General features: G+C 71.0%; 51 protein-coding genes and 2 pseudogenes (1 of these 53 cut by a window edge). 30 read left to right on the top strand and 23 right to left on the bottom strand.

What is annotated here, in order from left to right; genetic code table 11:
* A protein-coding gene (locus tag OHA21_RS03330; RefSeq protein WP_328469990.1) for an MFS transporter crosses the window boundary here: on the top strand, positions 1–412 show its end. The gene continues 980 nt to the left of window position 1, outside the view; 412 of the gene's 1,392 nt are visible here — the last part of the coding sequence; its start codon lies beyond the left edge, outside the window; the stop codon is at positions 410–412.
* Positions 413–453: 41 nt separating this feature from the next.
* The gene (locus tag OHA21_RS03325) at positions 454–741 is read left to right on the top strand and encodes a hypothetical protein (protein WP_328469989.1); all 288 of its coding nucleotides are present in this window, start codon (positions 454–456) and stop codon (positions 739–741) included.
* A gap of 209 nt (positions 742–950) precedes the next feature.
* Here OHA21_RS03325 and OHA21_RS03320 read toward each other — a convergent pair whose 3' ends face one another.
* A complete protein-coding gene (locus OHA21_RS03320) occupies positions 951–2,741 on the bottom strand; it encodes a LamG domain-containing protein (protein ID WP_328469987.1) in 1,791 nt (596 codons plus the stop codon).
* Between the two features lie 131 nt (positions 2,742–2,872).
* On the opposite strand from OHA21_RS03320, the gene OHA21_RS03315 reads away from it, so the two are divergent.
* Together OHA21_RS03315 and OHA21_RS03310 are read left to right on the top strand one after the other, a co-directional pair.
* Positions 2,873–3,343: a hypothetical protein gene (locus OHA21_RS03315; RefSeq protein ID WP_328469985.1), complete on the top strand. Its 471-nt coding sequence runs from the start codon at positions 2,873–2,875 to the stop codon at positions 3,341–3,343.
* 10 nt (positions 3,344–3,353) lie between these two features.
* A complete protein-coding gene (locus OHA21_RS03310; RefSeq protein WP_328469983.1) occupies positions 3,354–4,124 on the top strand; it encodes an LLM class F420-dependent oxidoreductase in 771 nt (256 codons plus the stop codon).
* A gap of 224 nt (positions 4,125–4,348) precedes the next feature.
* Here the strand turns inward: OHA21_RS03310 and OHA21_RS03305 are convergent, their stop codons facing one another.
* From OHA21_RS03305 to OHA21_RS03290, 4 genes and pseudogenes are all read right to left on the bottom strand, one after another.
* A complete protein-coding gene (locus OHA21_RS03305) occupies positions 4,349–4,477 on the bottom strand; it encodes a GntT/GntP/DsdX family permease (protein WP_328478268.1) in 129 nt (42 codons plus the stop codon).
* Positions 4,463–4,846: pseudogene (locus tag OHA21_RS03300) on the bottom strand (GntT/GntP/DsdX family permease); the annotation flags it as partial. The gene OHA21_RS03305 and the pseudogene OHA21_RS03300, both read right to left, overlap by 15 nt.
* A 55-nt stretch (positions 4,847–4,901) precedes the next feature.
* Positions 4,902–6,461 carry an alpha/beta hydrolase gene (locus tag OHA21_RS03295; RefSeq protein WP_328469980.1) on the bottom strand — a complete coding sequence of 520 codons (1,560 nt, stop codon included), beginning with the start codon at positions 6,459–6,461 and terminating at the stop codon, positions 4,902–4,904.
* A gap of 203 nt (positions 6,462–6,664) precedes the next feature.
* The gene (locus tag OHA21_RS03290) at positions 6,665–7,348 is read right to left on the bottom strand and encodes an SDR family oxidoreductase (protein WP_328469978.1); all 684 of its coding nucleotides are present in this window, start codon (positions 7,346–7,348) and stop codon (positions 6,665–6,667) included.
* 72 nt (positions 7,349–7,420) lie between these two features.
* On the opposite strand from OHA21_RS03290, the gene OHA21_RS03285 reads away from it, so the two are divergent.
* Positions 7,421–8,125, top strand: coding sequence for a TetR/AcrR family transcriptional regulator (locus OHA21_RS03285; protein WP_328469976.1), 705 nt, complete (start codon positions 7,421–7,423; stop codon positions 8,123–8,125).
* On the opposite strand, the gene OHA21_RS03280 is transcribed toward OHA21_RS03285, so the two are convergent.
* Complete coding sequence (locus tag OHA21_RS03280; RefSeq protein WP_328469974.1) at positions 8,055–8,654, bottom strand: acyl-CoA-like ligand-binding transcription factor; 600 nt, start codon at positions 8,652–8,654, stop codon at positions 8,055–8,057. The two genes, OHA21_RS03285 and OHA21_RS03280, sit on opposite strands and share 71 nt — an antisense overlap.
* Entirely contained in the window at positions 8,651–10,132 is a 1,482-nt protein-coding gene (locus tag OHA21_RS03275) for a DHA2 family efflux MFS transporter permease subunit (RefSeq protein WP_328469972.1), read from the bottom strand. The genes OHA21_RS03280 and OHA21_RS03275 overlap by 4 nt, the downstream gene beginning before the upstream one ends.
* Before the next feature lie 123 nt (positions 10,133–10,255).
* Between OHA21_RS03275 and OHA21_RS03270 the strand changes: the two genes are divergently transcribed.
* Both OHA21_RS03270 and OHA21_RS03265 read left to right on the top strand, forming a co-directional pair.
* Positions 10,256–10,414: a hypothetical protein gene (locus OHA21_RS03270; RefSeq protein WP_328469970.1), complete on the top strand. Its 159-nt coding sequence runs from the start codon at positions 10,256–10,258 to the stop codon at positions 10,412–10,414.
* Between the two features lies 1 nt (position 10,415).
* Positions 10,416–11,255 (top strand): PfkB family carbohydrate kinase, encoded by an 840-nt coding sequence (locus tag OHA21_RS03265; RefSeq protein ID WP_328469968.1) that lies wholly within the window; start codon positions 10,416–10,418, stop codon positions 11,253–11,255.
* Positions 11,256–11,294: 39 nt separating this feature from the next.
* On the opposite strand, the gene htpG is transcribed toward OHA21_RS03265, so the two are convergent.
* Together htpG and OHA21_RS03255 are read right to left on the bottom strand one after the other, a co-directional pair.
* Entirely contained in the window at positions 11,295–13,145 is a 1,851-nt protein-coding gene (htpG, locus tag OHA21_RS03260) for a molecular chaperone HtpG (protein WP_328469966.1), read from the bottom strand.
* Between the two features lie 50 nt (positions 13,146–13,195).
* Positions 13,196–13,459, bottom strand: a complete 264-nt coding sequence (locus OHA21_RS03255) for a hypothetical protein (protein ID WP_328478266.1) — start codon at positions 13,457–13,459, stop codon at positions 13,196–13,198.
* Positions 13,460–13,644: 185 nt separating this feature from the next.
* Between OHA21_RS03255 and OHA21_RS03250 the strand changes: the two genes are divergently transcribed.
* The 4 genes and pseudogenes from OHA21_RS03250 to OHA21_RS03235 all read left to right on the top strand — a co-directional run bounded on the left by OHA21_RS03250 (position 13,645) and on the right by OHA21_RS03235 (position 16,857).
* On the top strand, positions 13,645–14,004 hold the full coding sequence (locus OHA21_RS03250; RefSeq protein WP_328469964.1) for a hypothetical protein: 360 nt from the start codon (positions 13,645–13,647) through the stop codon (positions 14,002–14,004).
* Between the two features lie 115 nt (positions 14,005–14,119).
* Positions 14,120–14,950 carry an alpha/beta fold hydrolase gene (locus OHA21_RS03245; protein ID WP_328469962.1) on the top strand — a complete coding sequence of 277 codons (831 nt, stop codon included), beginning with the start codon at positions 14,120–14,122 and terminating at the stop codon, positions 14,948–14,950.
* A gap of 12 nt (positions 14,951–14,962) precedes the next feature.
* Positions 14,963–15,874 carry an endonuclease/exonuclease/phosphatase family protein gene (locus tag OHA21_RS03240; RefSeq protein WP_328469960.1) on the top strand — a complete coding sequence of 304 codons (912 nt, stop codon included), beginning with the start codon at positions 14,963–14,965 and terminating at the stop codon, positions 15,872–15,874.
* 78 nt (positions 15,875–15,952) lie between these two features.
* Positions 15,953–16,857 (top strand): annotated as a pseudogene (locus OHA21_RS03235) (IS982 family transposase).
* Between the two features lie 26 nt (positions 16,858–16,883).
* Here OHA21_RS03235 and OHA21_RS03230 read toward each other — a convergent pair.
* Complete coding sequence (locus tag OHA21_RS03230; protein ID WP_328469958.1) at positions 16,884–17,477, bottom strand: HAAS signaling domain-containing protein; 594 nt, start codon at positions 17,475–17,477, stop codon at positions 16,884–16,886.
* 109 nt (positions 17,478–17,586) lie between these two features.
* Between OHA21_RS03230 and OHA21_RS03225 the strand changes: the two genes are divergently transcribed.
* Entirely contained in the window at positions 17,587–18,471 is an 885-nt protein-coding gene (locus OHA21_RS03225) for an ABC transporter substrate-binding protein (protein WP_328469956.1), read from the top strand.
* Here the strand turns inward: OHA21_RS03225 and OHA21_RS03220 are convergent.
* On the bottom strand, positions 18,468–19,229 hold the full coding sequence (locus OHA21_RS03220; RefSeq protein ID WP_328469954.1) for a CDP-alcohol phosphatidyltransferase family protein: 762 nt from the start codon (positions 19,227–19,229) through the stop codon (positions 18,468–18,470). The genes OHA21_RS03225 and OHA21_RS03220 overlap by 4 nt on opposite strands.
* A gap of 91 nt (positions 19,230–19,320) precedes the next feature.
* Between OHA21_RS03220 and OHA21_RS03215 the strand changes: the two genes are divergently transcribed.
* From OHA21_RS03215 to OHA21_RS03195, 5 genes are read left to right on the top strand one after another with little or no spacing between them, the layout of a single operon-like run.
* Positions 19,321–20,298 (top strand): zinc-dependent alcohol dehydrogenase, encoded by a 978-nt coding sequence (locus OHA21_RS03215; RefSeq protein ID WP_328469952.1) that lies wholly within the window; start codon positions 19,321–19,323, stop codon positions 20,296–20,298.
* Between the two features lie 56 nt (positions 20,299–20,354).
* On the top strand, positions 20,355–20,753 hold the full coding sequence (locus OHA21_RS03210; protein ID WP_328469950.1) for a 6-pyruvoyl trahydropterin synthase family protein: 399 nt from the start codon (positions 20,355–20,357) through the stop codon (positions 20,751–20,753).
* Positions 20,750–21,871 (top strand): glycosyltransferase family 4 protein, encoded by a 1,122-nt coding sequence (locus OHA21_RS03205; protein ID WP_328469948.1) that lies wholly within the window; start codon positions 20,750–20,752, stop codon positions 21,869–21,871. The genes OHA21_RS03210 and OHA21_RS03205 overlap by 4 nt, the downstream gene beginning before the upstream one ends.
* Positions 21,868–22,632, top strand: coding sequence for a class I SAM-dependent methyltransferase (locus tag OHA21_RS03200; protein ID WP_328469947.1), 765 nt, complete (start codon positions 21,868–21,870; stop codon positions 22,630–22,632). Before OHA21_RS03205 ends, OHA21_RS03200 begins: the two co-directional genes overlap by 4 nt.
* 56 nt (positions 22,633–22,688) lie before the next feature.
* Complete coding sequence (locus tag OHA21_RS03195) at positions 22,689–23,777, top strand: lysylphosphatidylglycerol synthase transmembrane domain-containing protein (RefSeq protein WP_328469946.1); 1,089 nt, start codon at positions 22,689–22,691, stop codon at positions 23,775–23,777.
* Here the strand turns inward: OHA21_RS03195 and OHA21_RS03190 are convergent.
* The gene (locus tag OHA21_RS03190) at positions 23,753–24,460 is read right to left on the bottom strand and encodes a RibD family protein (RefSeq protein ID WP_328469945.1); all 708 of its coding nucleotides are present in this window, start codon (positions 24,458–24,460) and stop codon (positions 23,753–23,755) included. The genes OHA21_RS03195 and OHA21_RS03190 overlap by 25 nt on opposite strands.
* Before the next feature lie 84 nt (positions 24,461–24,544).
* Between OHA21_RS03190 and OHA21_RS03185 the strand changes: the two genes are divergently transcribed.
* From OHA21_RS03185 to OHA21_RS03175, 3 genes are all read left to right on the top strand, one after another.
* Positions 24,545–25,210, top strand: a complete 666-nt coding sequence (locus OHA21_RS03185) for a GTP cyclohydrolase II (protein WP_328469943.1) — start codon at positions 24,545–24,547, stop codon at positions 25,208–25,210.
* Positions 25,211–25,261: 51 nt separating this feature from the next.
* The gene (locus tag OHA21_RS03180; RefSeq protein WP_328469941.1) at positions 25,262–27,193 is read left to right on the top strand and encodes a SpoIIE family protein phosphatase; all 1,932 of its coding nucleotides are present in this window, start codon (positions 25,262–25,264) and stop codon (positions 27,191–27,193) included.
* A gap of 86 nt (positions 27,194–27,279) precedes the next feature.
* Positions 27,280–29,715, top strand: a complete 2,436-nt coding sequence (locus OHA21_RS03175; RefSeq protein ID WP_328469939.1) for a RecQ family ATP-dependent DNA helicase — start codon at positions 27,280–27,282, stop codon at positions 29,713–29,715.
* 368 nt (positions 29,716–30,083) lie between these two features.
* On the opposite strand, the gene OHA21_RS03170 is transcribed toward OHA21_RS03175, so the two are convergent.
* Complete coding sequence (locus OHA21_RS03170) at positions 30,084–30,755, bottom strand: YceI family protein (RefSeq protein WP_328469937.1); 672 nt, start codon at positions 30,753–30,755, stop codon at positions 30,084–30,086.
* A 756-nt stretch (positions 30,756–31,511) separates the two neighbouring features.
* Positions 31,512–31,919: a VOC family protein gene (locus OHA21_RS03165; protein WP_328469935.1), complete on the bottom strand. Its 408-nt coding sequence runs from the start codon at positions 31,917–31,919 to the stop codon at positions 31,512–31,514.
* 220 nt (positions 31,920–32,139) lie between these two features.
* On the opposite strand from OHA21_RS03165, the gene OHA21_RS03160 reads away from it, so the two are divergent.
* Positions 32,140–36,420: a hypothetical protein gene (locus OHA21_RS03160; protein WP_328469934.1), complete on the top strand. Its 4,281-nt coding sequence runs from the start codon at positions 32,140–32,142 to the stop codon at positions 36,418–36,420.
* A 225-nt stretch (positions 36,421–36,645) separates the two neighbouring features.
* Here the strand turns inward: OHA21_RS03160 and ppdK are convergent, their stop codons facing one another.
* Both ppdK and OHA21_RS03150 read right to left on the bottom strand, forming a co-directional pair.
* Positions 36,646–39,324, bottom strand: a complete 2,679-nt coding sequence (gene ppdK / locus OHA21_RS03155; protein ID WP_328469933.1) for a pyruvate, phosphate dikinase — start codon at positions 39,322–39,324, stop codon at positions 36,646–36,648.
* Positions 39,325–39,684: 360 nt separating this feature from the next.
* Entirely contained in the window at positions 39,685–40,386 is a 702-nt protein-coding gene (locus OHA21_RS03150) for a hypothetical protein (RefSeq protein WP_328469932.1), read from the bottom strand.
* Positions 40,387–40,513: 127 nt separating this feature from the next.
* Here OHA21_RS03150 and OHA21_RS03145 point away from each other — a divergent pair, with 127 nt between their 5' ends.
* The 3 genes from OHA21_RS03145 to OHA21_RS03135 are packed head-to-tail and all read left to right on the top strand — an operon-like array spanning position 40,514 to position 44,507.
* The gene (locus OHA21_RS03145) at positions 40,514–41,965 is read left to right on the top strand and encodes an FAD-linked oxidase C-terminal domain-containing protein (protein WP_328469931.1); all 1,452 of its coding nucleotides are present in this window, start codon (positions 40,514–40,516) and stop codon (positions 41,963–41,965) included.
* On the top strand, positions 41,965–43,119 hold the full coding sequence (locus OHA21_RS03140) for an FAD-binding oxidoreductase (protein ID WP_328469929.1): 1,155 nt from the start codon (positions 41,965–41,967) through the stop codon (positions 43,117–43,119). Before OHA21_RS03145 ends, OHA21_RS03140 begins: the two co-directional genes overlap by 1 nt.
* Positions 43,119–44,507 carry a (Fe-S)-binding protein gene (locus tag OHA21_RS03135; protein WP_328469927.1) on the top strand — a complete coding sequence of 463 codons (1,389 nt, stop codon included), beginning with the start codon at positions 43,119–43,121 and terminating at the stop codon, positions 44,505–44,507. Before OHA21_RS03140 ends, OHA21_RS03135 begins: the two co-directional genes overlap by 1 nt.
* Before the next feature lie 145 nt (positions 44,508–44,652).
* Here OHA21_RS03135 and OHA21_RS03130 read toward each other — a convergent pair whose 3' ends face one another.
* Positions 44,653–45,429 (bottom strand): rhamnogalacturonan lyase family protein, encoded by a 777-nt coding sequence (locus OHA21_RS03130; RefSeq protein ID WP_328469925.1) that lies wholly within the window; start codon positions 45,427–45,429, stop codon positions 44,653–44,655.
* Between the two features lie 91 nt (positions 45,430–45,520).
* Between OHA21_RS03130 and OHA21_RS03125 the strand changes: the two genes are divergently transcribed.
* Positions 45,521–46,624, top strand: coding sequence for a cellulose binding domain-containing protein (locus tag OHA21_RS03125; protein ID WP_328469922.1), 1,104 nt, complete (start codon positions 45,521–45,523; stop codon positions 46,622–46,624).
* A 46-nt stretch (positions 46,625–46,670) separates the two neighbouring features.
* Here OHA21_RS03125 and OHA21_RS03120 read toward each other — a convergent pair whose 3' ends face one another.
* On the bottom strand, positions 46,671–46,994 hold the full coding sequence (locus OHA21_RS03120; RefSeq protein ID WP_328469920.1) for a putative quinol monooxygenase: 324 nt from the start codon (positions 46,992–46,994) through the stop codon (positions 46,671–46,673).
* A gap of 68 nt (positions 46,995–47,062) precedes the next feature.
* Between OHA21_RS03120 and OHA21_RS03115 the strand changes: the two genes are divergently transcribed.
* A complete protein-coding gene (locus OHA21_RS03115; RefSeq protein ID WP_328469918.1) occupies positions 47,063–47,863 on the top strand; it encodes an IclR family transcriptional regulator in 801 nt (266 codons plus the stop codon).
* On the opposite strand, the gene OHA21_RS03110 is transcribed toward OHA21_RS03115, so the two are convergent.
* The 4 genes from OHA21_RS03110 to OHA21_RS03095 all read right to left on the bottom strand — a co-directional run bounded on the left by OHA21_RS03110 (position 47,853) and on the right by OHA21_RS03095 (position 52,918).
* On the bottom strand, positions 47,853–48,620 hold the full coding sequence (locus tag OHA21_RS03110) for an iron-sulfur cluster assembly protein (protein WP_328469916.1): 768 nt from the start codon (positions 48,618–48,620) through the stop codon (positions 47,853–47,855). The genes OHA21_RS03115 and OHA21_RS03110 overlap by 11 nt on opposite strands.
* A complete protein-coding gene (locus OHA21_RS03105) occupies positions 48,617–49,654 on the bottom strand; it encodes an amidohydrolase family protein (RefSeq protein ID WP_328469914.1) in 1,038 nt (345 codons plus the stop codon). The genes OHA21_RS03110 and OHA21_RS03105 overlap by 4 nt, the downstream gene beginning before the upstream one ends.
* A gap of 9 nt (positions 49,655–49,663) precedes the next feature.
* Entirely contained in the window at positions 49,664–50,662 is a 999-nt protein-coding gene (locus tag OHA21_RS03100; RefSeq protein WP_328469912.1) for an NAD(P)-dependent alcohol dehydrogenase, read from the bottom strand.
* 129 nt (positions 50,663–50,791) lie between these two features.
* Positions 50,792–52,918, bottom strand: a complete 2,127-nt coding sequence (locus tag OHA21_RS03095) for an MMPL family transporter (protein ID WP_328469910.1) — start codon at positions 52,916–52,918, stop codon at positions 50,792–50,794.
* Positions 52,919–53,069: 151 nt separating this feature from the next.
* Here OHA21_RS03095 and OHA21_RS03090 point away from each other — a divergent pair, with 151 nt between their 5' ends.
* Genes OHA21_RS03090 through OHA21_RS03075 form a run of 4 tightly spaced genes read left to right on the top strand, consistent with a single transcriptional unit; the run spans position 53,070 to position 55,636 of the window.
* Positions 53,070–53,363, top strand: a complete 294-nt coding sequence (locus OHA21_RS03090) for a hypothetical protein (protein ID WP_328469908.1) — start codon at positions 53,070–53,072, stop codon at positions 53,361–53,363.
* 43 nt (positions 53,364–53,406) lie between these two features.
* Positions 53,407–53,886, top strand: coding sequence for an SsrA-binding protein SmpB (gene smpB / locus OHA21_RS03085; protein WP_328469906.1), 480 nt, complete (start codon positions 53,407–53,409; stop codon positions 53,884–53,886).
* A 9-nt stretch (positions 53,887–53,895) separates the two neighbouring features.
* A complete protein-coding gene (locus OHA21_RS03080) occupies positions 53,896–54,900 on the top strand; it encodes an LLM class flavin-dependent oxidoreductase (protein ID WP_328469904.1) in 1,005 nt (334 codons plus the stop codon).
* A gap of 10 nt (positions 54,901–54,910) precedes the next feature.
* On the top strand, positions 54,911–55,636 hold the full coding sequence (locus tag OHA21_RS03075) for an alanyl-tRNA editing protein (protein ID WP_328469903.1): 726 nt from the start codon (positions 54,911–54,913) through the stop codon (positions 55,634–55,636).
* 53 nt (positions 55,637–55,689) lie between these two features.
* On the opposite strand, the gene OHA21_RS03070 is transcribed toward OHA21_RS03075, so the two are convergent.
* Positions 55,690–56,814: a sugar ABC transporter substrate-binding protein gene (locus OHA21_RS03070; RefSeq protein WP_328469902.1), complete on the bottom strand. Its 1,125-nt coding sequence runs from the start codon at positions 56,812–56,814 to the stop codon at positions 55,690–55,692.
* Between the last annotated feature and the right edge of the window lie 148 nt (positions 56,815–56,962).

The following is a 56,962-nucleotide window of genomic DNA, read 5'->3' as shown; positions in this document are numbered from 1 at the left end:
CTTCGGCGCCCGCCTCGGCATGCGCAACCTGATCGTCGCCGGACAGGTCTTCCTGGCCGGCGGCATCCTCTGGATCGGCCTGGCCACCACGACCGACGTCACCTACGGCCGGCTGGTCGGCGCATTCCTGCTGGCCGGCATCGGCATGGGCCTGACCTTCGCCCCGATCAGCACGGTCACCCTGGCCAGCGTGAGCGAGGCCGAACGCGGTGTCGCCTCCGGCGCGAACAACACGATCCGCGAGTTCGGCATCGCGGCCGGCGTGGCGGCGCTCTCCTCGATCTTCAGCACGTACGGGAGTTTCGCCTCCCACCAGGACTTTGTGGACGGCCTGGTCCCCGCGGTCCTCACCGGCTCGGCCGTCATCGCGGTCGGCGCGCTGGTCGCCGCCCGCCTGCCACGATCGTCCTGATCACGCTGATCCGATTGACGGCGATCAACGTTGTTCAGGACGTGACGTACTCATTCGCGAACAGACGACGTCAACTCGCCCTGGCCATCGCCGCGACACTGGTGATCCTGATGGCGCCGGCCCCGGCAGCGCTCGCTGCCGGGGCCGGCTCGTCGCGCTCGGGAAGTCCGGTGGCGCATTCCCAGACCGCGGATGCGACCCCCGACGACAAGGAGGCGAACAGCGAAGCGCCGCCGGTGACCTGGCTGCTCGTCCTGGGCGGCGCGGCCCTGGCGGTCCTGGTCGGCGCCGCGGTCTGGAGCGTCCGGCGGCGCCCGTCGGCGTCCTGATAGGAATTTCGCCTGTTGCACTCCCGCAACATGGCTGCAACGATGACCTTCAATTCCGCGCCGTCGTGGGCAACCTCGGGGCAGCCGGCACCGTCCTCGCCGGCTCCATCTCATCCCGTCGTGCCCGCTCCCCGGCGCCGCGAAGAGCCGCGTGTGCCGGACCTCCGACCGGCACACGCGGCTCCGTGCTCACTCCCCCGGCGCGCTACTCAACCAATGTGCACCCAGATGTCGTCGAGGGTGCCGTGGAACTGGTCGTTGTTCGCGCCCACGCCCTTGCCGCCCACGGTGAACGGCTGGGTGGTCTCCACCGCCAGCTCCACCGGCACCGGCACACTCGACTCCAGGCGGTCGTCGACCAGGATGGCCAGGGTCGGCCCGGTCCGGCGGCATTCCAGCGAGTGCCACTTGCCGTCCGCCACCGACGTACGGCTACGCGCCACGTGCACCGTCGCGCCCACCTTGTCGCTCATCCCGCAGCTCGGCTTGCCGGACAGCCCGTCGACCTGCAGCTTGTACTGCCCGCCCCCGGTCGAATATCCCTTCTGCAGGATGTTCTCGCCCCGGCCGGTCTCCGCGGGTGAGAGGAGGACGCCCGCGCCGTACCGGATCGGCTTGTTGCCGGGGTTGAGCGCCGGGGTGTCGCCGCCCTGCAGGATGAGCCGCGGGCAGTCGGCGCCGGCGCACTTCGCCGGGAAGCGCAGCGCCTGCCCGGTGCCGTGCGGGATCAGCTGCGGCGCCCCGCCGTTACGGGTGACGGTACGCAGCAGATGCCCCCGCCCCGACCCGTCGTCGAACGTCCCGTCCGCGATCGTCGTGTCGAAGTTGTACGCCGCCACGTGATCCGAAGCCACCGCCTCCTCGCGCGGCGGAGCGCCACCGAACGCCACGTACCGCTTGCGGCTCAGCCCGCCCACCATGGTGAAGTCACCGACCGCGCTGATCGCCCCGAGCGCCCCGCTGGCGGTGAGCTGCCGGGTGCCGGCGACCCCGTTGGCCTGCGGTGACCAGTCGAGCAGGTTGCCCTCCCTGTCGACGGCCGCGAGCTTGCCCCGGGTCACCGACCCGTCGGTGCAGACGCCGCGGATGCCGTTGTTCGTCGTCGTGCAGGCCTTGTCGAAGTGCCCACCCACATAGACCGTCCCGTCGAGGACCGTGACGGCCTGGGCGTCGCCGTCGAAGACCCGCGTCCACCGGGCCTGTCCACCCCGCGTGTACGACACCGCCCGTCCCCCGAGCCCGCCGAGCGCCGCGTACACCCCGTCGTCATGGGCCGCCAGCGCGAACACCTGCGACACCGGCTTCGGCAGGAAGGTGCGGTCGAGCACCCCGGTGGCCGGGTCCACCGCGCTGAGCCGCAGGGTCGAGCTGACGTTGTTGGTCCGGTGGAACCGCCCGCCGAGGTAGACCCGGTCGCCGGTGACGGCGAGCGCGTTGACCGCGTCGTCGGTGGTCGGCGCCCAGGCGTCCAGCGCCCCGGTGGCCAGGGTGAACGCGGCGAGGTTGGACCGCGGCACCCCGTCCACCGAGGTGATCCGCCCGCCCATGTAGAGCCGGCCGTGCCCGGTGACGAGCGCGCTGGGCTGGCCGAGCACGCTGTGCCGCAGGGAGGTCAGCAGGCCGCTGGTGGCGCCGATGCCGGCGACGGCGTCGCGGGTCTCGCCGTTGATCCGGTCGAAGTCGCCGGCCGCGTAGACGACGTCGCCGTCCACCGCGAGGGCCCGGACGTTCGCGTCGGCCGTGGGCTGCCAGTCGAGCAGGGCGCCGGTGCGGGCGCTGAACGCGGCGAGCCGGGTACGGGGCACGCTGCGCCCGTTCGCGACGGCACTGGTGAAGTTGCCCCCGACGTAGACGGTGTCGCCGCGGTACGCCACCGCGTAGACGGATCCGTTGAACGACGGGGAGGTCATCGGGTCGGAGGAGACGATCTCGGCGAACGCCGTGCCGCCGGCCGCGACGAGCACCGTCGCGATCCCGACGATCAGGGCCCGCCGGACCACCGACTTACCGTTTTTGGGGTTATGGGACACATTGCTAGCTAACTTCCGGATACCCGGAAAGGTGTCGGACCACCGGTCCGGCAAGCGACTATGCTGCCCGGCGTACCTTGCGATCGACGAAGGGGAATGTCGTGCCGCAGCGCCGCCGCACCGTCCTGATGTGCGCCACCGTCGCCGCCGGCCTGCTCGCGAGCGCCGGCTGCGAGATCGAGGTCGCGCCCGGCTCGCTGCCGGTGCCGGTCAGCATCGCGCCGGTGCCGTCCGCCTCGGCCGGCCAGCCGAAGTACGTCTGCTCCGCGGTCTACGCGATCATCACCTCGGGCGGGGTCCGCCTCGCGGAGTACGCGACCGCCGACGGCGCCGAGGCCCGCGAGGGCATGCAGAAGACCTTCGCCGACATGGCCGGCCAGGTCACCGCGGCCGGCGAGCAGAGCACCGACCCGGCCCAGCGGGCGGCGGTCGACGCGATCGCGGCCGATCTGACCAGGGCGTCGCAGGCCGGCGACCCGCGGGCCTACCTCGACGGCGAGTTCGGCACGATCGGCCAGCAGCTCGACGGCACGTGCGACCAGCCTCCGGCACCGAGCAGCTCCGCCAACTAGGCTCGAATGCATGATCGATAGGCCGGTTCGGATCGGGCTGCAGTTGCAGCCGCAGCACATGGACTACGCCACCATCCGCCGCACCGCCGCCGAGGCCGAGGACCTCGGCGTGGACGTGCTCTTCAACTGGGACCACTTCTACCCGCTCTCCGGCGAACCGGACGGGCTGCACTTCGAGTGCTGGACCATGCTCGCAGCGTGGGCCGAGTCAACCAGCCGGGTCGAGATCGGCGCCCTGGTCTCCTGCAACAGCTACCGCAACCCTGAACTGCTCGCCGACATGGCCCGCACTGTCGACCACATCAGCGAAGGCCGCCTGATCCTCGGCATCGGCTCGGGCTGGTTCGAGCGCGACTACACCGAGTACGGCTACGAGTTCGGCACCGCCGGCAGCCGCCTCGACGACCTCGCCACCGCGCTGCCACGCATCGAATCCCGCTGGGGTCGTTTGAATCCGCCGCCCACCCGCGACATCCCCGTCCTGATCGGCGGCGGCGGCGAGAAGAAGACGCTGCGCCTGACGGCGAAGCACGCCGACATCTGGCACAGCTTCTCCGACCCCGAGACCCTCGAACGCAAACTCGGCATCCTGGGTTCGCACTGCGCCGACATCGGCCGCGACCCCGCCGAGATCGAGGTCTCCGTGATGGGCCACACCGAGAACCGCGACCAGATGTACGAGCTGGGCGCCCGCCTCTTCACGATCGACACCGGTGGCCCCGACCCGGATCTCACCGAACTCCGGGAGTTCCTCGCCTGGCGCGACAAGCTCAACGCGTAGCACGCGCCAGCTGACACCCACGGCTGCTTCGCAGGCTGCGAAGCAGCCATCACGGTCAGCCCGGCCGACCAGCTGACGCTCAGCGTCGCTTCGCGGCACGCGAAGCAGCGCTGGGTGTCAGCTGGACCACCGCATCAGCCCGGCGGGGACGGATCGGCATGGAGTGGCAGGTGGTCGCGTGGAGCAAGCGGGGACTTTTCGTCACGCGTACCGATGAATGTGTTTTAAATGATCAGGTCCAGCAGCATGACGCAGGCGAAGCCGACCACCGAGATGATCGTCTCCATCACGGACCAGGTCTTGATGGTCTGGCCGACCGTCATTCCGAAGTATTCCTGGCCGGCGATGATCACCGTCGGGATGGCGCAGATCAGGCCGAGCAGCAGGGTGAGTCCGAGGTCGGCGTTGAGGCTGGAGATCGCCACCAGCGGACCGGGGTGCGGCGGCACCAGGCCGTGCAGGACCGAGAGCCCTGCCAGCGCCGGGATGCCGAGACGGAGCAACCCCACATCGGTACGCCGTGCGACCAGCAACACGATCGGCACCAGCAACACGACGCCGACCTCGGAGAACAGTGGCAGTCCGACCAGGGCGGCCACCCCGGCCATGGCCCACGGCAGCGCGGCCCCGGACACGCCGTTGACGACCCGGGTCACCACGCTGCCGGCGCCGCCCGACTCGGCGAGCAGCGCGCCGATCATCGAACCGAGCGCGATCAGCAGGCTGGGGCCGCGTTACCCCATCGTGACACTTCTCAATCCGCCGAGGACGTCTTCGTCACCGTGCGTTCGTGCCCACCAGCTGCGGTAGCGGGTTCACCAGGCCCGTGCTGCTGAGCGTGGCGGCCTGCGGCGGCGTGGTCGGGAAGACCGCCGGGCAGTGCGTGCCCTTCGCCGGGGTACGCCGTTCCACCAGGTACGTGTCGATCGCCGCCTGCGCGCACGGGCTGAGCCAGTACGTGCCGTGGCCGACGCCGTCATAGGTCAGGAACGTCGAGCTCGGTAGCTGCCGGGCCAGGCTGCGGCCCCACTCGTACGGCGTGGCGACGTCCCACCGGCTGTTGGCGAGCAGGATCGGCGGCAGCTTGCTGGACGCGCGCAGCCGGTGCGGCGGGTTGCTCACCCGGTACGGCCAGTTCTGGCAGCTGGTCAGATCGGTCCAGGCGATCGGGCTGAGCTTGGTGTGCGGGGCGAGCCGGTTCTGCGCCCGCTCCAGGGCGGCGAGGTTCCGGTACGAGCCGACGTCGAACCGGAAGTCCGAACACATCACCGGCAGGTACCCGTTGACCACCGGCTCGCCGCGGCCCAGGCGCCCGTCCGTGGCGTCCCCACCGAGGGCGGCGAGCAGGGTGGCCAGCTCGAACCAGCTGATCGGGTCGTAGAGGTAGCCGAAGACCGCCGAGATCAGCGTCTCCGGTGCCACCGGCTCACCCTCGAAGACCAGGTCACCGGCTTCGGCCTGCGCGTACAGCTCGTCGAAGTAGGCCAGGACGTTCTCGTCGTTGAGCACGCAGGCCTCGGTCCGCTCGCACCACTTCGCGAACTCGACGAACGAGCCCTCCATCGCGAGGGTCTCGTACTTCTGGTAGTCCGGGATGTTCTGCGAGTGGTCCATGTTCGAGTCCAGCGCCATGGCCCGGACCCGCGTCGGGAACAGCTCGGCGTACTGCTGGCCGATCATCGTCCCGTACGAGACGCCGTAGTAGCTGATCTTCGACTCGCCGAGGCCGGCCCGGATCGCGTCCATGTCCCGGGCCACGCTGGCGGTGTCCACGAACTTGAACAGCGGGCCGGACAGCTCCGCGCAGCCGGCGAAGAGCTCGCGGTTGGCGGCGCGCAGCTGCGCATACTCGGCGGCGCTGTCCGGGAAGGCGACCTCTGATTGGGCGGCGAGGTCGTCGCTGTCACAGAGGATGGCCTGGCTGCGGGCCTGGCCGCGCGGATCGAAGCCGATGATGTCGAACCGGTTGACGATCGCCGGGGAGAACGCCTCCCCGGCGGCGAAGGCGAAGCCCACCCCGGAACCGCCCGGGCCACCCGGGTTGATCAGCAGCGAGCCGATGCGCTGCGCCGGGTCGGCGGCGGGCAGCTTGGCCAGGGCGAGGGTCAGCTTCGGCCCGCGCGGCTTGGACCAGTCGATCGGTACGTCGAGCGTGCCGCAGAGCACCCGCGCGGGGGCCTCCTCGGCGGGATCGCACGGACCCCAGGCGATGCTTCCGGCCGGCGCCTTCGCCGGGGCTCCGGTTCGGGCGGCGGCCGGGGCTCCGGTCTGCGCGGCGGCCGGCGCGGCCGGGGCGAGGAGGAGAAGCGCGAGCAGCGGTACGACTTTGCGTCTCATGGGCGAACCTCGTGAGTCGGCGACAGGTCGTGGCGTGCCGCCGGCCGGGTCACCGGCGACCGTCCGGGTTCATTCAATCCCGCCGATGCAACCGCCGTCATCCCCGGTCCCGCCCGGCCCGCTCTCACCCGGCCCGCTTTCACCCGGACCGCTTTCACCCGGCCCCGCTTTCGCCGGCCGCGCCGTCCGTGCGGTGGTGCTGGTCAGGCGGCCGCCGGGCCGGAGAGCCCCGCCTTCACCCCGCGGGTCACCTCGTCGCCGAGCACCTCGGCGTCGCCCCGGGCCACCGCGTCCAGGGTCAGCTTGGCCACCACCGCCGGATCGGTCTTCCGGTCGGCCGGGACGTTCGCGGCCATGTCGGTGTCCATGTAGGCGACGTGCAGCCCGGTGACCGTGATGCCGCTCGGCGCGAGGAGTTCCCGGCTCGCGTTGGTCAGCGCCCAGGCCGCCGCCTTCGCCGCCGAGTAGGACCCGGCTGCGGCCGGGTGCAGCCAGGACAGCACGGACAGCACATTGAGCACCGCTCCCCCGCCGTTGCCGGCGATCACCGGCGCGAACGCCCGGGTCACGGTCAGCGTGCCGAAGTAGTTGACCTCCATGTCCTGCCGGATGCCGTCGAGGTCGCCGTCGAGCAGCGACTGCCCGGCGGCGATCCCGGCGTTGTTGATCAGCAGGGTGGCGTCGGCGGCGATCCGGGCGGCCTCCGCGATCGAGGCGGGATCGGTCACATCGAGCCGCAACGGGATCGCGCCGGGCAGGTCGACGCTGCGCGGATCACGGGCGGCGGCGTAGACCTTGGCGCCGCGTTCGAGCAGTTGGGCAGCGAGGTGACGACCGAACCCGCGGTTGGCTCCGGTGACGACGGCGATGGCGTTGGTGAGTTCCATGCGGCTTAGATTACGAGCATCATCTAACGAGCGCCAGGTAATAGATGACACACCTCATCTATAGTTGCGGCCATGGGACGGGTATCGCAGGCGCAGGCCGCACAGAACCGCTCGCGCATCGTCACCACGGCGGCCCGCCTCTTCCGCGAGCGCGGCGTGGCCGGGGTCAGCGTCGCCGACGTGATGGCCGAGGCGGGCCTCACCCATGGCGGTTTCTACAAGCACTTCGCGTCGAAGGACGCTCTGGTCGCCGAGGCAGTCACGCAGGCCTTCGCGGAACAGGCCGCAGCTCTCGACAGCCCCGGCTCCGGCCCGAGCGGCCGGCAACCCGGCGCCGGGGAAGCCGATGACCAGAGGGCGGGCGGCCCGGAGGCGGGCGGCCCGGAGGCGTTTCTGGATGCGTACCTCTCCGCTGCCCACCGCGACCGTCCTGGCACCGGATGCCCATCGGCCGGTTTCGGCGGGGACATCGCGCGCGCGGCCGGCGGCGAGGAGACGCGCCGAGCGTACGCGGCAGGGGTTGAGGGTTTCGCCCGCCGCTTGGCCGCAGGTGGCGAAGCGGACCTTGCCGCCGTCAGCACCATGGTCGGTGCGCTCCTGCTGTCGCGGGCGACCGCCGGCACCGACCTCTCCGACCGCATCCTGGCCGCCGCGCGCGATGCACTGACCCACCGAGATGGACGGGGGCCGGCGCGAGCGGACGGCGTCAGCTCAGCGGAAGGCCGTTCTGCAGCAGGGTCAGCGCCGTCTCCAGCCGCTGGTAATCGGCCGGTGTGACGCCGTCCACCTGGCCGCCGGAGGGCAGGACCGAGAGCATCGCACCGACCGCGGCCCCCGCGGTCACCCGGGCCGAGAAGTTGTCGGCGGGCAGGCCGGCCCGCTCCGCGATCACGCCGGCGACCAGGTCGATGGCATCGGTCATCTGCTGCAGCATCCGGGCGCGCAACTCGGGCACGCCCAGCACCAGCCGCTGCCGCCGCCGTTCGAACTCCCAGGTCTCCGGGCTCATGTCGGCGAAGACGGCACGCATCGCGCGCAGGATCGCTTCGACCGGCGGCACCTCGGCGGGCTGGGCGCGGATGCCCTCGATCAGGACGGCGTCGACGTCATCCACCAGGACGACATCCTCTTTGGTCGGGAAATAGCGGAAGAAGGTGCTCGGGGAGACCTCGGCCGCTTCGGCGATCTGGTCCACGGTGGTCTGCGCGTACCCCTGCTCCTCGAACATCCGCATCGCGTGCTCGCGGATCGCGGCGCGGGTCTTCGCCTTCTTGCGCTCGCGGAGGCTGGTCGGGGGCGCTGTCATACCCCCGATTCTGCCAGCACAGGCGCGTCATGCCGGGAGCGCGGCAGCACCACCAGCGCGAGCATCGCCCCGACCGCCGCCACCGCGCCGGCCGCCAGCAACGAGACGCTCATGCCGTGCGCGAACGCGTCGCGGGCCGCGTCGAGCAGCGCCGGATCACCGAACTGCGGTGCGGCCGCGACGCTTTCCCGGACCGCGTCCGGCGCCGAGGCGGGCAACGCGCCGCGGTACGCCGAGTTCAGCGCGGTGCCCAGCACGGCCACCCCGATCGCGCTGCCGACCTGCCGTAACGCCTGGATCAGGCCGGAGCCGACGCCGCTGCGTTCCGGGGTGAGCGCGCCGAGCGCCGCGTTCATCGACGGAGGCATGGTGAAGCCGAGGCCCACTCCGGCGACGGCGATCCAGGCCGCGACGTAGCCGTACCCGGTGCCGGCGTCGGTGGCCGCGCCGGCGAAGAGCGCGGCGGCCATCACGGCCAAGCCGGTCGCGATGACCGGGCGGGCGCCGAACCGGGCGGTGAGCCGGCCGGCGACGCGCGCCCCGGCCAGCAGGCCGCCGATCACCGGGAGCAGGCGCAGCCCGGTGCCGAGGGCGTCCGCGCCGCCGACCGCCTGGAAGAGCAGCGGCAACGCGAAGAGCAGGCCGAAGAACGCGAAACCGGCGATCGTGGCGAAGAGGGTCCCGCCGGTGAACGCCCGGTTCCGGAACAGCTCGAGGTCGATCAGCGGCGCGGCGGCACGCCGCTGCCAGAGGATCAGCGCGCCGAGCGCGAGCACGCCGAGGGCGACGGTGAGCAGGGCGCGCGGGTCGGTCCAGCCACGTTCGCCGGCTTCGATGATCCCGTACGTGAGCGCGACCAGCCCGGTCGCCGACAGCACGACGCCGAGCAGGTCGAAGCGGCGGCGCCGGTCGCCGTACGACTCGGGCAGCAGGACGGCGACGGCGATCAGGCCGAGGACCACGAGCGGCAGGTTGATGAGGAAGACCGCACCCCAGTGGAAGTGGTCCAGCAGCCAGCCACCGAGCAGCGGCCCGAGCGGTACGCCCAACGCGTTCGCCGTCACCCAGATCGACAGCGCACGCGGCCGCTCCCGCTCGTCGAACAGAACGGTCAGGACGGCGCCCATCAACGCCATGATCACCGCCGAGCCGAGACCGAGGACGGCCCGGGCGGCGGTCAGCTGTCCGGCCGTCTCCGCATACGCACAGGCGAGGGAGGCAGCCCCGAACAGCACGAGCGCGCCGAGCAGGAACTTCTTCCGGCCGTACCGGTCGCCGAGCATGCCGGCCGGCAGCAGTCCGGCGGCCAGCACCAGCAGGTACGAGTTGGTGAACCACTGGAGGTCGCCGGTGGACGCCTCCAGGTCCCGGGCCAGGGTGGGCAGCGCGACGCTGAGCACCGTGCTGTCCAGACCGATGGCGAGTGTGCAGAGGGAGAGCGCTCCGAGCGCGTACCAGCGCCCACTGAAAGTAGCCATGAAATGAGAGTAACTGTCAAAAGCAAGCAACTAGCAATTGATCAGGGTTGGGCGTGCCCTGTGCGCGGCGTTGCCGGCCTGTGCCACGATCTTGGATGGCGTCCCGGTAAGCGGAGGAGCTCGATGAAGAAGGTCATCGGTTGGATCGTGGTGTTCCTGCTGGTCTTCTGGATCGGCACGAACCCGGGACCGGCCGCCGACGTGACCCGCAGCCTCGGCGACGGCATTGCCGACATCTTCACCAACATCGGCACTTTCTTCGTCGACCTGTCCAACGGGTGACGTGCGGATCCTCTGTGTCGGCCTGGCCACGGTCGACCTGATCCAGCGTGTCGAGCGGCTGCCCGGCCCGGACGAGAAGGTGCAGTCGGCATCGGTCGAGGTCGCCGCGGGCGGTCCGGCAGCCAACGCCGCCGTCACCGCGGCCGCGCTGGGCGCCGAGGTAACCCTGGTCACGGCCGTGGGGGCTCATCCGCTCGGCGATCTGATCCGCGCCGATCTCACGGCACACGGCGTCACCCTGATCGACGCCGATCCGGACACGGCCGAACCGCCGCCGGTCTCCGCGGTGACCGTGCTGTCCGCAACGGGAGAACGCAGCATCGTCAGCCGCAACGCGGGGAACCGTGCGGTGCGCGTACCGGAAAGGGGTCTGCCGGAAGCGGACCTGACGCTGGCGGACGGACATCACCCCGTGCTGGCCGCCGCTGCGGCGCGTGCCGCGCGGCGCCTGCTGGTGGACGCCGGCAGCTGGCGCCCGATCTTCGCGGAGATCTTCCGGTACGCCGAGGTGGTGGCCTGCTCAGCGGACTTCCGTCACCCGGACGCGGCTGATCAGTCCGACGAGTCGACCGCCCGCGCCGTGGCCGCGCCCCATGTCGTGGTCACGCACGGCGCCGGCCCGGTCCGCTGGTTCAGCGACGCGACCACTTCCGGGTCGATCGAGGTGCCGCGCGTCACGGCCGCGGACACCGCGGGCGCCGGCGACGCCTTCCACGGCGCGCTCGCCGTCGCCCTGGCCGGCAACGACGATCTGAAAACCGCGATTGCGTACGCGATACGCGTCGCCGGCATCCGTGTGGCACACCCCGGACCGCGCGCCTGGCTGGCACATCTGCGCTGACCCGGCCCGCCGGTGAGGCGACGGGCCGGGACGCGGTGCTCAGACCGTGCGGGCCAGACGGTCGGCGAGCAGCTTGGCGAAGCGGGCCGGGTCGTCCAGGTCGCCGCCCTCGGCGAGGAGCGCGGTGCCGTAGAGCAGCTCGGCCGTGTCCGGCAGGGCCGGGTCCTCGGCGCCCCGCTCGTGCGCCGCCCGCAGGCCGCTGACCAGCGGGTGGTTCGGGTTGAGCTCGAGGATCCGCTTGACCCGCGGGCCCTCCTGGCCCATCGCCCGGTACATCTTCTCCAGCGCCGGGGTGATGTCGTCGGAGTCGCTGACCAGGCAGGCCGCCGACGTGGTCAGGCGGTGCGACAGGCGTACCTCCTTGACCTGCTCGTCCAGCTTCTCCTTGAGGAAGCCGAGCAGCGGACCGAAGTCGCCCTCCGGCTCCTTCTGCTCCTCGTCCTTCTTCAGGTCGACCGAGCCGCGGGCGATCGAGCGCAGCTTCTTGCCCTCGTAGTCGGGCACCGCGTCGACCCAGATCTCGTCGACCGGGTCGGTGAGGATCAGCACCTCGTAGCCCTCGGCCTGGAAGGCTTCCATGTGCGGCGAGTTCTCCACCTGGGAGCGGCTCTCGCCGGTCAGGAAGTAGATCTCCTCCTGGCCCTCCTTCATCCGCTCCACATAGGCGGCGAGCGTCGTCGGCTCGGTGCCGTGCGTGGTGGCGAACGACGCGATCTCCAGGATCGGCTTGTGGTTGTCCGGCTCGGCGAGCAGGCCCTCCTTGACCGCCCGGCCGAACTCGCGCCAGAACGTCGCGTACTTCTCCGGGTTGCCGGTCATCAGGTCCTTGATGGTGGACAGGACCTTCTTGACCAGGCGGCGCCGGATCATCTGGATGTGCCGGTCCTGCTGCAGGATCTCCCGGGAGATGTTCAGCGACAGGTCGGCCGCGTCCACCACGCCCTTGACGAAGCGCAGGTAGTCGGGGATCAGCTCCTTGCTGTCGTCCATGATGAAGACGCGCTTGACGTAGAGCTGCAGGCCGCGGCGGGCGTCCCGCTGGAACAGGTCGTGCGGCGCCCGGGACGGGATGAAGAGCAGCGCCTCGTACTCGAAGGTGCCCTCCGCCTTCATGTTGATGATCTCGAGCGGGTCGGTCCAGTCGTGGCTGATGTGCCGGTAGAACTGGTGGTACTCCTCGTCGGTGACCTCGCTGCGCGGGCGTGCCCACAGCGCCTTCATCGAGTTGAGGGTCTCCGCCTCACCACCGGAGGAGACCTTCTTGATGGGGAACGAGATGAAGTCCGAGTACCGCTTGACGATCTCCTTGATCTTCCACTCGTCGGTGTAGTCGTAGAGAGCGTCGTCCTCGTCCTTCGGCCGCAGGTGCAGGGTCACCGTGGTGCCGACCGGCGCGTCGGGCGCGTCGTCGATCGTGTAGGTGCCGCCGCCCTCGGACTCCCAGCGGGTGCCGTGGCCCTCGGTGCCGGCCTTGCGGGTCACCAGGCTGACCCTGTCGGCGACCATGAACGTCGAGTAGAAGCCGACGCCGAACTGGCCGATCAGCTCGGGGCTCTCTTTCGCCTCCTTGAGCTTGGTCAGCAGCTCCGCGGTGCCGGACTTGGCGATCGTGCCGATCAGCTCGACGACCTCTTCGCGGGTCATGCCGATGCCGTTGTCACGAACCGTCAGCGTACGAGCGTCCGCGTCCGCCTCGATCTCGATGTGCAGGTCGGAAGTGTCGGCCTCGAGGCCGTCCTGCAGCTTGGCGAGGCGCAGCTTGTCCAGCGCGTCGGACGCATTGGAGATCAGCTCACGCAGGAAGATGTCCTTGTTCGAATAGATCGAATGGACCATCAACTGCAGCAGCTGGCGCGCTTCGGCCTGAAACTCCAACGTCTCCATCGTCACCCGTTCCCGTCATGTCCTCCTGTTACAGGCCGATCGTATGACGTCCGGAGTCAGCACCCGGGACCGGCAGCGACCCCGTCGACGATCCGGTAGCGGGAGATGTCGCCGTCCACGTACTCCTTCAGCTGGCGGACGGTCTTGGGCGCCTGCCCGTGCTGCCCCACGTAGGCGACGATCGCGGTGTCCACGGTCCGGCAGGTGGCCTGGTTCGCCACGACCCGCGCGTCCGCCTCCAGCTTCTGCGGGTTCAACGCAGCGTAAGAAACGCCGGAAATACTCACCGTTACGGCCGCTGCCATGGCCAGCTCGATCATTCGCACCCGAGCAGGCTAGTCATGATCACTGCAAGTGGCTACCTGGCTGATCGGCCGAGAAACCGAATCCGAAGAGTGACGGCTCCCCCAAAGCGCGAATGAATCGCCGCGAACCTTTACGCGCCCCCTGCGCCCTTTGTACGGTGATTACTCGGTGCAACGGTTTCAACACGCTGGAGGATCCCATGCGTCGTGCCGCTGTCGTTCTCGCCCTCGTCCTCGCCGGTCTCTGGATCGCCTCCCCCGCCCAGGCGTTCGCCCACAACCGGGTGCACAGCCCCGCCCTGCACGCCCTGCTCGACGGCCTGACCCTGCTGGTCGTCTCCGCGCCGGTGTGGACCGCGCTGCTGTGGAGCGGCGGCCGCAAGTGGCTCCTGGCGTTGCTCGTCGGGGTGGTCCAGATCCCCGTGGCGGTCATCGCGTTCGTGCCGATCGCGAACCCGTACCTGCATCTCGCGCTCTTCGGTCTCGCCCTGACCCTCACCGCGGTCTCGCTGCGGGTGGTGCGCAACCAGGCCCGGGCAGTGGCGCCCGTCCACCGCTGACCCTCGCGCAAAGATCGGGAGCCCGGCCGGGAGGCCGGGCTCTCTCAGCCGGAACGTCATCCGATGTGATGTCCATTTAACGCGCCCGCAAGTGAGTCTCGCCACAATGGCTTCCGTGGTGACCGAGACGATGATGCCCGTCAACGGCATCGAGGTGTGCGTGGAGACCTTCGGCGAACCTACCGAGCCCCCGTTGCTGCTGCTGGCCGGGGAAGCCAGTTCGATGGACTGGTGGGACGACGAGTTCTGCCGGCGGCTCGCGGCCGGCGGCCGGTTCGTCATCCGTTACGACCACCGGGACACCGGCCGGTCGACGTGTTTCCCGATCGGGGTGCCCGGCTACTCCGGGACCGATCTGATGAACGACGCCCTCGGGGTGATGGACGCGCTGGGCGTGCCGGCCGCGCACCTCGTCGGGCTCTCGCTCGGCGGCGCCCTGGCCCAGCGGATCGCGGTGCAGCATCCGGAGCGGGTGCTCAGTCTGACCCTGATGTCGACGAGCGCGGGCGAGCCGGGCGAGGAGATGACCAAGGGCGGCGTGGCTCTCCTGGTCGAGACCCGTCCGGAGGTCGACTGGTCGAACCGCAAGGCCGCGGTCGCCGGTCTGATGGCCGAGGTCCGCGCCCGCGGCGGCCCGTTCACCCCGGACGAGCCGCAGCTGCGCCGCCTCGCCGAACGGGTCTTCGACCGCTCCGCCGACCTGGCCGCGGCCCGGCACAACCACCGCCTCGCCGGGTACGGTCCGCCGGTCCAGGACCGGCTCGGCGACATCACCGCTCCGACCGTGGTGCTGCACGGCACGCTCGACCAGCGGTTTCCCGCGGAACACCCGCGGGAACTGGCCCGGGCCATCCCGGGCGCCCGCCTGGTCTGGATGGAAGGGGTCGGCCACGAGTTCCCGCCCCGCGCCGTCTGGGACCAGGTCCTCGCGGAGATCCTGATCTGACATCATCACGCGATGCTGCTCCGCGTCGCCGTGCCCTTCGCCGTGCTGGTCACGGCGGTGTTCCTGTTCCACGGGCTGGTGCCGAACCGGATCGGTCAGCTGGGCAGCCTGCTCGAGGCCTTCCGCCCGTGGCTGGGCCTGGCCGCCCTTCCGCTGCTCGGTCTCGCCGTGTGGCGGCGTTCAGCCGGCATCGCGCTGACCGCCCTGCTGCCCCTGGTGGCCTGGCTCGGCGTCTACGGCGGTCAGCTGTTCCCGACGACCGGGCACGGGTCGTACCTCACCGCCGTTCAGCACAACGTGAGCGACGAGAATCCCGATCCGGCCGGGACGGTCCGCACGCTGGTTGAGGCCGGTCCGGATCTGATCGGCCTACAGGAGGTCACGCCGGAGGCGCTGCCCGCGTACGCCGCCGCGCTCGCTCCCGGCTATCCGCACCACACCGTGCAGGGCACGGTCGCCCTCTGGTCGAAGCATCCGCTGCGTGAGGCGCGTGCGCTGGACATCCGGCCCGCCGCCTTCGGCGCCGACTGGAACCGCGGGCTGCGCGCGATCGCGCAGACCCCGATCGGCGACGTGGCGGTCCATGTGGTCCACCTACCGTCGGTGCGTCTCGGACTGACCGGATTCGATTGCGTACGCCGGGACGAGAGCGCCCGCAGACTGGGAGCGGCGCTGCGCGCCGAACCCGTCGAGCGGGTCATCCTGCTCGGCGATCTGAACAGCACGATCGACGACCGCGGGCTGTCCCCGGTCACCGACCTGATGGCCACCGGCCGGTCGGCGTTCCCGTTCAGCTGGCCGGCCGCCGTCCCGGTGGCCCGGGTCGACCAGATCCTGGCGCGCGCACTGACGATCCCCGAGTTGTGGTCGCTCCCGCGCACCGGCAGCGACCACCTCCCGATCGCCGCCACCTTCGACATCTGACTAGGTGGTTGAGTCCGAATGCTGGGTTGGTGGGCGGTACGGTCACGCGGCAATGAGGAAGGGTGTTGTTGTCTGCGCGTGACTGCTGACATCAACACCCTTCTCACGCACTGTACGTGTTCGTCGATGATTACCTGATCCCGTGGGGGCGTCGGCGGCCCGGACGTCCGCGGCTGTTGTCCGATGCGGAACTGGTCTGCCTGCTGATCGCCCAGGTGCTGCTCGACTTTCCGCGGGAGCGGCACCGGATCCGCTATGCCCAGACCCATCTGCGGCATTTGTTTCCGTACCTGGCCACTGCCTCCGGCTACGGCAAACGCGTGCGGGCCAGCGGCGAGTTGATCACCACGGTGATCCGGGCGCTGGCCCGGGTTACCGGATCCGGTGTACCGGTCCTGCGGTTGATCGACTCCACGCCGGTACCGTGCGGCGCCTCCCGTGAGACCGTGAAACGCTCGGATCTGGCCGGCGACGCCGGGTACGGCTACAGCGCCTCGCACTCGCGGTTCTTCTGGGGCATGCGCCTGTATCTGCTGGCCACCGCCGAGGGCATGCCGATCCTGTGGTGTTTGGCCAACCCGAAACTCGACGAACGCGAGGTCATCACCGCATTGCTTGAGGCCGACCATCACCTGATCGACAGCGGGCAGGTGATCCTGGCCGACCGCGGGTTCGCCGGGCCCGAATTCGAGCGCTTCTGCGCCGAGGCCGGGGTGCATCTGGTTCGCCCGCAACGCGCCAATGCGAAGGCGGACGCTCCTCGTACCCCGGCCGAACGCGCGCTGCTGCGCTGCCGCCAATGGATCGAGTCGATTTTTCAAACCCTCAAGGGACGGCTGTCCCTGGAACGTCACGGTGCCCGCCGACCGGCCGGGCTGTTCGCCCGGATCGGTCAGCGGCTGCTCGCCCTGGCCGCGGTGATCTGGCACAACACCAACATCGGCGCACCCCACCCACGCTCACTCATCGCGTACGACCATTGACCAGCAAGAATTTAGGACTCAATCATCTAGGGCGTCGTGGGTCCGCGCAGCGCGACGAGCAGCGCCAGCCCCGCGACGATCGAGCCCACGCAGGCGCCCAGGTAGGCCACCAGCAGGAACAGCCCACCGCCGCCGCCGAGGCCCGCGATCATCAGGGCGAACAGCAGCGCGCCGGTGGCCGAGCCGATGGTCAGGATCCACGCGGCGCCCTTCTGCGCGGGAGTCCAGCGGGGCGATCCGGTGGCGATCAGCAGGCCGGCCGCCGGGCTGACCACCGGCAGCAGGAACGTCCCGCCCACCAGCAGCGCGATGGCCGCGTGCTCGGCGCCACCGCCCGGCGTCGGCGCCGGGGCGGCCGGGGCCGCGGTGGGAGCGGGCAGGCGCAGGTGGGTCGGCATCCCGCCGCGGCGGACGGCGGCGGCCAGGTGCTCCGGCGGTCCGAGGCGGCCGAGGATCAGGGCCGGGTCGTCGGCGAGGTCCTGGCGCAGCGCGATGTAGCCGGTCACGGTCCGCATCAGGTCGTCGCGGGACTCGGGCGGCAGGTCCTCGGAGGCCGCCCAGAGCGCGGCCAGGTAGTCGAGCACGAGCGTGTCGGCGTGCGCCAGCGGTGCCGTGGTCATGGTCCCTCCCGGATTCGGCGATGCCGTCAGAATCCCTGGACGGCACCCCGGCACGCATCCGTCCACGGTGCTATCCGTGCGGGCCGGACTACACCTTTAGGCTGACTGGATGCGCCTGGTCTCGCTGCTGCCGTCCGCCACGGAGATCGTGTACGCCCTGGGTCTCGGCGACGATCTGATCGGGGTGACGTTCGAGTGTGACGAGCCGGCCGAGGCCCGCGCCACGAAGACCGTGGTGGTCGGCGGGCGGGACACCAAGGGAATGACGCCGGCCGAGATCGACGAGTACGTGCGGACCGAGATGGCTGCCGGTGGGGACCTCTACACGCTGCACGCGGACGCGCTCGCCGGCCTGGAGCCGGAGCTGATCCTGACCCAGGACCTGTGCCGGGTGTGCGCTCTGCCGTCGGGACACGTCGACGACGCGCTGAGCCACCTCGGGTGCCGGTCGGACGTGCTGTCGCTGGATCCGCACACCCTGGCCGACGTGCTGGGCACCTTTGTCGAGGTGGCGGGTGCGGTGGGCGTACCGGAAAGGGGCCGTGACCTGGTCGCCTCGCTGAAGGAACGGCTGGCTCGGGTGGCCGCGGCGGTCGCCGGCCGGCCGCGGCCGAAGGTCGCCGTGGTGGAGTGGGTGGATCCGCCGTTCTGCGCCGGGCACTGGGTGCCGGACCTGATCGTCGCGGCCGGCGGCGAACCGGTCGCGGCCCGGCCGGGGCAGAAGTCGGTGGCGGTGACCTGGGCGGAGCTGGCAGCCCCGGCGCCGGACGTGGTGCTGGTGACGCCGTGCGGCTACCACCTGGACGGCGCGGTGCGCCAGGCCGAAGCGGTGGTCCCGCACTTCCCGGGCGCCGCGGTGTGGGCGATCGACGGCGACGGCCTGGTGGTGCGGCCCGGTCCCCGCCTGATCGACGGCGTGGAGGCGATCGCCGCGATCCTGCACCCGGACGCCGTCCCGGCGCCCTCGCCCGGACGGATCGCCCGCGTCGCCTAACGCGTCGCGAGGGCGTGGCGGCGCGGGGCGGACCAGCGGCTGCGGGCCACCTCGCGCACCCGCGAGGCCCTATACAGCCAGGCGATGTCGGTGCCGAAGGACCAGGTCAGGGAGCCGAGCGCGATGGCGAGGGCAGCCACGGCCAGCCAGGCCGGGAGCAGGCCGCTGACCACGACGGCCAGCATGATGCCCTGCTGAGCGGCGACCACCTTGCGGCTGAACTTGGGCGGCAGCGGCGCGGTGAGCCACGGCGCGACCCAGGAGGCGGCGACGAAGACGTAGCGGAACGCGCCGATGGCCAGGGCCCACCAGCCGTACTCGAGAGCCGCCGCGCCGCTGAGCACCAGGATCAGGAACGCGTCGATCTCCATGTCGAAGCGGGCGCCGAGCGCGGTGGTCGTCCCGGTGCGGCGGGCGATCTGGCCGTCCACACCGTCCATCGCGAGGGCGACCGCGGCGATCGTCACGACCAGCGCGGTCGGCGCGTCCGAGAGGACCAGGGCGGTGACGCCGCCGGTGAGGATGGCACGTCCGAAGGTGACCAGGTTCGCCCAGCCGAGGTCACCCATCCCGGTACGGTGCAGCGCCATCGCGAGCAGACCGCACAGGACGGTTCCGTAGCCGGCCCCCGCCACCCAGCCCCACGTGCTGAGCCCCACGAGACCGGCGAGCGCGGCGAGGAGGAGCAGATGGGCCGCGAAGCCGACCAGCGGAGCCCGGAGCGGGCTCGTCGTGGTCGTGGCGGTACTGATGGTCACCGTTCCTCCTGAGCGTAGGGACGTAGGGTTTAGCCGCTGTCCCCGATTGACACGCTCAACGGGGACTTTCGGTTCAGTGAAAGGACGGCTCTTGTCTGCGGATGCCCTGGCGTTCTGGTTGATTTCCCCGGGTTCGGGGGAGATACGCACCGAACGGGTCCCCGATCCCGGGCCGGGTGAGGTGCTGGTCCGCACGCTGCACTCCGGGGTGAGCCGGGGCACCGAGACCCTGGTCTTCCAGGGCCGGGTGCCGGAGAACCAGTGGGACAGCATGCGGGCGCCGTTCCAGGCCGGTGACTTCCCGGCGCCGGTGAAGTACGGCTACCTGAACGTCGGCGTCGTCGAGGCCGGCACCCCCGAGCTGGTCGGCAGGACCGTCTTCTGCCTCTACCCGCACCAGACCCGCTACGTCGTCCCGGCCGAGTCGGTGACCGTGGTCCCCGACGACGTCCCGACCGCCCGGGCCGTGCTGGCCGGCACGGTGGAGACCGCGGTGAACGCCGTCTGGGACGCGCACCCGCAGATCGGCGACCGGATCTCGGTGGTCGGCGGCGGCATGGTCGGCTCGTCGGTCGCGGCGGTGCTGGCCGGCCTCCCCGGCACCGACGTCCAGCTGGTCGACACGGACGCCACGAAGGCCGAGGTCGCGAAGAAGCTGAACATCCGCTTCGCGCCTCCGGCCGACGCCGACGAAGGCCGCGACCTCGTCATCCACGCCAGCGCCACCGAGCCGGGTCTCACCCGCGCGCTCGAACTGCTGGCCCCCGAGGGCACCGTCGTCGAGCTCAGCTGGTTCGGCGACAAACGGGTGGCGATCCCGCTCGGCGAGTTCTTCCACTCCCGCCGGCTGACCATCCGCAGCAGCCAGGTCGGCGGCATCGCGCCGGCCCGCGGCCGCTCCTACGCCGAACGCCTCGCGCTCGCCCTCGACCTGCTCAAGGACCCGCGGTTCGACGCGCTGACCACCGGCCACTCGGACTTCGCCGAGATGCCCGCGGTCCTCCCCCGGCTCGCCGCGGGGAGCCTGCCCGCGCTCTGCCACGTCATCGACTACCCAGCGGTGAATTGATCTTTCCGGACCGGGTACCCGTAATAACCGCACGTACCGACCCGAGGAGATGAGCCTTGTTCAGCGTCACCGTCCGCGACCACATCATGATCGCCCACAGTTTCTCCGGTGAGGTCTTCGGACCGGCGCAGCGGCTGCACGGCGCCACCTTCGTGGTCGACGCCACCTTCCGCCGCCCCGACCTGGACGACGACAACATCGTGGTCGACATCGGCCGGGCGAGCGAGCAGCTCAAGACCATCTGCTCCGGGCTCAGCTACCGCAACCTCGACGACGACCCGGAGTTCTCCGGCGTCAACACGTCCACCGAGTTCCTCGCCAAGGTGATCGCCGACCGGCTGGCCGTGCGGATCAAGGCCGGCGAGTTCGGCCCGGGCGCGAGCGGCCTGACCGGCATCGAGGTGAAACTGCACGAGTCCCACATCGCCTGGGCCGCCTACGAGCGCACCCTGTGATTTTGCATGCGGTGCTGCCGGGTTCGATCGACGACCCGGCGGCACCGAGCGGGGGCAACCGCTACGACCGCGAGGTCCTGCGGCGCCTGGCCGTTCCCCACCTTGCGCCCGGCACAGCCGGGCCTTCGGCAACCCCCTTCGAGGTACGCGAAAAGCTCGTCCCCGGAACCTGGCCCCGTCCCGCAGCATCCGGCCGGGAGGATCTGGCCGGCTTTCTCGCCGGGGTGCCGGACGGTTCGACCGTTCTGCTCGACGGGCTGGTCGCCGGCGGAGTCCCGGACGTCCTCGAGCCGCACGCGGGCCGACTGCGCCTGGCGATCCTGGTCCACCTGCCGCTCGGCGACGAGACCGGGTTGTCCGCCGCCGAGGCCGCCGAGTTGAGCGCCCTGGAGCGAGGATCCCTGCACCTGGCCACCACAGTGATCGCCACCAGCGCTCTCGCCGCCCGCCACATTTCCGACATATACGAATTGCCGGATGTGCACATCGCGGCGCCCGGGGTCGACCCCGCGCCCCTGGCCGAACCCTCCCCCGGCGGCACCCGGCTGCTCAACGTGGCCTCGTTGACGCCGCGCAAGGGCCAGGACGTGCTGCTGGCCGCGTTGACGCAGCTCGGCGACCTGGACTGGACCTGCACCATCGCCGGCGGCGGCCCGGTACCCGACCACGACGGCGAACGGGTGCGCTTCACCGGCCCGCTGGTCGGCCCCGCCCTCGACGACGCCTACGCGAACGCCGATCTCTTCGTGCTGCCGTCGCGCGCGGAGACGTACGGAATGGTGGTCACCGAAGCCCTCGCCCGTGGCCTGCCGGTGGTGGCCAGCAACGTCGGTGGCGTCTCTGAGGCCCTCGGCACCGTGCCCGGCAGCACCGAACCCGGCAGCGCTGGGCCCGGCATTTCCGCGACCACCGGCGGTCTCTCCCGCGGCGCCGTGCCCGGGCGGCTGCTGCCGGCCGGTGACCCGGATGCCCTCGCTGCCGCCCTGCGTGCCTGGCTCACCGACTCCGACCTGCGGGACCGCTGGCGCGCACGCGCCCGGGCCCGCCGCGCCACCCTGACCGGCTGGGACGAGACCGCTCGCCGCCTGGCCGACATCCTGCAAGGAGAGAAGTTGTGACCGGAGAATTCAGCCCCGACTGGCTCACCCTGCGCGAGCCCGCGGACGCCGCGGCCCGCGCCGCCGACCTGGTGGCCGAGCTGCCCGGCCCGGTACGCGTGATCCGCGACCTCGGCTGCGGAACCGGTTCGCTGGGCCGCTGGCTCGCCCCGCAGCTGCCCGCACCCCAGCACTGGATCATGACGGACCGCGACCCCGCGCTGCTCAAGCTCGCCGCCGACGGGATGCCCGCCGAGGCGACCGTCAGCACCCACCTGCGGGACGTCACCGAACTGACCGCCGCCGACCTGGACGGCACCGACCTCGTCACCTGTTCCGCCCTGCTCGACCTGCTCACCGCCGAGGAGGTGGAGAACCTGGTGGCGGTCTGCGCCGAGACCCGGGTCACCGCCCTCTTCACGCTCTCAGTCACCGGCGAGGTCAAACTCTCCCCCGAGGACCCGCTCGACCAGACCGTCCAGGACGCGTTCAACGAGCACCAGCGGCGCGAGGTCGACGGCCGGCGGCTGCTCGGGCCGGACGCGGCAGGGTTCACCGCGGCCGCGTTCGAGCGGGCCGGCGCCCGGGTGCTGACCCGGCCCAGCCCGTGGCGGCTCGGCCCGGCGCTGTCCACGCTGACCGACCAGTGGCTGCAGGGCTGGGTCGCCGCGGCCGGTGATCAGCGTCCTGACCTGGCCCTGGGCGGCTATCTGACCCGCCGGTCCGCGGCCGTGCCGACCGCTTCCGTGGGACATCAGGATCTTTTAGCGATCTTCAGGTGAACCGTGCCCGGCCGATCGGGCGTACTAGTCCCTGAAAGCGATGAGGGGACGGGAACGTGAAGCGATCGATCTGGGCTTGGCTGCGCCTGCTGGGCGGCGCCGCCATCCTGGCTCTGCTGCTGTGGCGGCTGGGCACCGGCGCGTTCGTGGACGGGCTGCGCGTGCTCGACGCGGGCGCGCTCGTCACGGCACTGGGGATCGGCGCCGCCACCACCGTCCTCAGTGCGTGGCGCTGGTGCCTGGTGGCCCGCGGCATGGGTATGCGCCTTCCGCTGCGGGACGCGATCGCCGATTACTACCAGGCGCTGTTCCTCAACGCGGCGCTGCCGGGCGGGATCCTGGGTGACGTCGGGCGCGCGGTGCGGCACGGCCGTGACGAGGGCGACCTGGGCCGCGGTGTCCGGGCAGTGTTCCTGGAGCGCACCGCGGGACAGCTCGTCCTGCTGGCGGTCGGGGCGATCGTGCTGCTCACCGTACCGTCGCCGGTGTTGACCCTGATCCAGTCGAACGGCGCCGGCATCGCCGTGACCGCCCTGACTGTCGCGGTGGCCGGCGGCCTGGTCCTGCTGGTGCTGCGCCGCCTGCGGCGCGGGCGTTCCCGGGCGGCCGGCGCGGCCCGCACCGGTCTCGCCGAGATCCGTTCCGGCCTGTTCTCCCGGCAGAGCGGGCCCGGCGTGCTGATCGCCTCGGCCGCGGTGCTCGCCGGGCACCTCGCCACCTTCCTGATCGCCGCCCGCGCCGCCGGCAGCGCCGCCTCGCTGCTCCAGCTGGCGCCGCTGCTGCTGCTCGCGCTGCTGGCGATGGGCCTGCCGATCAACGTGGGTGGCTGGGGGCCGCGCGAGGGTGTGATGGCGTGGGCCTTCGGCGCGGCCGGCCTGAGCGCGGCGCAGGGCCTGACGATCGCGGTGGCCTACGGGATCCTCGCGTTCGTGGCCGCGGCTCCCGGCGCGGCGATCGTGCTGGTCCGGGTCGTGGCGCGGCTGCGCGCCAAGCCCGTCTCCACGCCGCGCCTCACAGTGGTGGCCCCGGTGTCGCCGGCGCCGGTCATGGCAGCTCAGCCGCTGCACGTGCCCGCGCCGATCCCGCTGGTCCGCCGGACCACGGTGGTGCGCCGGCCCGCCTACTCCGGTGGTGTCGCGGCTTGATCGAACCGGTCGGAGAGGGCGTACCGCAGCAACACCACGTCACCGATCTGCCGCACCTCCGCGAGGGTGGCCCGGTTGCCGGGGCCCCACGGGAAATCTCCCTCGTGGACGAACCGCGGCGCCCGCGCGTCGCCCACGAAGAACGGCGCCACCACCAGTTGCAGCTCGTCGGCCAGGCCGGCGGTGAGGAACTGGGTGTGCATCCGGCCGCCGCCCTCGACCATCAGCCGGCGCACCCCGCGCCGGGCCAGGTCGCCCGCGACCGTGCGGACGTCCACCGGGTCGCCACCGTCCACCACGACAGCCCGCTCGCCGAGCAGCTTCTCGGCGTCGCCGACGGCCGGCGTCGCGCAGTAGACCAGTTTCGCCGCGTCCCCCGCCGTGAAGAACGACGCCTGTGGATCGAGGTGGCAGCTGCTGGTTACGGTGACCTTCACCGGGTCCGGATCCGCACCCCGCGCGATCCGGGCGGCCCGGCGGGACGGGGAGCGCACCAGCAGTCGCGGATTGTCCTGGCGGATGGTGCTCGCCCCGACCAGAATCGCGTCGCATCCGGCCCGGACAGCGTCGACCCGGTCGAAATCGGCGTCGTTGGAGAGGAGCAGCCGTTCCGCACTGGCGTCGTCGAGATATCCGTCGATCGACATCCCACAGCTCAGCAAGATGTAAGGACGCTCAGCCACCGCCCCACGATAGTCCCCGGAATGCGGCAACGGATCTCCGGGCAGATCATCGGTGAGCGAGACGGGAACCAACGAGGAGGACCGATGTTCCAGGCCCAGGCCGGTACGGCGACCAAGGCGACGATCCGGCGGCAGGTCACCGTGCCGCTGCGCTTCCCGGACGGCTACGCCACGACCGCGCGGGTGATGACCTTCGACGGGCTTGCCGACGGCAAGGAGCACCTCGCGCTCGGCCTCGGCGACTGGCAACGGGCCCTGACCAAGTCGGCGGCCGGCGGCCGGGCGCCACTGGTCCGCCCGCACAGCGAGTGCCTCACCGGGGACGTCTTCGGCAGTCAGCGCTGCGACTGCGGTCCGCAGCTGCGCGAGGCGGTCGAGCGGATCGCCGACCAGGGCGGATTCCTGCTCTACCTGCGCCAGGAGGGCCGGGGCATCGGTCTCTACGCCAAGCTGGACGCGTACGCGCTGCAGGACGACGGTCTGGACACCTACGAGGCGAACGTGGCGCTGGGCCGCGGCGAGGACGAACGCGACTACACCGCGGCCGCGCAGATGCTGCTCGCGCTCGGTGTCGACCGGGTCCGGCTGCTCAGCAACAACCCCGACAAGGCCGTCCAGCTGACCGGTCTGGGCATCGACGTCACCCAGCGGATCCCGACCGGGGTGCACCTGTCCGCCGCGAACGTGCGCTACCTGAGCGTCAAGGCGACGCACACCGCGCACACGATCGACCTGCCCCTGGCCGAGTGACCTCGGGTTCCGTCTGGCGCCCTGTCCCACCACGATGAGATGGTGACGGGCGTGGACCTTCCAGGAGCGGACGAGCTGGACGCGATGGTGTCCGCGGTTGATCAGCTGCCGTTCATCGTCGCGGTGTGCGAGGGACCGGATCTTCTGATGGTCGCCGCCAACGCCGCGACCCGTGCGGTGCTGCCCGGCCGGGAGATCATCGGCCGGCCGATCCGCGACGTGCTCAGCGACCTGGCCGGCCAGCAGTGGGTCGACGCCTACTACGAGGTGTACCGGACCGGGGAGCCGATCACCGGGCGGCAGTGGCGGGCCCACCTGCAGCAGCCCGACGGGTCGGTGCTGGAGATGTTCGCGACCTTCACCATCGTGCCGTGGCTCGACGCCGCCGGTAACCGGCGTGGGGTGATCGGCGCCGGCTTCGACGTGACCGAACTTGCCCGCACCCGGCAGGCCGCCGAGGCGGAGGCCGACCGGCTGCGCCGCCGCTACGAGCAGAGCCGCGACGTGATCACGGCGCTGCAGCGGGAACTGCTGCCGTCCGGGCTGCCGGTGCTGCCCGGCCTGCAGGTGGCGGCGAGCTACCTGCTGGCCGAGACGGACACCGCCGCCGGTGGGGACTGGTTCGACGCGGTGTCCGGGCCGGACGGCCGGGTCGGGCTGGTCGTCGGGGACGTGGTCGGGCACGGCGTCACCGCCTCCGGAGTGATGGGCCAGCTGCGCGCGGTGCTGCAGGAACGGCTCGACGCGGGTGCGGACATCGGGCAGGCCCTGGCGGCCGCGGACCGGCTGGCGGGACGGGTGCGTGCCGCGCACGCGGCGACAGTCTGCCTGGTCCTGCTCGATCCGGGGACGGGCGAGTTCGCGTACTGCACGGCCGGGCACCCGGCGCCGCTGCTCGTCGCCGCCGACGGCCGGGCCCGCTACCTGCCGGGCAGCGGTGGCGTCCCGCTCGGCACCGGCGGGCACTTCCCGGTGCGGACCGGGCGGCTGGAAACCGGGGATCTGCTGCTGCTCTACAGCGACGGGATCCTGGAGCGGCCGGCCGTCAGCATCGACGGCGCGACCGGCAGCGCGACCGAGCTGGCCCAGGTGGCGGCGGCCGCGGCGGCCGGGCGCGCGCTGCACGATCCGAACGCGACGGCCGTCGAGCGGGTCTGCACGCAGGCCGTGGAGCTGCTGGTCCGCACCGGAGGGCAGGCGGACGACATCACGCTTCTGGCGGCTCAGCGCGTACCGATCGCTCCGGAACTTGTTCTTGATCTGGCGGCCGAGCCGGCCGCGCTGCGCGGCGCCCGCGCGGAGCTGGGTGCCTGGCTGGGCCTGGTGGGCGCGGCCGAGCACGACGTCTTCGTGCTGCAGCACGCGGTGGGCGAGCTGGCCACCAACGCGATCGAGCACGCCTTCGGCGGCAACTTCGGCAAGGACATCATCGAGGTACGCGCGAAGCTCACCCCGTCCGGCACGGTCGAGGCGACGGTGACCGACCACGGCGGCTGGCGTACGCCGGAGCGGCAACCCACCCGCGGGCGAGGACTGGCGCTCACCGCCCAGCTGGTGCAGAGCCTGCGGGTGAGCCCGGGCGCGACCGGCACCGTGGCGACGCTGCGGCACCAGCTCACCCGGCCGGCGCGGCTGCTCAGCCGCCTCGACGACACCCCGATGATCCGCCCCGCGGCCGGCACCCTGGAAATCACCGAGCTGCCCGGGGGCGACGAGGCCCGGGTCCGGCTGGAGGGGCCGATGGACGCCGCCTCCGCCGCCCAGGTCCGCCAGGAGCTGCTGCGCCGCAGCCGGGGCGGGACCGTGGCGATGACCGTGGACCTCTCCGGGGTGACCCATCTGGCCAGCGCCGGGGTGTCCGCCCTGCACCTGATCGCGGAGAGCCACACCGACGGCCGGACCGCTCTGACCCTGCAGGCCGCACCCGGCAGTCCGGCCCGGCAGATCCTCGACCTCGTCGGCCTGCCCGGGGTCACTCCATAGTTGTCGAGTTATCCACAGGCTGGAAGCCGGATGTCGGTGGGGCTCTCTACTATCGCGGGGTGACTTCGTCGGCTGACCCGCTCTCCGTGTCCAGCGCCACCGAGGCCCTCAACCGGGTCTTCGGCTACCCGACCTTCCGCGGGCAGCAGGGCGACATCGTCGAGCACGTGATCGCCGGCGGTGACGCCCTGGTGCTGATGCCAACCGGCGGCGGCAAATCGCTCTGCTACCAGATCCCCGCCCTGGTCCGGCCCGGGACGGGGGTGGTGATCTCGCCGCTGATCGCGCTCATGCAGGACCAGGTGGATGCGTTGCGCACCCTGGGCGTGCGGGCCAACTTCCTGAATTCGACGCAGGACTTCGAGGAGCGCCGCGTCGTCGAGGCGGAGTTCGTCGCCGGCGGGCTGGACCTGCTGTATGTGGCTCCGGAAGGCCTGGGGACCGCGGGTGTGCAGCGGCTGCTGGACCGGGGGAAGATCTCGCTGTTCGCCATTGATGAGGCGCACTGTGTGGCGCAGTGGGGGCACGACTTCCGGCCTGACTACCTCGGGCTGTCGATGCTGCACGAGCGGTGGCCTGATGTGCCGCGGATCGCGCTGACCGCCACGGCGACGCCGGCCACCCAGGCGGAGATCGCTACCCGGCTTCAGTTGACGGATGCTCGGCATTTCACGGCCAGTTTCGACCGGCCCAACATTCAGTACCGGATCGTCCCCAAGAGCTCGCCTTCCCGTCAGCTGCTCGAGTTGCTCCGCGCAGAACATTCCGGACATTCCGGAATTGTCTATTGCTTGTCGCGGGCGTCGGTGGAGAAGCACGCCACGTTCCTGACGGAGAACGGGATTCCTGCCCTGCCCTATCACGCCGGGCTGGACGCTCGGACGCGTGCGCTGCACCAGTCCCGGTTCCTGCGGGAGGACGGGCTGGTCATGGTGGCCACCATCGCGTTCGGGATGGGCATCGACAAGCCGGATGTGCGCTTCGTCGCCCACCTCGATCTACCCAAGTCGGTGGAGGGCTACTACCAGGAGACCGGGCGTGCCGGGCGGGACGGGCTGCCATCCACCGCCTGGTTGGCGTACGGGTTGCAGGACGTGGTCCAGCAACGCAAGATGATCGACAGCTCGGAGGGCGACCTTTCGTTCCGCCGCAACGCCGCCCAGCACCTGGACGCGATGCTGGCCCTGTGCGAGAGCGTCACCTGCCGGCGTGCGCAGTTGCTCGCCTACTTCGGCCAGGCCTTCGACCCCTCTTCCGGCGCTGCCCTTGCCAGCGCCTCGGCCTCCAGCGTTCCCCTCTCCAGCGCTTCCCCCTCCGACGCCTCCGTTGCCGCCGCCTCTCCCTCGGGCGCTTTCCCCTCCGGCGCGTCCCCTGTTGGCGCCTCTCCCTCCGGTGCTTTCCCCTCCGGCGCGTCCGCTGATGGCGCCTCTCCCTCCGGTGCTTTCCCCTCCGGCGCGTCCCCTGTTGGCGCCTCTCCCTCCGGTGCTTCCTCTGACGGCGCCGGCTGCGGGAATTGCGACACCTGCCTGAACCCGCCGGAGTCCTGGGACGGCACCGTGCCCGCGCAGAAACTGCTCTCCACGGTCTTCCGTCTGCAGAAGGAACGCGGCCAGAAATTCGGCGCCGGCCAGTCGATCGACATCCTGCTCGGCAAGCGCACCGACAAGGTGAGCCGCTTCCGCCACGACGAGCTCAAGGTCTTCGGCATCGGCGCCGACCTACGCGAGTCCGAGTGGCGCGGCGTGGTCCGGCAGCTGCTGGCCGGCGGCTTCCTGGCGGTAGAGGGCGAGTACAGCACGATCGCCCTGACCGAACGCAGCGCCGAGGTCCTGCGCGGTGAACGCAAACTGATGATGCGCCGCGAGACCGCCCCACCCCGCCCCAGCCGCACATCCTCCCGCCAGTCCACATCCGCGCGCGCAGCCGCCCCCGCCGACCTGCCCGCCGCCGCAGCCCCGCTGTTCGACCGCTTGCGCACATGGCGCGGCGCAACAGCAAAGGAACAGGGCGTCCCCGCCTACGTGATCTTCCACGACGCCACGCTGCGGGCGATCGCCGCGCTCGCCCCCACCACGCTGGACCAGCTGGGCACAGTAAGCGGCGTCGGCCAGAGCAAGCTGACCAAGTTCGGCACCCAGGTCCTGGAGGTAGTCGCCGGCGCCTCCACCGAGCCCAGCACATCCCCAACGCTCAGCGCACCCAGCGTTTCCTATGCACCTAGCAGCTCCCCGATGCCCAGCGCATCCTCCGCGCCCAGCACGTCCAGCACGACATCCGCGCACAGGACGTCCAGCGCGCCCCCCGCGCCCAGCATGTCCAGCGCGGCCTCCGCGCCCGGCATGTCCAGCGCGGCCTCCGCGCCCGGCGTGCCATTCGCGCGAGGCGCGTCCCCCGGGCCAGGGGCAACAGCTGCACCCACCGCGCGCGGGCCCTTCACCGCCGAGCCCGACGCCGAATTCTTCCCGCCCGAGCCCGACGACCCCGAGTACTTCCCACCCGAACCGGACTACTACGACGAGTAATCCCCGCGGCGCTGGGCTAGAGCGGGCTCCGGCCCAGCGCTGTCTCCGTGGCAGTGCCGGGCCGAAGCCCGCCAGCCACGCTGCCCGCCCGGCAGCACCGGGCCCGCGCCCGCCAGCCACGCTGCCCGCCCGGCAGCACCGGGCCCGCGCCCGCCAGCCACGCTGCCCGCCCGGCAGCACCGGGCCCGCGCCCGCCAGCCACGCTGTCCGCCTGGGGGCAGCGCCGCCCCAGAACCATCAGCCACAGCCCTGGCTGGCTGCGCCGGGCCGGGCCGGGTCCGGGCCCATGAGCCACGCCGTCTACCTGGCAACCCGGGCCCGAACCCATCGACGACGCCGCGCGGATGGCAGCGGCGGGCCGGAGCACGTCAGCCTTCGCGGATCGCTTCGCCGGCGATTTCGATGCGGATCTTCTTGCCGACCAGGACGCCGCCGCTCTCCAGCATGACGTTCCAGAGCAGGCCGTAGTCCTCCCGGTCCAGTTCGGCGGTTGCGCTGAAGCCGAAGATCTCCCGCTCGTACGGATCCTTGCGGGCCCCACCGAACTCCATCTGCATGTCGATGGGCCGGGTCACATCCTTGACCTTCAGCACTCCCTTGACCACGAACCGGCCCGAAGCCCGGGTCGCCGCCGGCGGCAGGTCGGCGATCGTGCCCCGCCGCCCGAGCGGGTTGTTGCGCAGCCGGGCCCAGTGGAAAATCGGGTCGTTCTCGGCCTCCCAGACGATGCCGGTGCTCCGGTACTCCAGCGTGGGATAGCGCCCCACGTCGAGGAAGTCCGGGCTGGACAGGTGCGCGTCCCGCTCCGGGTTGTGCGTGTTGATGCTGTCCGCGCGAATCGTCGCGCTGATCGACGACTGCAGCGGATCCGCGGCCACCACCATGGTCGCGCTTCCCTTGGCGAATTCACCGCGAATCGGGCTGACCATCATATGTTGCGCCACAAATCCAATGCGTTTGTGCGCTTCGTCCAATGTGTAAACGCCTGGATCCGGAATGATCAGGCCGTTCCACTCCCGGACCGGCCGGTCGACCTTCACGTAGTCCTCCCCCTCGGCACCATCGCGGCCAAACAGCGGCGCACGAGCCCCCCGGCTCGCCTGATGCTGGATTCGCGGAGATTCTAGGCTCCCCGTTGATCACGCTGTGACCCCAAGGAATGCAATACGTGTCGGCCACCACAGTTGACCCCATGTCCATGATCGGCGATTGCATCCCTTTTACGCCGACCGACAGACGCCCCGTTCACCCGTCCCGAACAGCGCGAACGCCGATACCTAAACGGTCGTTAGCGATGCACGCGTCATAATTTGGAAACACCTGTCGGAACGTCGACACGGCCCACCCGGTGCCACGCCAAATACGCAGAGTAACCACGGCATACAACGCAGCCGCGTGAAGCAATGCCGCCACAATTGCCTCCGGCCGCACGAGTGGGCCGCACGAGTGGGCCGCACGAGTGGGCCGCACGAGTGGGCCGCACGAGTGGGCCGCACGAGTGGGCCGCACGAGTGGGCCGCACGAGTGGGCCGCACGAGTGGCATACAGCACAGGACCGCGTTGCCACATCGTCCGGCCCGGCAGGTAACCGATCGCGGTATGCAGACCGCTCAGCGGATGGCAGCCGAAATCACCTCAATTCGGCGACGGACCGGACTGATCCTCGATGCGCCCACATTCCCAGGCCGGGGCACGACAAAGCGCAACAAGCAGCGTGACCGGAATGTCAGCCTGAAGGTGGTGGATCCTGAGCAGCGCGGCGCGGTGCCAACACCACCAGGCCATTCAGCGCATCACTACGCCTGGCCGATGTTGACCATCCAAGGCACGCCGAAACGGTCCACCAACTGGCCGAACTCGTCGCCCCACATCTGTTTCTCCAAGGGCACGCCGATCGTGGCGCCCTCGGCCAGCTTCTCCCAGATCTCGCGAAGGCCATCGCCACTGTCGCCGCTGAGGCTGACGGTCATCGAGTTTCCCGGCTGGAACTCCATGCCGGGTGGGCAGTCCGAACCCATCAGAGTGTTCCCGTCAGCCGCAGTGAGCTGACCGTGCATGACCTTGTCCTTGATGCCCGGGTCAGGCGTGCCGACATCACCGAAGGTGTTGATCGTCAGCTCGCCGCCAAGGACCGAGCGGTAGAACTCCAGAGCCTCACGCGCATTGCCGTTGAAGGTCAGGTAGGGGTTGAGCCGGGACGTCATGACAGCTCCTTTGCCGAAGGACGACTCTCCTTCGCACGCTAGTCCCACCCACCGACAGAATCCGCTGGTTCGGCCCGCCAATACCCGGTCGGGGACCGGCCACAGTGGCGCCACGCCGGTAGCATTCGCGACGGACAAGCAGCACAGCGGCAGGGCAAGCACCCGACAAGAGCACAGGCCACCAGCACAAACCGGTGATACGGGAACGCTAGGGGGGCGCATGGGGGCCACCGGCTTCGAGGATCTCGTCGACCGGCCGTGGCTGGCGGCCGCCGTCGAACGATCCGTCGCCACCTGCTCGATCACCCTGCTCAGCGGCGACCCGGGTACCGGCCGGTCCACCCTGCTCGCCGCCCTGGCCCGGGATCACCCCGATTGGCTGCATTTCTTCGTCCGCACCGACAGCCTCACCTCGCTCGCCGAGGCCGATCCCACCGGTTTCCTGCTCACCGTCGGCCACCAGCTGGCCCGGAGCCGGCCCGCATTGTTCGATCCGCACGGCGACTCCCCCTTCGACCGAACCGCGCAGACCGGGGTCGCGGCCGGTCGCCCGTACCTCGATCCCCGCCTTCTCTCCCCCGAAACCCTCCTGGAACTCGCCCTGCGAACGCCGGCGTCGCGGCTGACGGCCGCGGATCCGCACGCCACGATCGTGATACTCGTCGATCCCCCGGCCCATCCGCACGACGAACTCACCGACTGGCTGCTCCACCTGCCCCCGCTGCCGGGCAACGTCCGCCTCGTGCTGGCCACGCGCCCGGGCACGCCCCGCCCGGCACGGCGAGACCAGGCAGAAGTGCCAATTCAAAAGCCGCCGGGGTACGCGCGAAGCACCCTCACACCCGACGATTTCCCGTACGCTCAGGCCCGGCTACTCACTGCCTGCACAGACAGCGATCGATCGGTGCTGGGCCTGCTCACCGTGGCCCGCGCACCGCTCTCCCCCGCTGATCTCGCCCGGCTGGCCGGCCACCCGATCGACGTCGCCGCGATCCGCCGCCTGGAACCGCTGGTCCGCGAGCGGGACGGCCGGTTCACACTGACCCACAGCTCGCTCGGCGAGTTCCTGACCGCGCCGGAGACACACGCCGCGCACCCGGACCGGGCGATCGATCCGGTCGAGTGGCATCGCCGCCTGGTCCGGTCCTGCCTGGGCGACAACGACCCGGCCACGGTCGACTGGTCTGCCGCCGGCGACTACGAGCTGGTCCACCTAGCCGATCACCTGGTCGCGGCAGGCGAGGCCCGGCGGCTGCCCCAGCTGGTCTGCCCAGGGTTGCGGCGGGCGGTGCGCTCGCGGTTCGGTCACGACCTGTGGTTCGCGCGCGTAGTCGACCGGGCGCTGGCGGAGATCCTCGGCGAGAAGGAGGAGTTGGCCTCCGCACTGCCGGCCGTGCTCCGTCTCAGCGTGGTCCGTGCCGAGCTGGCCCGGGCCGCCGGCACCTCGTACGCTCCCGCGGTGCTCGGCCTCGCCGCCCGCCTGGGCCGCGCCGACGAGACATGGGGGCACGCCTGGGCAATGCCACCGTCGGCCCGGCGGATCGCCGGCCTTACCGAGATCCTCCGGTACGCCGAACGCCCCGACCACCTGGAACTCCTGGTAGAGCAGGCGACCGCACTCAACGACAGCACCGCTTTGCGGGACGCAGCCGTGGCCCTCGCTCGCCACGACCTGCCCCGCGCGCTGGCCCTCTGGGAACGAGCCGGGCCTGAGCTCCCACCCGACCCGGTGTATCGGGCGGCCGCCGACCCGGCTCTCTTCGCCCGGATGGCTGCCGGCCGGACCGCCGCATGCTTGGACGCCGCCGAAGACAACGCCGCGGAAAACGATGCGCAGGTCAGCGCCGCGCAGGCTAGCGCCGCGCAAACCCACGCCGGGCAAGCCGACGCCGCGGAGGGCACCGCGCAAACCAACGCTGCGCAGGCCAACGCCGCGCCCGCCGCGGAAGGCGATGCTGCCGCCGGGAACACTTCCTCGGGCCAGGCTTTGCTGCTGTTGCACGCCCAGTCCGGGTTGGAACTGCTCGACGCCCGGGATCGGGTGGTGGCGCTCGCCCGGCTGGCCCGCCTGGACCCGGCGGGCGTCGTCCGCTACCTGCCGGCGCTGCGCCGCGACGCCGTCCTCCTGGACGCCGAAGGCCACCGCCCGGACGCCCGCGGTCTGGCCGAAGCCGCGGGCTTGCTGGCCGGCATCGACGATTCCTTGGCCGAGTCCCTGCTGTCCCGCTGCGCCCGGGCCGAGCCGGAACGCGCCCGCGCGCTGATCGCCCTGGGCCACCGAAAGCAGGCCCGCCTGGTGCTGGCGGTGGGATTGACCGAGGCATCCAGCCCGGAAGAACGGCTGCGCATAGCCGAGGTCCTGGAACTGATCGACCCCCAGCGTGCCGCCGAACTCATCGACGAACTGGCTCGCGAGGCCGAATCAAGCCCACCCAGACCAGGCCGCGAAGCCGGTGCCGTGCCAACCCAGCGGGGCGTCGCCTCAGCTGATCGAGAAGATCGCTCGGCCCAACGCAGCACCGTCTCGGCCGACCGCGAAGCCGCAGGCAGCGAAGTCGTAACCGGACGCGAGTCCATGATCAGCGGCGGACACCGGGCCGGGCGTGAGGCTGGGCGCCTGCATGGCTCGGTGCGGAAGGATTCGCAGCGACGGCCGGTTCGGGCTGGGCTGGTTGCCTATCTGGCCGGGCGGGATCCGGAGCGCGCCGCAGCTCTCGCCCGCTGCGCGCCGCGCATGGAAGACCGGACGGCGCTTCTGGCGGCGCTCGGCCACCAGCACCTCGATGAGGGCCGTGCCGAGCTTGCGGAGGAGATTCTCGGCGAGCTGCTGGTGCAGGCGGCCCACTGCGAACCGCTACGCGATCCGGAACCCGGCCCGCGCGAACCGTTCCCGGGGCAGGCTGCTGGACGAACGGTTGGACAGCCCGGCAGCCGGCCTTCCGGAGATCACCGGTCCTACCTGGCCGATGTGCAGACGCAGTGGGCCGACCGGCTGCGTCGCCGCCTCCACACCGGCCCGGCCGAGGTGATGCGCGCCCTGTCGCCGGGCCCGTCTTCGGCCGGCAGCCCTCACTCGCTGGCCCGCACATTGCGTGCCTTCATCATCGAGCTGACCAGAGACGCCGAGCCGACCAAGAACGCCGAGCCGACCAAGAACGCCGAACCGGCCAAGGTCGCTGAGCCAACCCGAAGCGATGAGCTGGCCAGGAGCGCTAAGCCAGCCAAGCACGCCGAGCCTAGGACTGCCGAGCTAGGCGACGCTCAGCCAGCCGGGAACGCTGAGCCGACCGGAAGCGCGACTCGGAACGCTGGGCTGGCCGGAGGTGGGGAGCCTATACAGAGCAATGGGTCGCGGCGGGAGGGCCGGGCGGCCGGCACGGAGCGGGCGGTGGCCGGGGAGCTGGCGGGGCTGATCGAGGATCACGGTGAGGCGGCGGTTGCGCAGGCTGCGCTGGTGGCGGCTGCGATTCGGAGGCGGGATCTGGACGGTGAGGCGTTCGCTTGGCGGCAGCTTCGCAACCTGATCGTGCGGATGCCGCGCGGGGCCTGGCCGGCCGGGAGTGCCGAGGAGCGTAGCCGCCTGGACCGCAGCTACCTCGCCTTTCTGCGGCCGGATTACCGGGCTCGGTTCGAGACTGCGATCGGCGTGCTGCCGTACCAGCCGGATCTCGGGTCGGCGCTGCTCACCGATCTTCCGGCGTTGAGCATGGTGTTTCAGCTGGCGTTCGGGTGTGATGCGTCGACCCGGTACACCGGGCAGCGTCTCGCCGGGCGCCGGCCGGATCCGGAGGCGGCCCAGGTGCATGAGAGCTTGCGCCGGCAGCCGCCGGGGGCTCTGCCGGATCCGGTGCTGGGTGCGGTGGTGACCGCTACCGTCTCGGCCAACGAGCAGACGCTCGGTGGTGCCCCGCTGCGCGTGGAGGATCCGGTCTACCGGCTGTATGCGCAGGCCACCGCGCGTGCCCGGCGGGCCGGTCTGCCCGGTGCGGGGGCCGGCGAGGCGGTGCGGGCGGGGGCGCTCGATGTTGAGCGGCTTCCGGCGTACGCGGAGATTGTCCGCCGCAATGCCTGCGGCCCGGTGGTGGCCGCTCTGGCTGACCAGGTGTTTTCCGCGGCCGCGGGCCGCAGCGACGAGGCGCTGCTGATTCTGGCCGAGGCGGGGTACGGCGACCCGCGCGCCCTGCTGGCCGATGTGCTGCCGCGACTGTCCGGAATGTCCCCCGCGATGCACGACGATCTGCTGCCGGAGCTGTCCGTTCTGCTGTTCCGGCACGATCCGGCCCGCGCGCTGCGGTTCCTCAGCGACGCCGCGGTCCGCAGTTGGCCGGTCGCGGCGGCGATCCTGGAGTACGCGGCCGCCGAGCTGCTCGCCGCGGCCGGCCCCCGGATCGCCCACGATCTGCATGCCGCGGTGGTCAGCGCGATCGACTGCTGCGCCCCCGCCGACGACGCCCGCCCGGCAACGATCGACGGCACTGCCCGCGCGCCCCGCCGCCCCTGAACCAGCACCACTGCGCGCAGGGGCCGGGAATGGAAAAACCGGCACCGCCCGCGCCCGGCCGGCCGGAAAGGGAAGCCGGAACCAGCGTCGCCCGATCGATTCGGACTGCCGGCCTCGAATATCGGCACCACCTACGCCAGGCCGACCGCGAACCGAATCGGACGTGGAACGGGCGGCCCCATCCGCCGCGTGATGGACAGGGGCCGCCCGGACTTCAATGGGACCTCAGCGGTGGTCGGACCCCTCCGACTGCACTGCCGCGCGACCGGCCTCCAGGCGGGCGATCGGCACCCGGAACGGCGAGCAAGACACATAATCCAGCCCGACCTGATGGAAGAAGTGCACCGAGTCCGGGTCCCCGCCATGCTCGCCGCAAACACCCAGCTTCAGGCCGGGGCGGGCAGCCCGCCCCTCCTCCGCGGCGATCTTCACGAGCCGGCCCACACCATCGGCGTCGATGGACTCGAACGGGGAGATGCCGAAGATGCCCAGCTCGAGGTAGCGCCAGAAGAACGCGCCCTCGACGTCGTCGCGGGAGAAGCCCCAGGCCATCTGGGTGAGGTCGTTGGTGCCGAAGGAGAAGAACTCGGCGGCCTCGGCGATCTGGCCGGCGGTGAGCGCCGCCCGCGGTACCTCGATCATCGTGCCGATCAGGATTTCGACGCCCGAGTCCGCCACCGTCGACGCGATGATCTTCTCGGCTTCCGCGCGTACCGTCTCCAGCTCTTGGACCGCGCCGACCAGCGGGACCATGATCTCCGGGCGCGGGGTGCCGCCCTCGGCGGCCAGCGCGACCGCGGCTTCGGCGATGGCCCGGACCTGCATCGCGAACAGGCCGGGGATGACCAGGCCGAGCCGTACGCCACGCAGGCCCAGCATCGGGTTCTGCTCGTGCATCCGCCGGACCGCCGCAAGCAACTGCTCGTCGTGCTCGACGTGCTGCCCGTGCTCGTGCTGCACGGCGACCCGCACCGCGAGCTCCTCGAGGGACGGCAGGAACTCGTGCAGCGGCGGGTCGATCAGCCGGATGGTGACCGGCAGCCCGTTCATCTCCCGGAAGATCTCCAGGAAGTCGGCCCGCTGCAACGGCTGCAGCCGGGACAGGGCGTCGTCGCGTTCCGCGTCGGTCCGCGCCAGAATGAGCCGTTCCACCAGTTCCCGCCGGTCGCCGAGGAACATGTGCTCGGTGCGGCACAGCCCGATGCCCTGGGCGCCGAAGCGCCGGGCCCGCGCCGAGTCCACGCCGGTGTCCGCGTTGGTGCGCACCTTGAGCGCCCGCTTCTCGTCGGCGTGCGTGATGATCCGGTGCACGGCGAGGACCAGCGGGTTGTCGGTCGAGGCCGGGTCGAGTTCGCCCTCGAAGTACTGCACCACCTCGCTGGGCCGGACCGGCACCTCACCGAGGTAGACCCGCCCGGTGGTGCCGTCGATGGAGACGATGTCGCCCTCGTTGACGACCACGTTGCCGACCGCGAAGGAGGAGGGCCCGACCTCCAGTTCGTCGGCGCCGCAGACGCAGGTCTTGCCCATGCCGCGGGCCACCACGGCGGCGTGCGAGGTCTTGCCGCCACGGCTGGTCAGGATGCCCTGCGCGGCGATCATGCCGGGCAGGTCGTCCGGGTTGGTCTCCCGGCGGACCAGGATGACCTGCTTGCCCTCGGCGGCCACCTCGACGGCGCGGGCGGCGGTGAAGACCACCTCGCCGAAGGCGGCGCCCGGCGAGGCGCCGACACCGCGGGTGATGGACGACGGGTCGCCGGACAGGTCGAACCGGGGGAACATCAGCTGGGCCAGCTGGGATCCGGTGACCCGGGTGAGCGCCTCGTCGAGGTCGATCACGCCTTCGTCGACCAGTTGCGCCGCGATGGTGAAGGCGGCCGCGGCGGTGCGCTTGCCGACGCGGGTCTGCAGCATCCACAGCTTGCCGCGCTCGATGGTGAACTCGATGTCGCACAGGTCGCGGTAGTGGCCCTCGAGGGTGGCCATGATCTGCAGGAGCTCGTCGTACGACTTCTTGTCGAGGCGTTCCAGCTCGGTCAGGGACAGCGTGTTGCGGATGCCGGCGACCACGTCCTCGCCCTGCGCATTGGCCAGGTAGTCGCCGTAGATGCCCTGCTCGCCGCTGGCCGGGTCGCGGGTGAAGGCGACGCCGGTGCCGGAGTCGGAGCCGAGGTTGCCGAAGACCATGGCGACCACGTTGACGGCGGTGCCCAGGTCGGTGGGGATGCGCTCCTGCCGGCGGTAGAGGACGGCCCGGTCGGCGTTCCAGGACCGGAAGACCGCCTCGATCGCCTGGTCGAGCTGCTCGCGCGGGTCCTGCGGGAACTCGTGGCCGGTGTGCTTGACGAACACCTTCTTGTACGCGCTCACGAGCCCGCGAAGGTCCTCGGCGTCGAGCTGCACGTCGTCCTTGACGCCCTTGGCCGTCTTCGCCTTGTGCAACGCGTCCTCGAACTCCTCGCCCGGGACGTCGCACACGGTCTTGCCGAACATCTGGATGAGCCGCCGGTACGAATCCCACGCGAACCGGTCGTTGCCGCCGGCCTGCCGGGAGAGACCGGCCACGGATTCGTCGTTGAGGCCGACGTTGAGAACGGTCTCCATCATCCCGGGCATCGAGAACTTCGCACCCGATCGGACCGAGACGAGCAATGGGTCGGCCGGGTCGCCGAGCCTGCGGCCCATGTCGCGTTCGAGCGTGGCCAGGTGCTCGTCGACCTCCGCCGACAGCCCTTCGACGTGCGAACCGACGCGCAGGTATTGCTGGCACGCCTCGGTCGTGATGGTGAAGCCGGGAGGCACAGGCAGGCCCAGGTTCGTCATCTCCGCGAGATTGGCGCCCTTGCCACCCAGCAGATCTTTGAGGTCCTTGTTTCCCTCGTGGAAGTCGTAGACGAACTTCATGCCGCACACACCTCCGGTTACGAATCCGCGGGCAGACAGGTTTCCTGCCCCGGGATTCGTAAGGCTAAGCACGACTGCGGTGAATAGTTAACAGTCCGGTGGGGTTTTCCACACCCCTACGGAAGTCCCTGTTCAGATCACGCTCTCTGCGCGCAGAACCGCGCACGGAAGCGGAACACGGGGAAGTCAGATGCTGAACAGTCGGACATCACCGGGACGGCCGAGTCCCCATCGGACGGTCGGGGGAAAGTGTCCCGGTCCGCGGACTGTGCCGGGAAAAGAAGGGCGCCGCTGCGAATTCCACGGGGGAAGAACTCGCAACGGCGCAGAGCGAACAATAGACGAAGCTGGACCGGCTGTCTATCCCACCCGTTGCACGACGGTGCCCAGCAGACGCTGCCAGTCGTTCTCGAAGCCGGGGGACGCGCTGGCGTTGTCCAGGCGGTAGAGCGCGTAGGTGTCGACCAGCACGACGTTGCGGCTGTTCAGCACGGCGACCGCGGTGTCGGCGGTGCCGGGGTGCGCGGCCTCGTAGAGCTTGTGCCGGACGATCACGAACCCGGACCAGCCGCCCTCGTCGAGTTTCCGCACCTCGACGGTCTCGGTGTACGCCGGCTCGTTGCGGTCCGCGGTGACGGTCGCCGGCACCGAGACCGACGCCTGGCACTTGTCGGCCACCGCCTGCAGCAGCGCCTGACCAGCCTTGGCGGCGTCCTCGTCCGGATAGACCAGGGCGGTCTGGTGCAGCGTCTGGGCGCCCTTGCTGCCCTCGTCGGCGAAACTCGACGACACCACCTCGGCGCCCGGCGGCACCTGCGGGGCCGCATCGGTCCCGCCGCAGAAGCTCGGCAGCTGCTGCGGGTCGGAACTCTGCTGGGGGGCGCTCCAGGTGGGGCCGATCTCGGCGGCCTGCAGGAAGGCGCCGCGCATCGTGGTGACGCCGATCAGGCCGGCGTCCGGCGCCGGATCCGGCTCGTCCGAGCACCCGGCCGCCGCGGTCATCACCAGGGCAGCCGTCACCAGGGCAGAGGCGGCTCGACGGAAGGGGGCGGTCAGGACCATCCGGCCATCTTGACAGACCGTAGCGGAAACCAGAAAAGTGTCTACACCGTGTAACGACGCCGCCACCCGTCGCGCACGGCGTCGATCACCGTTAGCGTTGCAACCAGGCGGTAGGAGGTGTCGCACGATGAGCGGGATCGATGCGCTGGCGAGCCGGTTGCGGGCCGAACTGGCCCCGGACCAGGTGCTCACCGACCGGCAACAGCTGCGGACGTACGAGTGTGACGGCCTCGCCCACTACAAGGTGATCCCCGCGCTGGTCGCCCTGCCCCGGACCGCGGACCAGGTCGCCGCGGTGGTCCGCGCGTGTGCCGACGCCCGGGTGCCGTTCGTGGCCCGCGGTTCCGGCACCGGCCTGTCCGGCGGGGCGCTACCGCACGCCGACGGGGTGCTGATCGTGACCTCCCAGCTGCGGGACATCGTCGAGCTGCGCCCCGAGGACGAGCGGGCCGTCGTCCAGCCCGGCGTGATCAACCTGCACGTCACCCAGGCCGCCACCCCGCACGGCTACTACTACGCGCCGGACCCGTCCAGCCAGCAGATCTGCTCGATCGGCGGCAACGTGGCGGAGAACTCGGGCGGCGCGCACTGCCTCAAGTACGGGTTCACCACCAACCACGTGACCGGTCTGCGCGTGGTCACGCCGGACGGCGAGCAGGTCGACTTCGGCGGCGCCGCCCCGGACACGCCGGGCTACGACCTGCTCGGCGCGTTCGTCGGCTCGGAGGGCACGCTCGGCGTCGCCACCGAGGTCACCGTCAAGCTCACCCGGCTGCCGGAATCCGTCCGTACCCTGCTCGCCGCCTTCGCCTCCACCGACCAGGCCGGTGCCGCCACCTCGGCGATCATCGCGGCCGGGGTGGTGCCGGCCGCGATCGAGATGATGGACGTGCTCTCCATCGAGGCCGCCGAGTCCGCGGTGCGCTGCGGCTACCCGGCCGGCGCCGGCGCGGTGCTGATCGTCGAGCTGGACGGGCCCGCGGCCGAGGTGGACGCCCAGTTCGCCGAGGTGACCCGGCTCTGCGACGAGGCCGGCGCGTTCGAGACCCGGGTGGCCGCCGACGACGCCGAACGGGCGCTGATCTGGCGCGGCCGCAAGTCGGCGTTCGCCGCGGTCGGCCGGATCAGCCCGGACTACATCGTCCAGGACGGGGTGATCCCGCGGACCGCGCTGCCCGAGGTGCTGCGCCGGATCAACGAGGTGGCCGGCGAGCACGGCGTCCGGGTGGCCAACGTCTTCCACGCCGGCGACGGCAACCTGCATCCGCTCGTGCTCTTCGACGCGGCGGTGCCCGGCGAGACCGAGCGGGCCGAGACGGTCTCCGGCGCCATCCTCGACCTCTGCATCGAGCACGGCGGGTCGATCACCGGCGAGCACGGCGTCGGCGTGGACAAGGCCCGCTACATGCCGCGGATGTTCTCGGAGACCGATCTGGACACGATGCAGCTGGTCCGGTGCGCGTTCGACCCGGACGGGCTGGCCAATCCGGGCAAGGTCTTCCCCACCCCACGGCTGTGCGGGGAACGGCCGGGGCGCCGCAGCGGCGCTTTCGAGTACCAGGGCGCGGAGGTCTTCTGATGTCGCTGCTCGACGATCTCGCGGTCAAGGCCGGCGACGACGACGTGGTCGGCGGGGTGCCGGCCCGGATGGTCGCGGCGCCCACCTCCACCGAGGAGGCGGCGGCGCTGGTCGCGGCCGCGCAGGATCTCTCCGTGGTGATCCGCGGCGGCGGCACCAAGCTGCACTGGGGCAATCCGCCGCGCGAACTCGACCTGATCATCGACACCCGGCGGCTGGCCGGCGTCGTCGAGCACGCCGCCGGCGACCTGATCACCGTGGTCCGGGCCGGCACCCCGATGTCCGAGCTGCACGCCCTGCCCGGCCAGCAGCTCGCCCTGGACGCGCCGCCCGGGGCGACGGCCGGCGGCACGGTCGCGGCGAACGCCAGCGGTCCGCGCCGCCTGCGCTACGGCACGGCCCGCGACCTGCTGATCGGCATCACCGTGGTCCGGCCGGACGGCAGGATCGCCAAGGCCGGCGGCAAGGTGGTCAAGAACGTGGCCGGCTACGACCTGGGCAAGCTCTACACCGGTTCCTTCGGAACCCTCGGGCTGATCACCGAGTGCGTGTTCCGCCTGCATCCGGTCCCGGCAGCATCAGCATTCGTACGCGCGACGGCTCCCCCGGGCCACACAGCGCGGATCCTCGGCGCCCAGTTGGCGGCCACGGCGATCGAGGTCCACGCCGCGCCCGGAACCGACCCGGAGATCGCCGTGCGGCTCGAGGGCACGGCGGAAGGCGTCCGTGACCGGGCCGAGACGGTGGCCGGCCTGCTGGACGGCGGCGAGATCACCGACGAGCCGCCGCCCTGGTGGGGTGTCGCGCCGCCGGGCGACGTCACGGTCAAGCTGACCGGCGTCCTCTCCCAGGTACCGGCGCTGGTCGCCACCGCGGTCGGCGCGGGCGCCACGGTCAGCGGCTCGGCCGGCGCCGGCGTGCTCTACGCGGGTTTCCCGGCGGAGGGGTGCGACCCGCACAGCCGGGTGGAGCTGCTGCGGGCGGCCGCGGTCCGGGCGAGCGGCCACCTCGTGGTGCTGACCGCTCCGGAGGGCGTCCGCGACACCCTGGACCTGTGGGGCCCGGTGCCGGGTCTCGCGCTGATGCGCCGGGTCAAGGAGCAGTTCGACCCGGGTCACCGGTTCGCCCCGGGCCGCTTCGTGGGAGGGATCTGATGGCCGACATCGACGCCACGCACGGCACCGGCACTCCGCCGCCGGACGCTCTGCGCGCTGCCGAGCAGGCCGGCCGGCCCTCCGGAGAGCCGGCCTTCGACGGTGATCACCCGCCGCGCGCCGAACTCGTCTCGGACTGTGTACACTGCGGGTTCTGCCTGACGACCTGCCCGACCTACGTGCTGTGGGGCGAGGAGATGGACTCGCCGCGCGGCCGGATCCACCTGATCGGCCAGGGTCTCGACGGGGAACCGCTGAGCGACTCGATGGTCACCCACTTCGACCGCTGTCTCGGGTGCATGGCCTGCGTGACCGCGTGCCCGTCGGGCGTGCAGTACGACCGGCTGATCGAGGACACCCGCGCGCAGGTGGAGCGGCGGCACGAGCGGGGCGCGAAGGACCGGGCGCTGCGGGCGGCGATCTTCGCGCTCTTCCCGTACCCGAGGCGGCTCCGGCTGCTGCGGGGGCCGCTGTGGGCGTACCAGAGATCGGGTCTGCAGAAACTGATCGGCCGGACCGGCCTGCTCGAACGACTGGCACCCACCCTGGCCACGCTGGACAGTCTGGCGCCGAAGCTGCGCGGCGTGCCGCGGCCGCCGCGCCGCGTGCCGGCGCGGGGGACGCGGCGGGCGGTGGTGGGCATGCTGACCGGTTGTGTTCAGTCGGCGTTCTTCCCCGACGTCAACGCGGCGACGGTACGCGTGCTCGCCGCCGAGGGCTGCGAGGTGCTGATCCCGCCCGGACAGGGGTGTTGCGGGGCGCTGAGCGTGCACAACGGGCGCCGGGCGGAGGCGCAGCGGTTCGCCCGGAAACTGATCGACACGTTCGAGTCGACCGGGATGGATTACTTCGTGGTGAACGCGGCCGGCTGCGGTTCGTCGCTGAAGGAGTACGACGAGCTCCTCGTCGACGACCCGGCATATGCGGCGAGGGCCGCCGACTTCACCGCGCGGGTGCGTGACCTGGCCGAGCTGCTGGTGGAGCTGGGCCCGGTGGCGAAGCGGCACCCGCTGCCGGTGACCGTCGCCTACCACGACGCGTGCCACCTCGGGCACGCGCAGGGCGTCCGCGCCCAGCCGCGAGCCCTGCTGGCCGGGATCCCGGAGCTCGTCGTGCGGCCGATCGCCGAGCCGGAGATCTGCTGCGGATCGGCCGGCGTCTGGAACGTGCTCAACCCGGTCCCGGCCGCCGAGCTCGGCGACCGCAAGGCCCAGAAGGTCCTCGACACCGGCGCGGAGCTGCTGGTCACCGCGAACCCCGGCTGCCTGATGCAGGTCGCCGCCGCGGTACGCCGCCGGGGCGGCACCATCGCCCTGGCCCACACCGCCCAGGTCTTGGACGCCTCCATCCGTGACCTGGGCGGTGTGGGCCTGCTCCGGGAGCGATGACCCACCATCCGCCCCCGGCCGGGCGCGCGGAGCCGGAACCCGTTCCCACCTCCGCCTCCGCGCTGTCCCGGTGCCCGCCGAAGCCGAGTCCCGTTCCCCAACCTCGGCCTCCCGGATCCCGGGCCGCTTACGCCTCCCCGAAGAGTCAGCCGATCGCGAAGCTGGGGTGCGGCGGCTGGTTGTAGGCGGTGTTCTGCCAGGCCAGCGCGGTGCGGTTCTGGATGTCGTGGAGCAGGGTGATCGCCCGCAGGCCGGTGGTGGACGGCGTGCTGTAGATGCGCAGGCGGGTGTTGTCGGTGGTCGGCCAGATCACCTCCTCACGCCAGTCGCCGAGCAGGTCGCCGGAGAGCGACGGCGTGGCCTTCGTGCCGTTGTTGGAGTGCACGCCGACGTGCAGGGCGTCGCCGTGACCGTACGAGTCGCCCCAGCTGCTGACCGTGCCTCGCGGCGGGACGTAGTCGACGGTGGCCCGGACCGCGCCGGTCTGCCCGTTTAAGACGGTCAGGTACTCCGGTCCGTTCAGGACGTAGCCGCTGGAGTTGCGGTGGTCGGCGCTCGCGTTGCCGATCACCTGGCCGGTGCCGGAGGTGGTGCCGGCCTGCTCGACGCCGCCGATCACCGGGCGTACGGTGTACGCCTGGCCCGCCGCGGCGCCCGCGTCGAGGTGGTTGGTCAGCGAGGCGCCGGTGACGATCCGGGTCGTGCCGCGGTAGAGGTTGAACGTGACCGTAGCCGGGTCGGTCGCCAGCAGGCGCCAGCTGACCAGGTTGCCGCTGCCGGAGCGGACGCTGATCAGTCCACGGTCCAGCGTCTCGCGCTGTTTGCCGTCGGTCAGCGGCGGTGGAGGCGGCGCGGCCCCGGCCGGCGCCGCCGTCAGTGCGCCGGCCGCGAGCACCCGGGCTATTCGTCCTCTGCTGGCCATTCTCCAACCTCACATCGATGTGCGTTAATGGGAGCGCTCCCAGCGTGCGCCGTTCCCGCACGCTCGTCAAGAACGCCTCTGGAGGCATCCCATGCATCGACGAAGACTGGCCGCCCTCGGCGCCGCCAGCGCTCTCCTCGTGACCGGCGCGGTCGCCACCGCTACCAGGGCGGACGCGGCGGCCGGCTGCGCGGTGAAGTACACCGTGTCGTCCCAGTGGCCCGGCGGCTTCGGCGCGAACGTCGAAGTGACCAACCTCGGCGATCCGGTCACCGCATGGTCGCTGGTGTTCACGTTCACCGCGGGGCAGTCGATCTCCCAGCTGTGGAACGGGTCGGTCACGCAGTCCGGGTCGTCGGTCACGGTCCGCAACGCCGGCTGGAACGGGTCCCTGGGCAGCGGCGGGAAGGCTTCGTTCGGCTTCAACGGGTCGTGGACGGGGTCGAATCCGGTGCCGTCGTCGTTCGCCCTCAACGGCGTCGCCTGCACGGGAGGCGTGGTCCCCTCCTCGCCGGCGCCCTCCTCGCCTTCGCCCTCACCGTCCATCTCACCGTCCACCTCACCGTCGCCGTCGACGCCGCCCGGGGACGGACCCACCAAGATCATGGCGCTCGGTGACTCGATCACCGGTTCGCCGGGCTGCTGGCGGGCGCTGCTCTGGCAGAAGCTGCCGGCCGCCGAGGTCGACTTCGTGGGCACGCTGCCGGGACAGGGCTGCGGTTTCGCCTACGACGGCGAGAACGAGGGGCACGGCGGCTTCCTGGTGACGAACGTGGCCAACCAGAACCAGCTGGTCGGCTGGCTGTCGGCGACCGACCCGGACGTCGTGCTGATGCACTTCGGCACCAACGACGCGTGGAGCAACCTGTCGACGGCGACGATCCTGGCGGCGTACACCAGGCTGGTCGAGCAGATGCGCGCGTCCAACCCGAACATGAAGATCATCGTTGCGCAGATCATCCCGCTCGAACCGTCGACCTGCGGTGACTGCGGGCAGCGGGTGGTCAACCTGAACGCAGCGATTCCGGGCTGGGCGGCGTCGCTGAGCACGGCCGCCTCGCCGATCACCGTGGTCGACCAGTGGACCGGGTTCAACACCGCGACCGACACATACGACGGGGTGCACCCGAACGACGCCGGCAACGCGAAGATCGCGAACAAGTGGTATCCGGCGGTGGCCGCCGCGATCTCCTGAAGCCGTGCCGCGGGCGGGCAGGTCCCGTGCCCGCCCGCGGCACCCGTCACCCGACCCGCAGCTCGCCCAGCTCCGACCAGTCGTCCTGGTCGATACTCTGACTGACGATCTTCGGGGTGGCCGAGAGGTACTGCGGCAGATCCTGCTGGGCCTGCTTGAAGTGCGCCGAGCCGACGTGCGCGCCGCCGGCGTCACCGTCGCGGAACGCCTCGACCAGCACGTACTCGCGCGGGTCGTCGAGGCTGCGGGACCAGTCGAACCAGAGGCAGCCCGGTTCGGCGCGGGTCGCCTCGGTGAACGGGCCGGCGATGCGCGGCCAGTCGTCGGCATGCTCGGGCTTGATCAGGAACTTCGCGGTTATGAAGATCATCTTCGCAACCTTTCGCATCATTGGTCGGCCGGGTTCCTTCATCATGGTCCGGCACGCAGTCTGGGCACATGAGCGGCAAAGGGGCCGGATTGCTGCAATCCGTCGAGCGGGCGATGCGCGTCCTCGACCACGTCGCCGCGGCGGGCGGCCCGGTCGCCGCCAAGGACGTCGCCCGCGCGCTCGGACTCACCCTGCCGACCACCTATCACCTGCTCACCACGCTGGTCACCGGCGGCTATCTGGTCCATCTGGCCGAGGAGCGGGCGTACGCGCTGGGCCACCGGGTCGACGACCTGGCCCGGGCGCTGCACCGGCAGATCGCCGCGCCGCCCGAGGTGTGCCGGGTCGCCGCGGTGGTGCACCGGCAGGCGCACGCCGCCGCCTACTACGCCGCCCTGCGCAACGCCGAGATGATCGTCGCGCACGTCGACGAGTGCCCGGAACATCCGCGCATCCGGACCCTCGGCGTCGGCTTCCACGAGGCCCCGCACGCCACCGCGTTCGGCAAGCTGATGCTCGCCACCCTGGAGCCGGACGACCGGGAGGCGGTGCTGGACCGGACCGGCACACCGGAGATCACCCCGGCCACCGTCACCGACCGGGAACTGCTGCACCGCCAGCTCCGGCAGGTCCGCGGCACCGGCCTCGCCGTCGAGGTGAACGAGTTCCAGCCGGAGCTGAGCTGCATGGCCGCGCCGGTCAACGACGCGGCCGGCCGGTTCGTCGGCGCGGTCGCCGTGTCGATGCCCACCGCCCGGATGCGGTCCGACCGGTGGGCCGTCGAGCGGGTGGTCCGCCTCGGCGCCGTCCGGGCGAGCCGCGCCGTCGCCCTCGACAACGCGGCCCGCACCGGGCGGCTCAACGGCTGAGGCCGTAAAGGCGGCCCGCACCGGGCGGCTCAACGGCTGAGCCCGTAACCGGTCGCGCCGGCCCGGACGGCGTCGTCCCGGCCGGCGTCGTCCCGTCCCGCGCCAAGCCGTACCTCGTCTCCAGCAACCCCCGGCAGAGCGTGGCATTGCCGTCGACGCTCACCCGTACCGTCCGGGCGAAGCGCAACCACCCGGGCAGCCGGTCCGCCGGGATCCGCGCGCCCCGCTCGTCACAGAGGGCGGAATCGCTGCTCAGGCCGAGCCGCGCGCGGCGCCGGACCACCGCGGCGGTCGCGTCCGGCGCCAGGCGGGCCGCCTCCTCGAGGGTGACCTCCGGCAGCCGCTCCCCCACCAGCGGCGCGAGTGTCCTGGCCAGACGTTCCTGGGCGGCGGTGTGCGCCTTGCGGTCGAACGTCGCGCGCAGGTCGTCCAGGGCCGGATCGGCGCCGTCGGTCTCGAATCCGGTCCTGTCAAAACCGGTCACGGCCGCGTTGATCTCCTCGGCGGCGAAGTGGTCGAGCAGCACCACCTCCACCCGCCCGCCGCCGAGCGACGCCAGTTCGTCGTGCGCGTCGGCGACCATCAGCCACGCGAAGTTCGGCGCGCAGAAATACGTCGGCAGTTGCAGTTCGGCCCGGATGCGGCCGGGCTCGACGCGCAGGCTCGCGACGAAGCCGAGGTCGGTGATCGGCTGGTCCAGTTCGGGATCGCGGACCCGGCCGAGCGCTGCCCAGGCCGCCGCCGCGGCCGGGCTCATCGCGCGGCCGTTTCCGGGACCGGCCCGGAGCCGACCGCCGGACCGGTGTCCACCGGCTCGTCGGGGACGTCGAACTCGCCCGGCACCTTGATGTCGTAGAGCCGCGCCGCGTTGATCCCGAGGATCTTCTTCTTGATCGTCGGGGTCAGCGTCCCGTACTCGCCCTGCATGTCCTCCGGGATCTGGAAGTCCACGAACTTCTCGATCAGCCACTTCGGCTGCCAGATCGCGTAGTCGCTGCCGAACAGGATCCGGTTCTCGTCGAGCCAGTACAGCAGCTCGCCGATGATCTGCGCGAAGTAGCGTGGCCGGCTGTGGATGAACGGCATGGCGACCGCGAGTCCGCCGTACACGTTGGGTTCCTGCGTCGCGATCCAGCAGAAGTCCTCCAGCCGGGGCAGGCCGACGTGCTCGACGATGAACCGCAGTGAGGGGAACGCGGTGGCGGCGTCGTCCACATCGGCCACGTCGAAGGCGTCCCGGTTCATCGGGTAGACAGTCGGGCCCTTGTGCACGTGGATGTTGCGGATACCCAGCTCCTGGCACTTCTCCAGATACCGGTACGCCCACGGGTCGGAGAGCTTCCAGCCCTTGGAGTCGCCCTTCCACTCGGCGGTGTAGAGCTTCACCCCGCGCAGCTGCCAGCGTTCGTGGAGCTGCTCCAGCTTCTCCAGACCGGCCTCGCCGTCCCGCGGATCCCACCGGCCGTTGACGATGAACCGGCCGGGGTGGCGTTCGGCCAGCGCGCCGTTCTGCTCGGTGGTGTTGAAGCCGTTGACGTACCAGTCGGTCAGGTATGTCGACTGGAGGATCGCGACGTCGTCGTACCCGTTCTCGAAGAGGTCGCGGATCATCCGCTCCTCGCTGTAGCGCTCGAAGTCCTCGAGGCTCCACTTGTACTCGTCCGGCGACAGGTTCGCGTGGTAGTCGTAGAAGCACTTGATGAAGCCCTCGCCGTACCGGTTGATCTGGTTGGCCGGGCTGCCGTCCCAGAAGTGGGTGTGCGCGTCCACGACGAAGTAGTTCTGATACATCGCTCCCCCTTATGGGACGAGAATTCCGCGGCCGGCGAGACGGCCGGTCTCCAGGTCGTCGATCGCCTCGTTCACGGCGCTGAGCTGGTACTGCTTGGTGTGCAGGGTGACCTTGCCCTGCGCGGCGAGCGTCATCAGCTCGTCCAGGTCGGTGTACGAGCCGACCAGGTTCCCGACGATGTTGCGCTCGGTGGAGATCAGGTCGATGGTCGGGATGTTCACCGACCCGCCGTACCCGATCACGTAGTAGCTGCCGGCCCGCCGGGTCATCGCCAGCCCGGCCGCCTCCGCGCCCTGCTCCCCGACGAAGTCGAGCACGACGTGTGCGGAATCGGTCAGCTCGTCGGTGCGGTCGGTGACCTCGTGCGCGCCGAGCTCGCGGGCCAGGCTCTGCGCCCGCTCGCTCGGATCCACCACGATCACCTTCGCCGCGGTCATCGCCAGCAGGCACTGGATCCCGATGTGCCCGAGCCCGCCGGCGCCGATCACCACGCAGGTCGTCCCGGGATACAGCAGCGGCACCGCTTTGCGCACCGCGTGGTAGGCGGTCAGGCCGGCATCCGCGAGCGCGGCCACGGCGGCCGGTTCCAGCCCGTCCGCCAGCTTCACCACGGACCGGGCGTTGGTCAGCAGCAGTTCGGCCATGCCGCCGTCGCAGTCGATCCCCGGGAACCGCGAGTTCTCGCAGTGCACGTCGTCGCCACGCCGGCACGGCAGGCACAACCCGCACGTCACCAGCGGATGCAGGATCACCGCGTCGCCTTCGGCGACATTGGTGACGGCGCTGCCCACCGCGCGCACCCAGCCCGCATTCTCATGACCGATGACGTACGGCAGCTGTACGCCGGACTTCTCGGCCCACTGCCCTTCGACGATGTGCAGATCGGTACGGCAGAGACCGGCCGCCCCCACCTGAACCAGCACGTCCCACGGCCCGCTGACCACGGGATCCGGCACCTCGTCCACGCTCGGCCGCTTGCCGTAGGAGTGCACCCGGACAGCCTTCATCGCTTCTCCCCTCGCCTCGTCCGTCCCCCACCCGGACTCTGCGCGGGACCTTCAGCACCGGGAAAGCACGCGTTCAGACTGTGACAACGCGACCGGCCCCGGGACCGGGCCGGCCCCGGCGCTGGACGGCTAGTCCGCGGCCTGGCCGGTGAGGGTCGCCGGGGCCGGGGAGACCGGGGTCTCGCCGGGTGGCTCGTCCGGCACCCGGGCAAGCTTGCTGGGCCACCACATCCAGCGGCCGAGGTCCAGGTTCAGGGCGGTGACCAGCACCGAGCGCACCACCAGGGTGTCCAGCAGCACGCCGAACGCGACCGCGAAACCGATCTCGGCGAACGCCACCAGCGGCAGGCTGCCGAGCGCCGCGAAGGTGCCGGCCAGGACCAGACCGGCTGAGGTGATCACGCCGCCGGTCGCGGCGAGGCCGATCAGCGCGCCGCGGCGGGTTCCGTGCTGCCAGGCCTCCTCGCGGACCCGGGTCATCAGGAAGATGTTGTAGTCGATACCGAGCGCGACCAGGAAGACGAAGACGAACAGCGGGAACGCGGTGTCCTCCCCGGCGAACCCGAAGACGTGCCGGAACACCAGGGCGCTGACGCCGAGCGCGGCGGCGAACGACAGCACGACGGTGGCGATCAGGATCAGCGGCGCGACGACGGCCCGCAGCAGCACGCCGAGGATCGCCAGGACGACGAGCAGCACCAGCGGGATGATCAGCCGGTTGTCGTGCTTGTTCGCCTCGTTGATGTCCATCACCATCGCGGTCATGCCGCCGACCTTCGCGTCCGCGTCCGGCACCGCGTGCACGGCGGTGCGCACCGCTCGTACGGTGTCTTCTGCCTCTTCGCTGTCCGCTGCCGCCTGCAAGGTGCCCTCGAGCTGGACCAGGCCGTTGCGCTCGACCGGTTCGCTGACCGCGGTGATGCCGGGCGTCGCGGCGAAGGCCTGCCGCACGGGCGACGCCTGCGCCGCGTTGCTGATCACCACGACCGGCTGGCCCTCCCCGGCCGGGAAGTGCCGGGCCAGGACTTCCTGCCCGGCGGCCGACGGCTGCTCGGTGGTGAACGAGTCCTGCTGGGAGAGCCCGTTCGCGTTGAGCTGGAACAGGCCGAGCGCCATCACCGCGAGGGCCAGCGCGGTGCCGATCCAGACGATGCGCGGGCGGCGGGCGATCCGGGCGCCCATCCGGGCCCAGAGCCCGGTCGCGGTCGGCTCCGCGGACCCGAAGGCCGGGCGGACCGGCCAGAACAGCCACCGGCCGCCGATCACCAGCAGGGCCGGCAGCAGCGACATCATCGCGCACAGGGCCACCACGACGCCGATCGCGGCCACCGGTCCGAGGCCGCTGGTCGAGTTCACTTCGGCGAGCATCAGGCAGGACATGCCGATCGCCACGGTCGCGGCGCTGGCGATGATCGCCGGTCCGGCCCGGTGCAGGGCGAACATCATCGCCTCGTGCCGGTCGGTGTGCCGCCGCAGCTCCTCGCGATAGCGGGCGACCAGCAGCAGCGCATAGTCGGTGCCGGCGCCGAACACCAGCACGGTCAGGATGCCGGCGCTCTGCGCGTTGACGACCAGGCCGTTGTACTCGGCGAGCAGGTAGATCACCGCCTGCGCGGTGATCAGCGCGGCGCCGGCCGAGATGATCGGAAGCAGCCAGAGGACCGGGCTGCGGTACGTGATGAGCAGGATGATCGTGACGATCGCCAGGGTGGTGTAGAGCAGCGTGCCGTCGATGCCCTCGAACGCGGCGGCCGAGTCGGCGGCGTTCCCGGCCGGGCCGGTGACGTACACGGCGAGGCCGTTCTCACCCGTACCGACCTCGGCTTTGATCTCGTCGACGACGCCGGCGATCTGGTCCCAGCCCTCACTGTCGATCTCGATCGGGACGATGGTCTGCAGCGCCTGGCCATCCTCGGACGGGATCGGGCCGGTCACCTCGCCGGTCACGCCGCTCACCCCGCCGATCGCCTGCGCGTCCGCGGCGGCCGTGGCCTTGTCCGCGTCGGTGATGCCGGAGGTGCGCTCGTAGACCACGAACGCCGGCACGATCTCCGTCGGCAGGAACTGTTTCTGCAGCTCGGCCACCTGGGTGGCCTCGGCGTCACCGGGCAGCCAGGACGCGTTGTCGTTGCGTTCGGCGCCGCTCAGCTTGCCGGCGAGCGGCCCGGTCACCGCCAGGATCAAGATCCAAAGAGCAAGGACCACCCATTTGGTACGCCGCCCGCACACGAACCGCGCCAGAACTCCCGTCGCCATGATTCCCCCCGGATCAGATGCAACGACTGGCGGAGCGTATGCATGGCGAAAGATCGATCTGAACCCTGAAAACGGTCAGATCAGGGAATCGTCAGGGAAGATCCACGCGGGCGGCCCCGCCGGTGTCCGAAACGGACGGCATAATCATGCGGTGGACAACTGGGAATACGCGCGGCTGGAGTACCGCGCCGCGGGCACGCTGGGCTCCGACCGATTCATGGACTGGACCGCGACGTTCCATCATCCCGGCGGAACGCTGCGCTGGGGCACCGACGAGCGTTTCGACGACATCCGGCATCTGAACCGGGCGGGGGCGGCCGGCTGGCAGGCGTACGACCGGGCGGTGATCCACGTGCTGGGCGAGCCGCACCGGCTGAGCAGCGTGACCTACTCGATGCGCCGTCCGATTCCGGTCGAGCCGCCGGGCGTGCCCGGCGTGTCGTGAAACCCGGTGGGTCCCGGCGGGCGCCTTGGCCTAGATTCGCATCGTGCCCAGAGAGACCGGAATCAAGCTGATCGCCTCGAACAAGAAGGCGCGGCACGACTACGCCATCCTCAAGACGTATGAGGCGGGCCTCGTGCTGGCCGGCACCGAGGTGAAGTCGCTGCGCCTGGGCCGCGCGTCGCTGGTCGACACGTTCGCCCAGGAGCACGAGGGCGAGATCATGCTCTACGGGCTGCACATCGCGGAGTACGGGTTCGGCAGCTGGACCAACCACGCACCGCGCCGGACCCGCAAGCTGCTGCTGCACAAGGCCGAGATCATCAAGATCCTCAACCAGCTCGGCAACGGCACCGGGCTGACCCTCGTGCCGCTCTCGCTCTACTTCAAGGACGGCTGGGCCAAGATCGAACTGGGCGTGGCGCGCGGTCTCAAGTCGTATGACAAGCGCCAGGTCATGGCCGAGCGGGACGCCAAGAAGGAGATCGCCCGGGAGATGGGCCGGCGGCTGAAGGGGCGCCGCTAGGCTCGGCTGATGGAATTCGGTCTCGACACGTTCGGCGACGTCACCAGCGACACCTCCTACGCCCAGGTCATCCGCAACGTGGTCGAGCAGGCCGTGCTCGCCGACCGGCTCGGGATCGACGCGTTCGGCGTCGGCGAGCACCACCGCGACGACTACGCGATCTCTTCACCGGAGATCGTGCTGGCGGCGATCGCCGCGCGCACCGAGCGGATCACCCTGGGCACCGCGGTCACGGTTCTCAGTTCCGACGATCCGGTACGCGTGTACGAGCGCTTCGCCACTCTCGACGCGGTGTCGAACGGGCGGGCTGAGATCATCCTGGGCCGCGGCTCGTTCACCGAGTCGTTCCCGCTCTTCGGCTACGACCTGGCCGACTACGAGCGGCTGTTCAGCGAGAAGCTCGACCTGATGACGCACCTGCTGGACGAGGGTCCGGTGACCTGGGCCGGCTCGAACCGCCCGCCGCTGAAGGACCAGCACGTCTACCCGAAGACCGAGTCCGGCCGGCTGCGCACCTGGATCGGGGTCGGTGGCAGCCCCGAGTCGGTGGTCCGCGCCGCCCGGTACGGCCTGCCCCTGGTCCTCGCGATCATCGGTGGCGCGCCGGCCCGGTTCGCGCCGTACGTCGAGCTCTACCACCGCGCGCTCAAGGAGCTGGGCCAGGAAGAGCAGCCGATCGCCGTACACTGCCCGGGTTTCGTGGCCGCCACCGACCAGGAGGCGGTCGACGTGCTCTGGCCGCACGCCCGGCGGATGCTGGACCGGATCGGCCGGGAGCGCGGCTGGCCGGCGATCACCCGGGACCGGTTCGAGGCGGACATCACCGAGGGCGCCTGGCACGTCGGCTCCCCCACCACGGTCGCCCGAAAGATCGCGGACACCGTGCAGGCCCTCGGCATCGACCGCTTCGACCTGAAGTACTCGCACGGGACCCTCCCGCACGACCGCCTGATGACCTGCGTCGAGCTGTACGGCACGCAGGTGATCCCCCAGGTCAAGGAGATTCTGTCCTAAAGTCGGACCCATGACGGAGCGTCTGGACTGGATCGACCCGACGGTACGCGAGTGGGACTGCACGGTCATGTGGTCGGATCCGGCCGACCCGGAGGCCGGAATCGTCCTGGACCGCTCGGCTTTCTACCCGGGCGGCGGAGGCCAGCCGCCCGACCACGGCGTGCTGCTCTGGGAGGGCGTGCAGACCCGGATCGTCGACACGCGCAAGGCGGACGACCTCTTCCTGATCCCCGCGCCCGGCGATCCGGTGCCCGCGGCCGGGACGACGGTGCGGGGCGCGCTCGACGACGCCCGGCGCAGCAGCCTGATGCGTACGCATTCCGGCCTGCACATCCTCTGCGGCGCCGTGTTCCGTGACTTCGGCGCGCTGGTGACCGGCGGGAACATGCAGCCCGGCGAGGCGCGGATGGACTTCAACCTGCCCGAGGTGCCGCCCGGCTTCAAGCAGACCCTGGAGGACGCGGTCAACGCGGAGATCGCCGCCGACCGCAAGATCGTCGCCCGGGTGCTGCCCCGTGAGGAGGCCCTGGCCATCCCGACGCTGGTCCGCACCCAGGACGCCCTGCCGCCGCTGGAGAGCCCGGAGATCCGCGTGATCGACATCGTCGGCCTGGACGTGCAGGCCGACGGCGGCACGCATGTCGCCTCCACCGCGCAGGTGGGCCGGGTCGAGGTCGTCAAGGTGGAGAGCAAGGGCCGGCAGAACCGCCGGGTCCGGATCAGGATCGCCGACTGACGACTGAGCGGACGGGGCGGGCCTGCCGGCCCTGGTGAAGCGGGACTACCCGGTCACTTGATCCCGGCCTCGCGGCACAGCTGCTGGTACTCCTTGGTGCAGAGCGCCTGCTTCGTGACGAAGCCGTCGTTGATCACCGTCTTGATGTTCTTGACGGTGATCGCCACCGGCGCCTGGGACAGGAACGGCACGTAAGCGCCCGACTCCGGGTCCTTGATCTTGGGTCCCACCACCGGCTTGTTGCCCTTGTAGAGCTCGATGGCCAGGGTCGCGGCCGCGTCGGCCTCTTTCTTGATCGACTTGTAGACCGTCATGCACTGGTCGCCGGCGAGGATGTTCTGCAGGCCCTCGACGGTGGCGTCCTGGCCGGTGACCGGCACCCGCCCGTTGAGCTTCTTCTCCTTCAGCACCTCGATGACCGCGTTGCCGAGCCCGTCGTTGGCGGCCAGCACGCCGTCGATGTTCGGGAACTGCTTGAGCATCTGGGCGAAGATCTCGCGGCCCTCGTCGTTGTCCCAGTCCGGGACGAACTGGTCCGGGCCCTTGATGTACTGCGCGCTGTCGTACATCGGCTGCAGGACGCTGTCGTAGCCGTTCTTGAACAGGGTGGCGTTGTTGTCCGTCAGCGACCCGTTGAGCTCGGCGACGACCGGGGTGCCGCTCGTCTTCTTCGCCTTCAGGCACGACTTCAGGTGCGTGGCCTGCAGCTTGCCGACCTGCTCGTTGTCGAAGCTGACGTAGTAGTCGGCGCCGCCGTTGAGGGTCATCCGGTCGTAGTCGATGACCGACACCCCCCGCGCCTTCGCGTTGTCGATCACCGCCTTGCCGCTGCCCGAGTCCAGGTTCGCGATGACCAGCACCTTGACGCCGTCGTCCAGCAGGCCCTCGGCGAGGCGCTTGAAGTTCTCCTTGTCGCCCTCGGCGTTGACGATCTGGGCCGGCACCTTGGCCGCGTCGAACGCCGCCTGCAGGTACCGCGGGTCGTCGGTGCTCCACCGCTGCGAGCTCTTGGTGTCCGGCAGGATCACACCGATACCGCCCTTGCCGGACGTCTTGCCCGGGGTGGTCGCCGCGCCGTTGTCGCCGTTGTCACCGGGGTCGGCGCCGTCATCACATGCCGTGAGCATTCCGGATGCGAGGAGGCCGGCGGCGGCCAGAGCGACCAAAGACTTGCGCATCGCGATAGATGTCCTCTCAGGGGGTATCCCGAGCTGCGGTGGGCCGCTGAACGGTCCGCCAAGTATCGGCCAGGGCGCCACCGATGCAACCTCGGGAGGGGGGCCAGAGGACAAGATTATTCATTTATCACGCGTGACTGCCAAACAT

Origin of the sequence: Actinoplanes sp. NBC_00393 (genome assembly GCF_036053395.1) — a bacterium.
In the GTDB taxonomy this organism is placed as follows: Bacteria; Actinomycetota; Actinomycetes; order Mycobacteriales; family Micromonosporaceae; genus Actinoplanes.
This window is presented reverse-complemented; position numbering and strand designations above follow the sequence as displayed.

Bases quoted from the DNA above. Each gene is read 5' to 3' on its own strand.
- OHA21_RS03075 (WP_328469903.1), top strand. From the start codon at position 54,911: ATGACGGAGCGTCTGGACTGGATCGACCCGACGGTACGCGAGTGGGAC.
- OHA21_RS03290 (WP_328469978.1), bottom strand. From the start codon at position 7,348: ATGGAACTCACCAACGCCATCGCCGTCGTCACCGGAGCCAACCGCGGG.
- OHA21_RS03100 (WP_328469912.1), bottom strand. From the start codon at position 50,662: ATGAAGGCTGTCCGGGTGCACTCCTACGGCAAGCGGCCGAGCGTGGAC.
- OHA21_RS03160 (WP_328469934.1), top strand. From the start codon at position 32,140: ATGGGGGCCACCGGCTTCGAGGATCTCGTCGACCGGCCGTGGCTGGCG.
- OHA21_RS03110 (WP_328469916.1), bottom strand. From the start codon at position 48,620: ATGAGCCCGGCCGCGGCGGCGGCCTGGGCAGCGCTCGGCCGGGTCCGC.
- OHA21_RS03240 (WP_328469960.1), top strand. From the start codon at position 14,963: ATGCTGCTCCGCGTCGCCGTGCCCTTCGCCGTGCTGGTCACGGCGGTG.
- OHA21_RS03120 (WP_328469920.1), bottom strand. From the start codon at position 46,994: ATGATCTTCATAACCGCGAAGTTCCTGATCAAGCCCGAGCATGCCGAC.
- OHA21_RS03275 (WP_328469972.1), bottom strand. From the start codon at position 10,132: ATGGCTACTTTCAGTGGGCGCTGGTACGCGCTCGGAGCGCTCTCCCTC.
- OHA21_RS03145 (WP_328469931.1), top strand. From the start codon at position 40,514: ATGAGCGGGATCGATGCGCTGGCGAGCCGGTTGCGGGCCGAACTGGCC.
- OHA21_RS03225 (WP_328469956.1), top strand. From the start codon at position 17,587: ATGCGCCTGGTCTCGCTGCTGCCGTCCGCCACGGAGATCGTGTACGCC.
- OHA21_RS03135 (WP_328469927.1), top strand. From the start codon at position 43,119: ATGGCCGACATCGACGCCACGCACGGCACCGGCACTCCGCCGCCGGAC.
- OHA21_RS03310 (WP_328469983.1), top strand. From the start codon at position 3,354: ATGATCGATAGGCCGGTTCGGATCGGGCTGCAGTTGCAGCCGCAGCAC.
- OHA21_RS03270 (WP_328469970.1), top strand. From the start codon at position 10,256: ATGAAGAAGGTCATCGGTTGGATCGTGGTGTTCCTGCTGGTCTTCTGG.
- OHA21_RS03150 (WP_328469932.1), bottom strand. From the start codon at position 40,386: ATGGTCCTGACCGCCCCCTTCCGTCGAGCCGCCTCTGCCCTGGTGACG.
- OHA21_RS03250 (WP_328469964.1), top strand. From the start codon at position 13,645: ATGCGTCGTGCCGCTGTCGTTCTCGCCCTCGTCCTCGCCGGTCTCTGG.
- OHA21_RS03125 (WP_328469922.1), top strand. From the start codon at position 45,521: ATGCATCGACGAAGACTGGCCGCCCTCGGCGCCGCCAGCGCTCTCCTC.
- OHA21_RS03105 (WP_328469914.1), bottom strand. From the start codon at position 49,654: ATGTATCAGAACTACTTCGTCGTGGACGCGCACACCCACTTCTGGGAC.
- OHA21_RS03165 (WP_328469935.1), bottom strand. From the start codon at position 31,919: ATGACGTCCCGGCTCAACCCCTACCTGACCTTCAACGGCAATGCGCGT.
- OHA21_RS03070 (WP_328469902.1), bottom strand. From the start codon at position 56,814: ATGCGCAAGTCTTTGGTCGCTCTGGCCGCCGCCGGCCTCCTCGCATCC.
- OHA21_RS03095 (WP_328469910.1), bottom strand. From the start codon at position 52,918: ATGGCGACGGGAGTTCTGGCGCGGTTCGTGTGCGGGCGGCGTACCAAA.
- OHA21_RS03285 (WP_328469976.1), top strand. From the start codon at position 7,421: ATGGGACGGGTATCGCAGGCGCAGGCCGCACAGAACCGCTCGCGCATC.
- OHA21_RS03295 (WP_328469980.1), bottom strand. From the start codon at position 6,461: ATGAGACGCAAAGTCGTACCGCTGCTCGCGCTTCTCCTCCTCGCCCCG.
- OHA21_RS03185 (WP_328469943.1), top strand. From the start codon at position 24,545: ATGTTCCAGGCCCAGGCCGGTACGGCGACCAAGGCGACGATCCGGCGG.
- OHA21_RS03280 (WP_328469974.1), bottom strand. From the start codon at position 8,654: ATGACAGCGCCCCCGACCAGCCTCCGCGAGCGCAAGAAGGCGAAGACC.
- OHA21_RS03255 (WP_328478266.1), bottom strand. From the start codon at position 13,459: ATGATCGAGCTGGCCATGGCAGCGGCCGTAACGGTGAGTATTTCCGGC.
- OHA21_RS03140 (WP_328469929.1), top strand. From the start codon at position 41,965: ATGTCGCTGCTCGACGATCTCGCGGTCAAGGCCGGCGACGACGACGTG.
- ppdK (WP_328469933.1), bottom strand. From the start codon at position 39,324: ATGAAGTTCGTCTACGACTTCCACGAGGGAAACAAGGACCTCAAAGAT.
- OHA21_RS03130 (WP_328469925.1), bottom strand. From the start codon at position 45,429: ATGGCCAGCAGAGGACGAATAGCCCGGGTGCTCGCGGCCGGCGCACTG.
- OHA21_RS03115 (WP_328469918.1), top strand. From the start codon at position 47,063: ATGAGCGGCAAAGGGGCCGGATTGCTGCAATCCGTCGAGCGGGCGATG.
- OHA21_RS03230 (WP_328469958.1), bottom strand. From the start codon at position 17,477: ATGACCACGGCACCGCTGGCGCACGCCGACACGCTCGTGCTCGACTAC.
- OHA21_RS03080 (WP_328469904.1), top strand. From the start codon at position 53,896: ATGGAATTCGGTCTCGACACGTTCGGCGACGTCACCAGCGACACCTCC.